Annotated in this window: 53 protein-coding genes and 1 tRNA gene (1 of these 54 running past the window's edge); 33 read left to right on the top strand and 21 right to left on the bottom strand. The window is 63.3% G+C overall.

All coding sequences use genetic code 11. The annotated features are described in order from the left end of the window. The 3 genes from lon to J7573_RS09465 form a co-directional block, all read left to right on the top strand. A protein-coding gene (gene lon, locus J7573_RS09475; protein ID WP_159409581.1) for an endopeptidase La crosses the window boundary here: on the top strand, positions 1-1363 show its 3' portion. The gene continues 1034 nt to the left of window position 1, outside the view; 1363 of the gene's 2397 nt are visible here — the last part of the coding sequence; its start codon lies off the left edge, out of view; it ends in the stop codon at positions 1361-1363. 152 nt (positions 1364-1515) lie between these two features. Then, positions 1516-1788, top strand: a complete 273-nt coding sequence (hupB, locus tag J7573_RS09470) for a nucleoid-associated protein HU-beta (RefSeq protein ID WP_054883552.1) — start codon at positions 1516-1518, stop codon at positions 1786-1788. A 183-nt stretch (positions 1789-1971) separates the two neighbouring features. Next, positions 1972-3843, top strand: a complete 1872-nt coding sequence (locus tag J7573_RS09465) for a SurA N-terminal domain-containing protein (protein ID WP_294333539.1) — start codon at positions 1972-1974, stop codon at positions 3841-3843. 66 nt (positions 3844-3909) lie between these two features. Here J7573_RS09465 and J7573_RS09460 read toward each other — a convergent pair whose 3' ends face one another. After that, complete coding sequence (locus J7573_RS09460) at positions 3910-4950, bottom strand: patatin-like phospholipase family protein (protein ID WP_159409584.1); 1041 nt, start codon at positions 4948-4950, stop codon at positions 3910-3912. Positions 4951-5115: 165 nt separating this feature from the next. Here J7573_RS09460 and J7573_RS09455 point away from each other — a divergent pair, with 165 nt between their 5' ends. The 3 genes from J7573_RS09455 to J7573_RS09445 all read left to right on the top strand — a co-directional run bounded on the left by J7573_RS09455 (position 5116) and on the right by J7573_RS09445 (position 7068). Next, a complete protein-coding gene (locus tag J7573_RS09455) occupies positions 5116-5394 on the top strand; it encodes a hypothetical protein (RefSeq protein WP_085674672.1) in 279 nt (92 codons plus the stop codon). 14 nt (positions 5395-5408) lie between these two features. Continuing rightward, positions 5409-6176 (top strand): CHAD domain-containing protein, encoded by a 768-nt coding sequence (locus J7573_RS09450; protein ID WP_294333532.1) that lies wholly within the window; start codon positions 5409-5411, stop codon positions 6174-6176. Positions 6177-6270: 94 nt separating this feature from the next. After that, positions 6271-7068, top strand: a complete 798-nt coding sequence (locus tag J7573_RS09445) for a thioesterase family protein (protein ID WP_294333531.1) — start codon at positions 6271-6273, stop codon at positions 7066-7068. A gap of 3 nt (positions 7069-7071) precedes the next feature. Here the strand turns inward: J7573_RS09445 and J7573_RS09440 are convergent, their stop codons facing one another. The 3 genes from J7573_RS09440 to J7573_RS09430 all read right to left on the bottom strand — a co-directional run bounded on the left by J7573_RS09440 (position 7072) and on the right by J7573_RS09430 (position 9904). Further along, positions 7072-7440 carry an Mpo1-like protein gene (locus J7573_RS09440; RefSeq protein WP_085674668.1) on the bottom strand — a complete coding sequence of 123 codons (369 nt, stop codon included), beginning with the start codon at positions 7438-7440 and terminating at the stop codon, positions 7072-7074. A gap of 99 nt (positions 7441-7539) precedes the next feature. Next, a complete protein-coding gene (locus tag J7573_RS09435; RefSeq protein WP_294333529.1) occupies positions 7540-9018 on the bottom strand; it encodes a methyl-accepting chemotaxis protein in 1479 nt (492 codons plus the stop codon). Between the two features lie 88 nt (positions 9019-9106). After that, positions 9107-9904, bottom strand: coding sequence for a TatD family hydrolase (locus J7573_RS09430; RefSeq protein WP_294333527.1), 798 nt, complete (start codon positions 9902-9904; stop codon positions 9107-9109). A gap of 158 nt (positions 9905-10062) precedes the next feature. Here J7573_RS09430 and J7573_RS09425 point away from each other — a divergent pair, with 158 nt between their 5' ends. The 4 genes from J7573_RS09425 (at position 10063) to greB (ending at position 13037) form a co-directional block, all read left to right on the top strand. Then, a complete protein-coding gene (locus J7573_RS09425) occupies positions 10063-11469 on the top strand; it encodes a transglycosylase SLT domain-containing protein (protein WP_294333524.1) in 1407 nt (468 codons plus the stop codon). 113 nt (positions 11470-11582) lie between these two features. Then, on the top strand, positions 11583-12017 hold the full coding sequence (locus J7573_RS09420; RefSeq protein ID WP_159409591.1) for a DoxX family protein: 435 nt from the start codon (positions 11583-11585) through the stop codon (positions 12015-12017). A gap of 226 nt (positions 12018-12243) precedes the next feature. Next, complete coding sequence (locus J7573_RS09415) at positions 12244-12552, top strand: hypothetical protein (RefSeq protein ID WP_103448157.1); 309 nt, start codon at positions 12244-12246, stop codon at positions 12550-12552. Positions 12553-12563: 11 nt separating this feature from the next. Then, positions 12564-13037 (top strand): transcription elongation factor GreB, encoded by a 474-nt coding sequence (greB, locus tag J7573_RS09410; protein ID WP_294333518.1) that lies wholly within the window; start codon positions 12564-12566, stop codon positions 13035-13037. Between the two features lie 125 nt (positions 13038-13162). Here the strand turns inward: greB and J7573_RS09405 are convergent, their stop codons facing one another. Further along, complete coding sequence (locus J7573_RS09405) at positions 13163-15670, bottom strand: FtsX-like permease family protein (RefSeq protein WP_294333516.1); 2508 nt, start codon at positions 15668-15670, stop codon at positions 13163-13165. Next, positions 15670-16353, bottom strand: a complete 684-nt coding sequence (locus J7573_RS09400; RefSeq protein ID WP_294333513.1) for an ABC transporter ATP-binding protein — start codon at positions 16351-16353, stop codon at positions 15670-15672. The genes J7573_RS09405 and J7573_RS09400 overlap by 1 nt, the downstream gene beginning before the upstream one ends. A gap of 10 nt (positions 16354-16363) precedes the next feature. Between J7573_RS09400 and J7573_RS09395 the strand changes: the two genes are divergently transcribed. The 3 genes from J7573_RS09395 to J7573_RS09385 all read left to right on the top strand — a co-directional run bounded on the left by J7573_RS09395 (position 16364) and on the right by J7573_RS09385 (position 18418). Beyond that, entirely contained in the window at positions 16364-16969 is a 606-nt protein-coding gene (locus J7573_RS09395) for an arylesterase (protein ID WP_294333510.1), read from the top strand. A gap of 58 nt (positions 16970-17027) precedes the next feature. Continuing rightward, positions 17028-17309, top strand: a complete 282-nt coding sequence (locus J7573_RS09390; protein ID WP_027919636.1) for a hypothetical protein — start codon at positions 17028-17030, stop codon at positions 17307-17309. A gap of 131 nt (positions 17310-17440) precedes the next feature. After that, the gene (locus J7573_RS09385; protein ID WP_054883568.1) at positions 17441-18418 is read left to right on the top strand and encodes a L,D-transpeptidase family protein; all 978 of its coding nucleotides are present in this window, start codon (positions 17441-17443) and stop codon (positions 18416-18418) included. 139 nt (positions 18419-18557) lie between these two features. Here the strand turns inward: J7573_RS09385 and J7573_RS09380 are convergent, their stop codons facing one another. Then, complete coding sequence (locus J7573_RS09380) at positions 18558-18809, bottom strand: Lpp/OprI family alanine-zipper lipoprotein (protein WP_003250288.1); 252 nt, start codon at positions 18807-18809, stop codon at positions 18558-18560. Between the two features lie 511 nt (positions 18810-19320). Between J7573_RS09380 and J7573_RS09375 the strand changes: the two genes are divergently transcribed. Continuing rightward, positions 19321-19602, top strand: a complete 282-nt coding sequence (locus J7573_RS09375) for a GNAT family N-acetyltransferase (protein WP_023379662.1) — start codon at positions 19321-19323, stop codon at positions 19600-19602. A gap of 63 nt (positions 19603-19665) precedes the next feature. Here the strand turns inward: J7573_RS09375 and J7573_RS09370 are convergent, their stop codons facing one another. After that, entirely contained in the window at positions 19666-20742 is a 1077-nt protein-coding gene (locus J7573_RS09370) for a 3-deoxy-7-phosphoheptulonate synthase (protein WP_294333407.1), read from the bottom strand. 234 nt (positions 20743-20976) lie between these two features. Between J7573_RS09370 and J7573_RS09365 the strand changes: the two genes are divergently transcribed. From J7573_RS09365 to cysB, 3 genes are all read left to right on the top strand, one after another. Next, complete coding sequence (locus J7573_RS09365) at positions 20977-21924, top strand: putative 2-dehydropantoate 2-reductase (protein ID WP_294333404.1); 948 nt, start codon at positions 20977-20979, stop codon at positions 21922-21924. Between the two features lie 104 nt (positions 21925-22028). Continuing rightward, on the top strand, positions 22029-22526 hold the full coding sequence (locus J7573_RS09360; protein WP_159409600.1) for a universal stress protein: 498 nt from the start codon (positions 22029-22031) through the stop codon (positions 22524-22526). Between the two features lie 129 nt (positions 22527-22655). Further along, a complete protein-coding gene (gene cysB, locus J7573_RS09355) occupies positions 22656-23630 on the top strand; it encodes an HTH-type transcriptional regulator CysB (RefSeq protein ID WP_027593928.1) in 975 nt (324 codons plus the stop codon). Positions 23631-23684: 54 nt separating this feature from the next. Here cysB and J7573_RS09350 read toward each other — a convergent pair whose 3' ends face one another. The 5 genes from J7573_RS09350 to J7573_RS09330 all read right to left on the bottom strand — a co-directional run bounded on the left by J7573_RS09350 (position 23685) and on the right by J7573_RS09330 (position 29033). Continuing rightward, positions 23685-24419, bottom strand: a complete 735-nt coding sequence (locus J7573_RS09350; protein ID WP_110631664.1) for a phosphoadenylyl-sulfate reductase — start codon at positions 24417-24419, stop codon at positions 23685-23687. Positions 24420-24509: 90 nt separating this feature from the next. Next, positions 24510-25853 (bottom strand): aminodeoxychorismate synthase component I, encoded by a 1344-nt coding sequence (gene pabB, locus J7573_RS09345; protein ID WP_294333389.1) that lies wholly within the window; start codon positions 25851-25853, stop codon positions 24510-24512. Positions 25854-25975: 122 nt separating this feature from the next. Next, on the bottom strand, positions 25976-26956 hold the full coding sequence (locus J7573_RS09340; protein ID WP_079227226.1) for an alpha-L-glutamate ligase-like protein: 981 nt from the start codon (positions 26954-26956) through the stop codon (positions 25976-25978). Next, a complete protein-coding gene (locus J7573_RS09335) occupies positions 26956-28491 on the bottom strand; it encodes an inactive transglutaminase family protein (RefSeq protein WP_294333384.1) in 1536 nt (511 codons plus the stop codon). Before J7573_RS09335 ends, J7573_RS09340 begins: the two co-directional genes overlap by 1 nt. Positions 28492-28496: 5 nt before the next feature. Then, positions 28497-29033 (bottom strand): ATP-dependent zinc protease, encoded by a 537-nt coding sequence (locus J7573_RS09330; RefSeq protein WP_027919647.1) that lies wholly within the window; start codon positions 29031-29033, stop codon positions 28497-28499. A gap of 299 nt (positions 29034-29332) precedes the next feature. Between J7573_RS09330 and J7573_RS09325 the strand changes: the two genes are divergently transcribed. From J7573_RS09325 to prpD, 6 genes are all read left to right on the top strand, one after another. Beyond that, a complete protein-coding gene (locus J7573_RS09325; RefSeq protein ID WP_103448145.1) occupies positions 29333-30049 on the top strand; it encodes a GntR family transcriptional regulator in 717 nt (238 codons plus the stop codon). After that, positions 30046-30936, top strand: coding sequence for a methylisocitrate lyase (gene prpB, locus J7573_RS09320; protein WP_027919649.1), 891 nt, complete (start codon positions 30046-30048; stop codon positions 30934-30936). Before J7573_RS09325 ends, prpB begins: the two co-directional genes overlap by 4 nt. A gap of 62 nt (positions 30937-30998) precedes the next feature. Further along, complete coding sequence (gene prpC / locus J7573_RS09315) at positions 30999-32126, top strand: 2-methylcitrate synthase (protein ID WP_060483892.1); 1128 nt, start codon at positions 30999-31001, stop codon at positions 32124-32126. Between the two features lie 79 nt (positions 32127-32205). Next, positions 32206-34794 carry a Fe/S-dependent 2-methylisocitrate dehydratase AcnD gene (gene acnD, locus J7573_RS09310; protein ID WP_294333357.1) on the top strand — a complete coding sequence of 863 codons (2589 nt, stop codon included), beginning with the start codon at positions 32206-32208 and terminating at the stop codon, positions 34792-34794. A 13-nt stretch (positions 34795-34807) separates the two neighbouring features. Next, on the top strand, positions 34808-35998 hold the full coding sequence (prpF, locus tag J7573_RS09305; protein ID WP_294333354.1) for a 2-methylaconitate cis-trans isomerase PrpF: 1191 nt from the start codon (positions 34808-34810) through the stop codon (positions 35996-35998). A 170-nt stretch (positions 35999-36168) separates the two neighbouring features. Continuing rightward, the gene (gene prpD, locus J7573_RS09300) at positions 36169-37653 is read left to right on the top strand and encodes a 2-methylcitrate dehydratase (RefSeq protein WP_294333352.1); all 1485 of its coding nucleotides are present in this window, start codon (positions 36169-36171) and stop codon (positions 37651-37653) included. A 157-nt stretch (positions 37654-37810) separates the two neighbouring features. On the opposite strand, the gene acnB is transcribed toward prpD, so the two are convergent. Further along, positions 37811-40420 carry a bifunctional aconitate hydratase 2/2-methylisocitrate dehydratase gene (gene acnB / locus J7573_RS09295; protein WP_294333662.1) on the bottom strand — a complete coding sequence of 870 codons (2610 nt, stop codon included), beginning with the start codon at positions 40418-40420 and terminating at the stop codon, positions 37811-37813. A gap of 404 nt (positions 40421-40824) precedes the next feature. On the opposite strand from acnB, the gene J7573_RS09290 reads away from it, so the two are divergent. Both J7573_RS09290 and J7573_RS09285 read left to right on the top strand, forming a co-directional pair. Further along, complete coding sequence (locus J7573_RS09290; protein WP_294333659.1) at positions 40825-41292, top strand: DUF1289 domain-containing protein; 468 nt, start codon at positions 40825-40827, stop codon at positions 41290-41292. A 72-nt stretch (positions 41293-41364) separates the two neighbouring features. After that, positions 41365-41988: a hypothetical protein gene (locus tag J7573_RS09285; RefSeq protein ID WP_294333350.1), complete on the top strand. Its 624-nt coding sequence runs from the start codon at positions 41365-41367 to the stop codon at positions 41986-41988. 3 nt (positions 41989-41991) lie between these two features. On the opposite strand, the gene queD is transcribed toward J7573_RS09285, so the two are convergent. Together queD and J7573_RS09275 are read right to left on the bottom strand one after the other, a co-directional pair. Then, positions 41992-42348, bottom strand: a complete 357-nt coding sequence (gene queD, locus J7573_RS09280; protein ID WP_043202104.1) for a 6-carboxytetrahydropterin synthase QueD — start codon at positions 42346-42348, stop codon at positions 41992-41994. A gap of 52 nt (positions 42349-42400) precedes the next feature. Further along, positions 42401-43480 carry a patatin-like phospholipase family protein gene (locus J7573_RS09275; protein ID WP_294333340.1) on the bottom strand — a complete coding sequence of 360 codons (1080 nt, stop codon included), beginning with the start codon at positions 43478-43480 and terminating at the stop codon, positions 42401-42403. A 152-nt stretch (positions 43481-43632) separates the two neighbouring features. On the opposite strand from J7573_RS09275, the gene J7573_RS09270 reads away from it, so the two are divergent. The 4 genes from J7573_RS09270 to J7573_RS09255 are packed head-to-tail and all read left to right on the top strand — an operon-like array spanning position 43633 to position 46241. Further along, positions 43633-43941 carry a PepSY domain-containing protein gene (locus tag J7573_RS09270; protein WP_294333337.1) on the top strand — a complete coding sequence of 103 codons (309 nt, stop codon included), beginning with the start codon at positions 43633-43635 and terminating at the stop codon, positions 43939-43941. After that, positions 43941-44255 carry a PepSY domain-containing protein gene (locus J7573_RS09265; RefSeq protein ID WP_294333334.1) on the top strand — a complete coding sequence of 105 codons (315 nt, stop codon included), beginning with the start codon at positions 43941-43943 and terminating at the stop codon, positions 44253-44255. Before J7573_RS09270 ends, J7573_RS09265 begins: the two co-directional genes overlap by 1 nt. A 1-nt stretch (position 44256) precedes the next feature. Beyond that, positions 44257-44925, top strand: a complete 669-nt coding sequence (locus tag J7573_RS09260) for a response regulator transcription factor (protein WP_294333331.1) — start codon at positions 44257-44259, stop codon at positions 44923-44925. Beyond that, positions 44922-46241, top strand: a complete 1320-nt coding sequence (locus tag J7573_RS09255; protein ID WP_294333329.1) for a sensor histidine kinase — start codon at positions 44922-44924, stop codon at positions 46239-46241. Before J7573_RS09260 ends, J7573_RS09255 begins: the two co-directional genes overlap by 4 nt. A 100-nt stretch (positions 46242-46341) precedes the next feature. Here the strand turns inward: J7573_RS09255 and J7573_RS09250 are convergent, their stop codons facing one another. After that, positions 46342-47817, bottom strand: a complete 1476-nt coding sequence (locus tag J7573_RS09250; protein ID WP_294333325.1) for a phospholipid carrier-dependent glycosyltransferase — start codon at positions 47815-47817, stop codon at positions 46342-46344. 123 nt (positions 47818-47940) lie between these two features. Beyond that, entirely contained in the window at positions 47941-48618 is a 678-nt protein-coding gene (locus J7573_RS09245; protein ID WP_363263494.1) for a histidine phosphatase family protein, read from the bottom strand. A 346-nt stretch (positions 48619-48964) separates the two neighbouring features. Here J7573_RS09245 and J7573_RS09240 point away from each other — a divergent pair, with 346 nt between their 5' ends. Continuing rightward, positions 48965-50122: an HPP family protein gene (locus J7573_RS09240; protein ID WP_294333323.1), complete on the top strand. Its 1158-nt coding sequence runs from the start codon at positions 48965-48967 to the stop codon at positions 50120-50122. On the opposite strand, the gene J7573_RS09235 is transcribed toward J7573_RS09240, so the two are convergent. Continuing rightward, positions 50096-50962, bottom strand: a complete 867-nt coding sequence (locus J7573_RS09235; RefSeq protein ID WP_294333320.1) for a LysR family transcriptional regulator — start codon at positions 50960-50962, stop codon at positions 50096-50098. The two genes, J7573_RS09240 and J7573_RS09235, sit on opposite strands and share 27 nt — an antisense overlap. A 192-nt stretch (positions 50963-51154) precedes the next feature. Here J7573_RS09235 and J7573_RS09230 point away from each other — a divergent pair, with 192 nt between their 5' ends. Further along, positions 51155-53044: a propionyl-CoA synthetase gene (locus J7573_RS09230; protein WP_294333317.1), complete on the top strand. Its 1890-nt coding sequence runs from the start codon at positions 51155-51157 to the stop codon at positions 53042-53044. A 95-nt stretch (positions 53045-53139) separates the two neighbouring features. Here J7573_RS09230 and zapE read toward each other — a convergent pair whose 3' ends face one another. Next, positions 53140-54225 (bottom strand): cell division protein ZapE, encoded by a 1086-nt coding sequence (gene zapE / locus J7573_RS09225; RefSeq protein ID WP_294333314.1) that lies wholly within the window; start codon positions 54223-54225, stop codon positions 53140-53142. Positions 54226-54383: 158 nt separating this feature from the next. Here zapE and J7573_RS09220 point away from each other — a divergent pair, with 158 nt between their 5' ends. After that, positions 54384-54809, top strand: a complete 426-nt coding sequence (locus J7573_RS09220) for a DUF1810 domain-containing protein (RefSeq protein ID WP_294333311.1) — start codon at positions 54384-54386, stop codon at positions 54807-54809. 1 nt (position 54810) lies between these two features. Here the strand turns inward: J7573_RS09220 and J7573_RS09215 are convergent, their stop codons facing one another. Further along, a complete protein-coding gene (locus J7573_RS09215) occupies positions 54811-55053 on the bottom strand; it encodes a hypothetical protein (RefSeq protein WP_027593905.1) in 243 nt (80 codons plus the stop codon). Between the two features lie 270 nt (positions 55054-55323). Here J7573_RS09215 and J7573_RS09210 point away from each other — a divergent pair. Beyond that, positions 55324-55398, top strand: a tRNA-Gln gene (locus J7573_RS09210). Positions 55399-55649 lie beyond the last annotated feature (251 nt).

Below are 55649 nucleotides of genomic sequence, written 5' to 3'. Positions count from 1 at the left end.
CCCGGTGCTATGCCTGGTCGGCCCGCCTGGCGTGGGCAAGACCTCGCTGGCTGAGTCGATCGCTGCCGCGACCAATCGCAAGTTCGTGCGCATGGCCCTGGGCGGCGTGCGTGACGAGGCCGAGATTCGGGGGCACCGTCGCACCTACATCGGTTCGATGCCTGGCCGCCTGATCCAGAAGATGACCAAGGTGGGTGTGCGCAACCCGCTGTTCCTGCTCGACGAGATCGACAAGATGGGCAGCGACATGCGTGGCGACCCGGCTTCGGCGCTGCTGGAAGTGCTCGACCCGGAGCAGAACCACAATTTCAACGACCACTACCTGGAAGTCGATTACGACCTCTCGGACGTGATGTTCCTGTGCACCTCGAACTCGATGAACATTCCACCGGCGCTGCTCGACCGCATGGAAGTCATCCGCCTGCCAGGCTACACCGAGGACGAGAAGATCAACATCGCGGTCAAGTACCTGACGCCCAAGCAGGTCAAGGCCAACGGCTTGAAGGCCGAAGAGCTGGACATCGACGTCTCGGCGATTCGCGACATCATCCGTTACTACACCCGCGAAGCCGGTGTGCGTGGCCTTGAGCGCCAGATCGCCAAGGTCTGCCGCAAGGTGGTCAAGGAACATACCGGGCAGAAACAGGTCAAGGTCAAGGTCACCAGCGAACAGCTCGAGCACCTGCTCGGCGTGCGCAAGTTCCGCTACGGCCTGGCCGAGCAGCAGGACCAGATCGGCCAGGTTACCGGCCTTGCCTGGACCCAGGTGGGCGGCGAATTGCTGACCATCGAGTCGGTGGTCATCCCTGGCAAGGGCCAGCTGATCAAGACCGGCTCGCTGGGTGATGTCATGGTCGAATCGATCACCGCCGCGCAGACCGTGGTCCGCAGCCGCGCCCGCAGCCTGGGGATTGCCGCCGACTTCCACGAGAAGCACGACGTGCATATCCACATGCCTGAAGGTGCCACGCCGAAGGACGGTCCGAGCGCCGGTATTGGCATGTGCACCGCGCTGGTGTCCGCGCTGACGCAGATTCCGGTACGCGCCGACGTGGCCATGACCGGTGAAATCACCCTGCGTGGCCAGGTACTGGCCATCGGCGGATTGAAGGAAAAACTGCTGGCGGCACACCGTGGCGGGATCAAGACGGTGATCATTCCCGAGGAGAATGTTCGCGATCTGAAGGAAATTCCGGAAAATATCAAACAGGATCTGCAGATCAAACCGGTCAAATGGATTGACGAAGTCCTGCAAATTGCGCTGCAATACGCCCCGGAGCCCTTGCCAGATGTGGCTCCGGAGATTGTCGCGAAAGATGACAAGCGCGACGGCGATGCTAAGGAAAGAATCAGCACGCACTAGTAGTTTTTGGCTGGGGGGCTTTCCTTGACAGTTTTTTCGGGGCCTTGCTATAAAGCGGCACGCTATTGTCAAGCTGCCACCCGGCACACGTTTCATAAGCTTTTCTTTACATACTTAGAAACAAACTCAATAGAGAAATAAGGGGACTTAGAGTGAACAAGTCGGAACTGATTGACGCTATCGCTGTATCGGCTGACATTTCCAAGGCTGCCGCCGGCAAAGCTCTGGACGCTGTGATCGACTCCGTGACTGGCGCCCTGAAAGCAGGCGACGACGTCGTTCTGGTTGGCTTCGGTACCTTCTCGGTCAAAGAGCGCGCCGAGCGCACCGGCCGTAACCCACAAACCGGCAAGGCGATCAAGATCGCTGCTGCCAAGGTTCCAGGTTTCAAGGCAGGCAAAGGCCTGAAAGACGCCGTCAACTAAGTCGTCTCTTTCAGCCGGGCCCGGCCTGGCCAGGTCCGAGCACGCTGATGGCGGGCCGCAAACGTTCCCGCCTGACACGTTTGCTAAGAAAAGGCGCATCCTCGGATGCGCCTTTCTTTTATCAGGATTCTACCCACGCTCCGCGGTTGTCGACGCAGTGGTACAGCCGTTTCTGGGGGACGCATGCTGCAAAATATCAGGGACAATTCACAAGGTTGGATTGCCAAGACCATCATCGGCCTCATCGTCGTGTTGATGGCGTTGACCGGCTTCGAAGCCATTTTCAAGGCCGCCACCCACAGCCAGGACGCGGCCAAGGTGAACGGCCACACCATCAGCCTGAACGAGCTGAGCCAGGCCGCCGACATGCAGCGCCGTCAGCTGATGCAACAGCTGGGCAAGGATTTCGACCCGGCGCTGCTGGATGACAAATTGCTGCGCGAGTCTGCGCTCAAAGGCCTGATCGATCGCAAACTGCTGCTGCAGGGTGCCGAAGACGCCAAGTTCGCCTTCTCCGAAGCCGCGCTGGATCAAGTGATCCTGCAGACGCCGGAATTCCAGGTCGATGGCAAGTTCAGCGCCGATCGTTTCGATCAGGTCATCCGCCAGATGGGCTATGGCCGCATGCAATTCCGCGACATGCTCGGGGAAGAGATGCTGATCGGCCAGCTGCGTACCGGTATCGCCGGCAGCAGCTTCGTCACCGACCAGCAGGTCGACGCCTTTGCCCGCCTGGAAAACCAGACCCGCGACTTCGCTTCCCTGACCTTCAAGGCCAACCCGGCGGCGGTCAAGGTCAGCGATGACGAGGTCAAGGCGCACTACGACCAGCATGCCAAGGAGTTCATGACCCCGGACCAGGTGGTCATCGACTACATCGAGCTGAAGAAGTCGGCATTCTTCGACCAGGTCAAGGTCACCGACGAAGAGCTCAAGGCCCAGTACGAGAAGGAAGTAGCCAACCTCGCCGAGCAGCGCCATGCCGCGCATATCCTCATCGAGGTCAACGACAAGGTCACCGACGCCCAGGCCAAGGCCAAGGCCGAAGAGATCGAGCAGCGCCTGGCCAAGGGTGAAGATTTCGCCAAGCTGGCCAAGGAGTTCTCCCAGGACCCAGGTTCTGCCAGCAATGGCGGTGACCTCGGCTTCGCAGGCCCAGGCGTGTATGACCCGGCCTTCGAAGACGCCCTGTACAAGCTCAACGACGGCCAGGTGTCGGCCCCGGTGCGTACCGAGTTCGGCTATCACCTGATCAAGCTGCTGGGCAAGCAGGCGCCGGAAGTACCGAGCTTCGCCAGCCTGAAGGACAAGCTGACCCGCGACCTGAAGACCCCGCTGGTCGAGCAGCGTTACGTCGACGCCAGCAAGCAGCTGCAGGATGCTGCTTACGAGGCTTCCGACCTGGCCCAGCCGGCCCAGGACCTGAACCTCAAGGTGCAGACTTCCGCGCCGTTCGGCCGCGAAGGCGGCGAGGGCATCACCGCCAACCGTGGCGTGATCCAGGCTGCGTTCTCCGAAGAAGTGATGGATGAAGGTGCCAACAGCACCGCCATCGAGCTGGACCCGGAAACCACCGTGGTGCTGCGCGTCAAGGAGCACCGCAAGCCGGAGCAACTGCCGCTGGAAGCCGTGGCCAAGCACATCAGCGAACACCTGGCCAAGGAGAAGGCGACTGCCGAGCTCAAGGCCAAGGCGGACAAGCTGATTGCCGGCCTGCGTGACGGTTCCATCGCTGCCGCTGGTGCTCACGACGGTCAGGAATGGAAGACTCACGAAGCCGTGACCCGTGGTCAGGACGGTATTGATCCGGCCGAGCTGCAGGCGCTGTTCCGCCTGGCCAAGCCGCAAGCCAAGGACAAGCCGGTGTACGGTAGCGTGGTCCTGGCCGACGGCAGTCTGGTCGTGCTGCAGCTCAAGGGCGTCAACGAAGGTGCCGCCGCCAGCGACGAAGAGAAGCAGCAGATCCGCCGCTACCTCGCATCGCGTGCTGGCCAGCAGGACTTTGCGGCCTACCGCAAGCAGCTGGAAGGCACTGCCGACATCACCCGTTACTGAGTGATGGATGCATGATGAAACAGGCCGCTTAATGCGGCCTGTTTCATTTCTATTGCCTGTACTGGCCTAGCGCTTCACACCTTCATAGTTATCCAGCGTATCCCGCGCAATCTCCCGCCCCAGGGCAATCAGTTCCGGTGCCTTGTAGAACTCGAAGAACCGGCACACCCGCTTGGGCACGTTGATCAGCACATCCGGCGGATACCCGGCAATCTTGTACTGCGCCAGTGACGTCTGCATCACCTCGAAGCTCTGGTTGATCAGGTCGAGCAGCGAGGCCGGCCCGACGTTGTCGATGATGAACGAGCCGGTCGCCGACTTCGGTGCGCCTTCACGCTCGGGCGCTGCGGCGGGTTGCTGGGACTCAGGGTCGGCCGTGTCGGCCAGCCACGGGTTGGGCGGCGCCAGCCCTTCGGCAACAATCTCCTGCTCGATGCGAATCAGCTCTTCGGCAGGCTTGCGCCGAAACGGCAGGCGCGACCCGAGTGAACTCAGCAGGGCGTCGAAGCGCATCTTGAAGGCTGCGGGCCGCTCGATCACCGGCAGCTGGTACTGCTTCTGGTTGGTGGCGTTGAGGTTGACCGCGATGATCAGATCACAGTGGCTGGACACCACCGGTACGATCGGCAGGGGGTTGAGAATGCCGCCGTCGACCAGCATGCGGTTGCCCTGCATCACCGGTGTGAACAGGCTCGGAATTGCCGCCGAAGCACGCATGGCCTGATGCAGGCAGCCTTCCTGGAACCAGATCTCCTGCTGGTTGGTCAGGTCGGCCGCTACCGCCGTGTAAGGGATGCGCAGCTGCTCGATGTTCATGTCGCCGACGATCTTGCGAATCTGCCCGAACACCTTGTCACCCCGAATGGCGCCGAGGCGGAAGCTGACGTCGACCAGGCGCAGCACGTCCAGATAGTCCAGGCTTTCGATCCAGTTGCGGTATTCCTCGAGCTTGCCCGCCGCGTAGATACCGCCTATCACCGCGCCCATGGAGCAGCCAGCGATACAGGCGATGTCGTAGCCGCGCCGTTCGATTTCCTCGATTACGCCGATATGGGCATACCCACGAGCGCCTCCCGATCCCAACACCAATGCCACGCGTTTGCTCATGAACTTTCCCCGGCTGGTACAACCATGGTCCTACAATGCACTCATCGCTGCCTGTGCTTCAATCCAGAGCGTGCTGAACTACTCTAAGCAAAGCATATCGAGCCGGGCACTTTTCAGTTGCACAGGCGTCGAACAGCCACTCTTTTGACCTTTGAGGTATTACTGATGAAAGCCTGGATCTGCCTTCCACTGATCGCCCTGGCCCTAGCCGGCTGCGCGGGCAAGACGGCCTACCGCGAAAGCTGCGCGACTCAGCTGGATGCCGCCTGGAAGGAGTTGGACCTGGCCAAGGCCGAAGGGTTTGCCGGCACCGTCAGCTACTCCAAGGCCCTGTCTCTGCTGACCGGAGCCAAGACGCAGCAGCAGTTCGAAGGGTACGAAGGCTGCACCCACAAAGCCGAAAAGGCCCGCTTCTACATTCGTGAGTCGCGCGCCGGGCGCTGACCAAGGAGCGTCACATGTCCGCCATGCTCGATCATGTCGTTGCCCAGTTGCTGACCCTGCAGGTGCGCCTGCTGGCCTGCCGTGAGCGCTTGGCTGCCAATACCGACAGCGAGGCCCTGCACGACCTGCGGACCAACCTGCGGCGCCTGCGCAGCCTGTTGCGGCCGCTGCAGGGGCTGCCTGGGGTGGAGCAACTGGAGGAGGCGGCAAAGTCGTTGGGTACGTTGACCACGCCCCTGCGTGATCGTGAGGTGCTGGCCGCCGAGCTCATCGGGCGCGGCCATGCCGAAGCCGGGCAGCGACGCCTGGCCGGGCGCGACAGGACATTCGCCAGCGTTGCCGCCAGCCCGCAGCTGACCCGGGTGCTGGCAATCGTCGATGCATTCCCGCTGTTCTTGCGGGCAGCGGATCGCGAGGGGCTGGCCAAGTCGCTGGACACGCGTATCGACAAGCGCCTGGTCAAACAGTGGCACAAGCTACGTGAGGCCCTGCAGGACCCCGCCCATGATCGGCATCGCTTGCGCCTGCTGATCAAACGGGCGCGTTATGGCGACGAGGCGTATCCGCAGCTCGATCATGCTGGCAAGAAACTGCAGCGCTTGTTGAAGAGGGCCCAGGGCGATCTAGGTGATTGGCATGACCGCCTGCAGTGGTTGCTGCAGGCCAAGGATCACCCCGACCTGGCGCCTTGCAAGGTCGACTGGGAGCAGGAGCTGCACGAGGCCGAGCGCACGTCCGATATCACCCTTGATGCGCTGCAGGCCGCGCTCAAGCGGCGTTAGCCCGGCAAATGACCGATATGCGGGCTGATCGGCCGGGGGTTGCTGGCTAGTATTGGTGGTCCTTTTGCTACAGGTAAGAGCCAGGAGCCGGCCGATGAATTTCAACCAACTGCTCGCCGCCGTGCGGGAAAACCCTGACGCGGTCAGCATTCCGCCCAGCTGGGCCCAGGGGCGCGCCGTGTTCGGTGGCCTGATGGCGGCCATGGTGCATGAAAGCATGCGCCTGAAGCTCACCGATGATCGCCCGGTGCGCTCGCTGGCCATCAGCTTCGTCAGCCCGGCGGCAGCAGATGTGCCCATTCGATTCGAGGTCGAGGTGCTGCGGGAGGGCAAGGCGGTCAGCACGCTGCTGGGCCGTGCCATTCAGAATGGTCAGGTGGTGACGCTGGTGCAGGGTAACTTCGGTGCGGGTCGGCCATCGATGGTCGATGTTGCGGCTGCACCCGCCGTGGAGATGAAACCGCTTGAACAGGCGGCACCGGAGTTGCCTTACATCAAGGGCGTCACCCCGGAGTTCATGCGCCATGTCGCCTTGCGCTGGGCGGTGGGCGGCCTGCCGTTCAGCGGCAACTCGTCGCGTCATATGGGCGGCTGGGTGCGCTTGCGCGATGTTGCCGAAGAGCAGGTCAACGAGGCGCACCTGCTGGCGTTGGTGGACGCCTGGCCACCGAGCCTGTTGCCGTTCCTCAAGCAGCCAGCAGCGGGCAGTACGCTGACCTGGACCATCGAATTCATCCAGCCGACGGCGAAACTGTCCACGCTGGACTGGTGCCGTTACCGTGTCGAGACCGAACATGCGCGTGACGGCTACGGCCATGCGGCGGCGGCATTGTGGAGTGCAGAAGGGGAACTGCTGGCCTTGAGCCGGCAAACCGTCACGGTGTTCGCCTGATCATCAGCGCCGGTGCTTGTGCCGTTCACGCCAGGCCTTCCACCAGGCACCGCTGAGGACGAAGCGGGGGAATGTGATGAACTGCTCGGTCAGCAGCCGCTGCACGGCGTCCTTGCGGTTGGCGAACGGTTCCGGCTGTTCGGCTTCCAGGCGATGCCCGTGGCGCTGCAGGCCCAGGCCGGCGATCAGGGCAATGACGCCGACGGCGATCTGGCCCAGGTCCAGGGCGAACAGGCCTGACAGCACCAGCAGGGCACCGAGGATGAACAGCGGCACGGCAATCAGGTGCAACACCAGGTTGGTCGGGTGCCGGTGATTGTGGTGGTAGCCACGCCATTGCCAGGCGTGCAGGTTGGGCAGTCGTTTGCTCATGGGCAGGTCCTCGCGATGTTCGTCGCGCTGTTCGTTTCAGGCATGCCCAAAGCTTAGTGCGGCCCCGGTTGCGGGGCCAATCGAGGCTGGCTATGGCGACTATAGCTTGAGCTGGCCAATGGCCTTGCTCAGTTCACCGGCAAGGGCCGCCAGTTGACTGCTGGTGGTGGCCGAGCCGACGGTCTGCTGCACGGTCTCTTCGGTGACATCACGGATGCTCACCACTGCGCGGTTCATTTCTTCGGCCACCTGGCTCTGCTGCTCGGCGGCGACGGCAATCTGCGTGTTGCTCTCGCGCATCTGGGCGACCGCACCGGTAATTTCGGCCAGTGCCGCGCCGGCCTCCTGGGCCTGGCGGACGCAGTCGTCGGCCTTGTACGAACTCTCCTGCATGAACTCCACTGCGTCACGGGTGCCGGCCTGCAGGTCGGCGACCATTCGGGTGATTTCGTCGGTGGAGGTCTGCACGCGCTTGGCCAGGTTGCGCACTTCATCGGCAACCACGGCAAAACCACGGCCCAGGTCGCCAGCGCGGGCGGCTTCGATGGCGGCGTTGAGTGCCAGCAGGTTGGTCTGCTCGGCAATGCTGTGAATGACCCCGACCACGCTGTTGATCTTCTGGCTGTCATCGGCGAGTTGGCGGATCATTTCGGCGGTTTGCTGAACGCCGCTGGAAAGCCCGGAGATCGAATCCTGCACCCGGCTGACCACTTCCTTGCCGCTGCCGGCAAGGGTGTCGGCGGTTTGCGACAAGTCCCGGGTGGCGCCAGCATGCTGGGCAATGTGATGCACGGTGGCCGACATTTCGTTGATCGCCGTGGCCGCCTGGTCGGTCTCGCTCTGTTGGCCGAGCATGCCATGGCGTACGTCGTTCATGCTCGCGGCCAGGCGCGCGGCCCCGGAGTCCAGCTGTGCGGCAGTGTGGGCGACCGTGCTGACCACGCGGTGGTAAGTGGTCTGCATGGCGTTGAAGGCGCCGGCCATCTGGCCGACCTCGTCGCCGCAGGCCAGGGGCACGCGGGCCGACAGGTCGCCGGTCTTTTCCACGTGCAGCATCACGTCCTTGAGGGTGTTGAGCTGGCTGAGCAGGAAGCGGATCAGCAGCTGCGAGGCACCGAGCATCGCCAGCATCAGGATCAGCACGCAGAAGGCATAGTTGCTGAAACGGTCGAAGAACACCTGGCGCAGGCTGGGCGCGGCTGCCAGCACGGCCAGTTGCTGCTCGCCATGGCGCAGCACCTGGGCGCCGCGCAGCGGGTTGTCGCCCAGGATCCAGGCGGCCGGCAGGGCTACCCAGCCTTGTGCATTGGCCAGGGCTTCGAGATTTTCACCCGCGTATGTCGGGGTCTGGCCGGGTTGCCAGGTGATCAAATTGGCCTGGCGGGGCAGGGTCTGCCCGGTGGGCCAGGCGGCCAGCAGCTCGGCCTGGGCTTGCGCCTGGGCCTGCGCGGCATCGGCGCGGGCGCGTTGCTCCAGGTGCACTGCATACAGCACCAGCAGCAAGGTCGTGACGAAGGCCACCGCATTGACGGCCCAGAATTTGTACTTCAGGGAGATATTGCTAAGCCAGGCACCCATGGGTAGGTCTTCTCTGAGTTGAGCGGAAACATTATTGGCAAGGTGCCATCATTGTGCCCGCGCACTCGAGAACGGTTCATGACATGCGTCAAGGAAGCTGGAAGAAGGCTTTGGCCGTGGCGCTGGTGTGCTGGGCGCAGTGCTCGATGCGCTCGTTGCGATGCAGCGCCACTTCGCGCAGCACCTCGGTCAGGAATGCCGGCTCGTTGCGGCCGTTTTTCGGCTTCGGCCGCAGGCTGCGTGGCAGCAGGTAGGGGGCATCGCTCTCCAGCATCAGCCGGCCCTCGGCAATGTTGCTCACCAACGGATGCAGGTGGGTGCCACGACGCTCGTCACAGATCCAGCCGGTGATGCCGATGTGCAGGTCCATGTCCAGGTAGGCGAACAAGGCTTCGCGCTCGCCGGTAAAGCAATGCACCACGGCGGCTGGCAGGTGGTCGCGGTAATCCTTGAGGATGGCCAGCAGGCGCTCGCTGGCATCGCGCTCGTGCAAGAATACCGGCAGGCGCAGTTCGGCCGCCATTGCCAGTTGGGCTTCCAGGGCTTTCTCCTGAAGCGGGCGAGGGGAGAAATCACGGTTGAAATCCAGTCCGCATTCGCCCACGGCACGCACCCGTGCTTCAGCCAATAGCTGTCGCAGTTGCCGCTCGCTGTTGCCGTCCCATGACTTGGCATCGTGCGGGTGCACGCCGGCCGTGGCGAACAGGTGCTGGCCGTCGCCATCGAGCTGCTGGCAAAGCTCCAGCGCCTGCTCGCTGACCTCCAGGCTGGTGCCGGTCAGGACCATCTGGATCACGCCGGCCTCGATGGCGCGCTCGACGATGGCGGCCTGCTGGTCGTGGAAACTGCTGTTGGTCAGGTTGACGCCGATATCGATCAGTTGCATGGTGCTACCTCGTGCCGCGGGGCGGCCAGCATAGCAAAAAGCGTGATATTCGGAAAAAACCAAGAACTTCAGGCGTTTGCCGTGGTCTTTTGCCGTCATTTCTCACGACCGCGCGTACCACCATGGCTGCCGCCCACCGACCACGGACACGATTTCGCATGCTGCGATACCTGCTGACCCTGTTGCTGACGCTTGGGCTGACCACGGTCGGTCCGGCCTATGCGCGGCTGCCGGGGCCACAGCAGAACGTGCCGGTGAACTCCGCCCGTGACCTGCCGCAGATTCGCAGTACCAAGGTGCTGCGCGTGCTGGTCAACCAGAGCCGCAACAGTTCCGGTGAGATCAAGGGCGAGCCGGTGGGTATCGAGTATTACCGCTTGCGTGGGCTCGAACATTACCTCAACGCCCGGGCCGGTGATGGCCAGCAGATCAGCCTGAAGATCATTCCACGGGCCAAGGAGCAGCTGCTGGGGGCCCTGCAGCGCGGTGAGGGTGACCTGGCTGCACCGGGCGAGCTGCTCGACCCGGCCGTGACCGGCGGGGTCAACAGCAGTGCGCCAGTGCTGGACCAGGTGCCTTTGCTGTTGGTCGGGCGCAAGGGTGAGCGCAGCTATACCCGCGCTGAGCAGCTGTCCGGGCGTACGGTGGCATTGACCAGCGCCAGCGCGGCGGGGGCGGTGATCCAGCAGATCAACCAGCAGCTGGCGCTGCGCAAGCGGGCGCCGATCAAGATCGAATGGGTCGATTCGACCCTGGCGGTGGAAGATGTGCTGGAGATGGTCCAGGCCGGTATCTATCCATTGACCATGGTGGAGCGCCCGATCGCCCAGCGCTGGGCCAGGGTCATGCCGAACCTGCGCCTGGACACCCGGGTGCAACTGGGGCAGGCGCAGGCCATGCGTTGGTATGTGCGGCGTGATGCGACCATGCTGCTGGCCACGGTTGATCGCTTTCTCCAGGGTTACCATGCGCCGGAAAACCAGGATGCGGCCTTCGAGCGCATCTACCGGCGCCAGTACCGTGTGCACAATCCGCTGGCGCGCAAGGACCGCCAGCGGCTGAACGCACTGCGCCCGGTGTTGCAGAAACATGGTGAGGCGCAGCAGATCGACTGGTTGAACCTGGCGGCCCTGGCCTTCAAGGAATCCACCCTGAACCCAGCAGCACGCGGTAGCGGCGGGGCACACGGGCTGATGCAGATCACCCCGTCGGCAGCGCAACGGGTGGGGATCAGCGACACCGGCTCAGTCGATGGCAATGTCCAGGCCAGTGCGCGCTACCTGGCGTTGATCCGCCGCAAGTTCTTCGCCAGCCCGCAGATCAACGAGCGCGAGCGCATGGCATTTGTGCTGGCAGCCTACAACCTTGGCCCGGAACGGGTCCAGGCCATGCGCGCCGAGGCCCGCAAGCGCGGCCTCAACGGTAACCAGTGGTTCTTCCAGACCGAGCGCATCGCCATGGAGCAGGTCGGTATGGGGCCGGTCAACTTCGTCAACAGCGTCAACAAGTACTTCCTGGCGTTCAATCGCGAACGCCCGGCACTGGAGCGTGTGGTCAGTCGCTGACAAATCGATTTTGTCGATTGTTGTGTTGGGTTTTTTGCGATTTTCATATCGCATGAATTGATTATGATGGCACCCATCCCAACTCAACATCCCGGTTTCAAGGAAACTTCGCAATGAACAACGCAATCAGCAAACTGCTCTCCACCCGCGCTGGCCTGGGCCTCAGCGTGATCCGTATCCTGGTCGGTGTGATCTTCATGGCGCACGGTGCGCAGAAACTGTTCGGCCTGTTCGGCGGCTACGGCCTGGAAGGCACCGGCCAATGGATGGAAAGCATCGGCCTGGCGCCGGGCTACCTGATGGCGCTGTTGTCCGGTAGCGCCGAGTTCTTCGGCGGCCTGGCCCTGGTGATCGGCCTGCTGGCGCGCCCGGCAGCACTGGCACTGACGGTGACCCTGGTGGTGGCGATCTTCTCGGTGCACATCAACAACGGCTTGTTCATGTCCAACAACGGCTATGAGTTCGCCCTGGCGCTGCTGGCCGGCACCGTGGCGGTACTGATCGAAGGCGCGGGCCGCTTGTCCCTCGACCGCCTGATCGCCCGCTGACAGATCAAAAGCCGCAAGCTGCAAGCCCCAAGCCGAACGCATTTCAGCTTGGGGCTTGCAGCTTGCGGCTTGTCGCTCTAGCATACCGCCTGCGCCGATTTAAACAGCTACTTGCGGGGCGCAGGACTGGCCCCCTCTCCGGGTCATCCGAAATACCGCTAAAGCGCTGGTTCGGTGACGCCTCCCACCGCTGCCCAGCGGGATTCGCGAGGCGGAGAGAAACTCCATGAGTTGTCCACGTACCAGTGTCTGTTTGAGCCCATTGCCTGCCAGCCAGGCGTCCCGTACACCGCGCATCCTGCTCGGTGGCCAGCATCAGCCCACACTTTTGCGTCACCTTGAAGGCTTGTCGCGCCGCAAGGGTCAGGCCCGCGCCTTTCTCATCCAGTTCGCCGAAGATGCCTGCCGCCTGGAACAGTTCGGCAACGATCGCTTCGACCTGGCGGTGATCCAGGCACCCGCCCGAGAAGACGCAGCCGAAGTCATTGGCCAGCTTACCCGCATCGCGCGTCAGGGCCTGATTACCCGACGCTGAGGAGCGCGCCGTTGAGCACCAATATCATCACCACGGAAGGTCACGAGGCCCTGAAGAAGGAGCTGGATCACCTGTGGCGGGTGTATCGCCCGGAAATCACCCAGAAAGTGACCTGGGCCGCTTCGCTGGGTGACCGCAGCGAGAACGCCGACTACCAGTACAACAAGAAGCTGCTGCGTGAGATCGACCGTCGGGTCCGCTATCTGCGCAAGCGCCTCGAGGATGTGAAGGTGGTCGCCTACTCGCCACAGCAGGAAGGCAAGGTGTTCTTCGGTGCCTGGGTTGAAGTCGAGAACGATGACGGCGAGACCATGAAGTTTCGCATTGTCGGGTATGACGAGATTTATGGCCGTAACGACTATATCTCGATCGACTCGCCGATGGCCCGGGCCCTGCTCAAGAAGGAGGAGGGCGATGAAGTGCTGGTAAATACACCGACCGGTCAGGCGACCTGGTATGTGAACAACATTCACTACGGGCAATGAATCAATATTGCCTGTGCTGGCCTCTTCGCGGCTAAAGCCGCTCCCACAAGTACAGCGCAGGACTGGAAGCTGGTGATGTACCTGTGGGAGCGGCTTTAGCCGCGAAGAGGCCAGCACAGGCGCTATCAACTTTCCCGTAGTACCGCCAGTGGGCTGGCATTCAGCGCTCGTCGAGTGCCCAAAACACCTGCCCCACCCACCAGCAACGCCCCGGCCAGCGGCAACACCAGCAGCCACGGATGCGGGCTCCACTGCAGGTCGAATGCATAGCGATACAGCACCAGGGTAATCAACTCGCACCCCAGCGCCGCCAAGGCACCACTAGCCGCCCCCAGCAAACCGAACTCGATGCGCCGCGCCTTGACCAACAAGGGGCGCGCGGCTCCTAGGGCCCGCAGCAAGGCGCCTTGGCGAATCCGCTCGTCGAGCGTTGCCTGCAACCCGGCGAACAACACGGCAAGCCCCGCCGCCAACACGAACAGCAATACATATTCGACCGCCAGGGTGACCTGCGCGAGGATGCTGCGTAGCTGCTCGAGCAAGGCATCGACCTGCAGGATGGTCACCGCCGGAAACGCCCGAGACAGCGCCACCACATCCAGGTCATGGCCTGGGGCCAGATAGAAGCTGGTCAGGTAGGTGGTTGGCAGCCCTTGCAGGGTGCCCGGTTGGAAGATCATGTAGAAGTTCGGCTGAAAGCTGTCCCAATGCACGCTGCGCAGGCTGCTGACGCGCGCCTGACGTTGCTCGCCGCCGATGTCGAAGGTCAGCAGGTCGCCCAGTTGCAACTTGAGGCTGGCGGCCAGCTCGGCCTCGACCGACACGCCGGGAATTTCATCGCTGCCAGGCAACGCTTGCCACCAGCTGCCTGCGCTCAGCACGTTGCCCTGAGGCAGGTCGGCCGCCCAGGTCAGGCTGAGGTCGCGTTGCACGGCTCGCTCGCCAGCGGAATCCTTGCTGACGATCTGCTGCACCGGTTGGTCGTTGATCTGAATCAGACGGCCGGGGGTTACCGGATACAGCGGTGCCGAGTTGGCATTCACATCGTGTAGACGCTGGGCGAACGGTTCGCGGTCAGTGGGCAGGATGTTCAGGGCAAAATGGTTGGGAGCGTCCTTGGGCAGTTGTGCCTGCCAGTTGTCGAGCAACTCTGCTCGCAGCAGCGCAACCAGGGCCATGGCCAACAGGATCAGGCCAAAGGCCAGGGCTTGCCCGGCAGCGGCCATCGGGTGGCGCAGCAGCTGGCCGAGGCCCAGGCGCCAGGCCAGTGGCGCGCCGGCGAGGGCTTTGCGCAGGCTTTGCAAGCCGAGCAAAAGCAGCCCGCCCAGCAGCAGCGCTGCGATCAGGCCGCCGCCCAGCAGGGCGAAGGTCAGTAGCAGGTCAAGGCTCAGGCGCCACATGATCAGGCCCAGGGCGAGCAGGGCGGCGCCATACACCAGCCAGCTGCTCGGTGGCACGGGCAGCAGATCACGGCGCAGTACGCGCAGCGGTGGTACCTGGCCCAGAGCGGCGAGCGGCGGCAAGGCAAAGCCGGCCAGGGCCACCAGGCCGGTGGCGATGCCGGCCAGTGCCGGAACCATGCCCCCGGCGGGCACTTCGCTGGGCAGCAGGCCATGCAGCAGGCGGAACAGGCCCAGTTGTGCCAGCCAGCCGAGCAGGGCGCCGGCCAGGGCGGCGACCAGGCCAAGCATCGCCAGCTGCAGGCAATACAAACCCAGCGCCTGGTGCCGCGACAGCCCCAGGCAGCGCAGCAAGGCGCTGGCATCCAGGCGGCGCGCAGCATAGCGGCTGGCCGACAGCGCCACGGCGACGCCCGCCAGCAGCACGGCGACCAGGCTGGCCATGTTCAGGTAGCGCTCGGCTTTGCCCAGGGCGCCGCCGATCTGCCGGTTACCATCGCGGGTGTCGAGCAGGCGCTGGTTGGCGGCAAGGTGCTTGTCCACGCCCTTGTGGTACTGCGCGAGGGCTTCGGCATCGCCGCGCCAGAGGTCGCGGTAGGTGACCCGGCTGCCTGGCTGGATGACCCCGGTAGCCTGCAGGTCGGCCAGGTTCATCATCACCCGCGGTGTCAGGCTGTAGAAGTTGTTGGCGCGGTCTGGCTCGTAGGTCAGTACGCGGCTCATGCGCAAGGTCTTCATGCCGACGTCGATGCTGTCGCCAATCTTCAGCCCCAGGGCTGCGAGCAGGCGGGGTTCGACCCACGCTTCTCCAGGTGCCGGGCCGCCCCCAGGGGTTTCCTCGGCATAGGGCGTGGCGGCACTGCGCACCTGGCCGCGCAATGGATAGGCACCGTCGACCGCCTTGATGCTCGAAAGCTGGATGCCGGCATCGCCGCCCACCACGCTGGTGAACTCCACCACCTGGGCATGCCGCAGCCCCAGTGCCTGGCCCTCGCTGAGCTGTTCTTCACGGGCCGGTGCGCTGCCTTGCAATACCAGGTCGGCGCCGAGGAACTCGCTGGCGCGCAGTTGCATCGCGCCATTCAGGCGGGCGCCGAAATAGCCGATGGCGGTACTGGCGGCGACCGCCACCAGCAGGGCAAAGAACAGTACGCGCACTTCGCTGGCGCGGATGTCGCGCAGCAGCTGGCGCAAGGCCAGGCCGCACAGGCGGGACAGCGGCATATGCTTCATCAGGCCTCCACCGGCGCCACCAGGCGGCCTGCGTCCAGGCGGATCTGGCGGCGGCAGCGCCGGGCCAGGCGCTCGTCATGGGTGACCAGCACCAGAGTGGTGCCGCGCTCCTTGTTCAGCTCGAACAGCAGGTCGCTGATGCGCTCGCCGGTATGGCTGTCGAGGTTGCCGGTGGGTTCGTCTGCAAACAGCACTGCCGGTTGTGCGGCGAAGGCGCGGGCAATGGCGACTCGCTGCTGCTCGCCGCCGGAAAGCTGGCGCGGAGTGTGGGTCAGCCGCTTGCCCAGGCCGACGCGCTCCAGCAGGGTGCGGGCGTGCTCGCGAGCGTCGCGCCGACCGTCCAGCTCCAGCGGCAGCATCACGTTCTCCAGGGCGTTGAGGCTGTCGAGCAGCTGGAACGACTGAAAGACGAAGCCGACATGCTCGGCGCGAACCCTGGCGCGTTGGTCCTCGTCCAGTGGGCCGAGGTCGTGACCGGCGAGGATGACCTGGCCGGCGCTGGGGCGGTCGAGGCCGGCGAGCAGCCCGAGCAGGGTCGACTTGCCCGAGCCAGAGGCGCCGACGATGGCCAGGCTGTCGCCCTGGGCGAGGTCGAGGGAGAGGGCATGGAGGATGGTCAGGTCACCTTCCGCGCTGGGGACCACTTTGCTAAGGTTCTGCGCAACGAGAATGCTGGGGCCCATGGAGAATCCGATGCGAGTGTGGTGGTTGAGTGCCGGTCTGGCCCTGTATTGCCTGGCCCAGAGCGCGGCAGCGGGAACATTGCTGGTTGTCGGCGATAGTATCAGCGCCGGTTTTGGCCTGGATACCCGCCAGGGGTGGGTCTCTTTGTTGCAGACCCGGCTCAAGGACGAAGGTTTCGACGATCAGGTGGTCAACGCGTCGATCAGTGGCGACACCAGTGCAGGTGGCCAGGCGCGGCTGCCGGCGCTGCTTGCAGCACACAAGCCGAGCCTGGTTGTGTTGGAGTTGGGAGGCAACGATGGCCTGCGTGGGCAGCCTCCGCAGCAATTGCAACAAAATCTTGCCTCGATGATCGAGAGTGCCCGCAAGGCAGGGGCCAAGGTGCTGCTGCTGGGCATGCGCCTGCCACCGAACTATGGCGTGCGCTATACCACGGCCTTTGCCAACGTCTATGAACAGCTGGCAACGGAAAAACAGGTGGCGCTGGTGCCGTTCTTCCTCGAAGGGGTAGGGGGAGTACCGGGGATGATGCAGGCCGATGGCATCCATCCGGCACAGGGTGCCCAGCAGCGTTTGCTGGAAAATGCCTGGCCGGCGATAAAACCCTTGTTGTGACGCTTTAAACGGGGCCGGCTTTCGGCTAATGTTGCGCCCCCCGTTTCGAGAGCCCCCGATGCCGCGCCCTGCCTGGTCCTTGTTTGCCTATCAACTGATCGAGCCCGATGAGCAGCTCGACCTGTTCGCTTGCCAGGAAATCCGCGTCCACCTCGTGGCCCGTCAACTCGAACTCGGCGTGCCGGTCGACCGTACCTTGTGCGGCGGCCTGCTGCCTGCGCAGCCACGCTGGTCCGGTGTGCCTCGCAGCATCTACCGTGACGGGCGCCTGTGCGACCTGTGCCGGGCGATTCTCGATGCCCAGCGCCGCGGCATGCGGCCGGTCTGGCCCGAGCTCTGAGGTGAATTGCAGGTGCGCAATTGAGTGCACCTTTCATCATCTGAAACGCTTGCAAGGCGCCAATGCCTCCCGCTTGCAGCGAGGCGGGTGTACAATCGTGATTCTTGACTACCTTTCGAAGGATTTACCGGATGTTGCCGCGCTTTCCCGCCGTCACCCGTTGCCTGTCCCTGGCCGCCCTGCTGGTAGCGGGCCCCGCTGCTGCGCTGGAGCTGCCACTGCCACCACCCGGTGAAGACGTCGTTGGCCAGGTCCAGACGATCAAGGCCAAGTACGAAGACACCTTTGCCGACATCGGCACTGCCAACGACCTCGGCTACCTGGAAATGATCGCCGCCAACCCGGGTGTCGACCCATGGCTGCCGGGCGCCGGTACCGAGATCATCCTGCCGACCCGCTACATCCTGCCGCCGGGGCCGCGTGAAGGCATCGTCATCAACCTGGCCGAGTACCGTATGTATTACTACCCGAAAGGGCAGAATGTGGTGCATACCTTCCCGCTGGGCATCGGTCGCGAGGGCTGGGGCTCGCCTGTGGCGATGACCAAGATCACCGCGAAGACGCCGAATCCGACCTGGACTCCACCCGCCTCGATCCGTGCCGAGCACGCTGCAGACGGTGACATCCTGCCGACCGTCGTGCCTGCCGGCCCGGACAACCCGCTTGGGCCGTTCAAGTTCACCCTGGGTGTACCGGGCTACCTGATCCACGGTTCAAACAAGAAGTTCGGTATCGGCATGCGCACCAGCCATGGCTGCTTCCGCATGCTCAACAACAACGTGCTGGAACTGTCGAAGATGGTGCCGGTGGGGACGCCGGTGCGCATCATCAACGAGCCTTACAAGTTCGGCATCAGTGGCGGCAAGGTTTACCTAGAGGCGCACACGCCGCTGGACGATCATGGCAACCCATCTGTGGTCGACAAGCATACGGCGGTCATCAATGCCTTGCTCAAGCGTGAAGACCTGGCCAACAACCTGCGCATGAACTGGGACATGGTGCGTGACGTGGTTGCCGCGGAAGACGGTATGCCGGTGGAAATTGCCGTGCCTGTCAATAACCAGGGTGCCGCACCTATGGTTTCGAGCATCCCGCCCGAACTGCAGTAACGCTTTTGCAGCACCCCCGGGGCCCGCTCAGGTCAACAGCCTGCTGCGGGCCTCTTCGTTTCCGGAGTAGGGCTTTTGTCCAGGCAATAAAAAAGCCGACCCACAAGTGGGTCGGCTCCATAACAATCCGTGAGGATTATTACTTGCGGCTGGCTTTGTCCAGCATACGCAGAGCGCGCTCGTTGGCTTCGTCAGCGGTCTGCTGAGCCTTCTGAGCGGCTGCCATTGCGTCGTCAGCCTTACGGTAGGCTTCATCAGCACGGGCTTGAGCGCGAGCTGCTGCGTCTTCAGTCGCAGTCAGACGAGCTTCGGTTTCTTTGGATACGCTGCTGCAACCGGTAGCCAGAACTGCGGCCAGAGCCAGAGCAGAGAATTTCAGAACGTTGTTCATCGTGTTCCCCTTCAAGGACTTTCTATTAAATAGCCATCTCTCGGAAAAGAGAAACTGGCCGGCGTACATAGTACCCATTACTTGTAGTAAGTAAACTGACAGAGCGCAAGAACTGCAAAAAAAATGTTGCGCGAGGTCACACCGACAAGATTTGCGGGGGTTTTGTGAAAAAACCGTGTAGCGGGCGCAAGCGATTGTAGTACAGGAACTTTTTTGTTGAACTAACGGTGACTTTAACTGTCCCTCAGCGTCTTAAGCACAACAACATCCGGTTGCTGTTGCAGGGCGTGCCAGGGCAAGGCCACTGGCGTGGCTTCCTGCTACTTTTTAACGCTGGCCACCTTGAGTAATCCCGCTTGCGGCGCCTACTATTTGGGAGTGCCCGATCCGGTCGAACGATTGCTGTCGGCAAGGGGTCCAAGGGGCAAGAGGTGGCGTTGAGGTTCCTCCGCCGGATAAAACCACATCGGTTAAGGTAAGGGTCTGCCAGAAAGGCCTGCGAGGAGTAGTGATGAGTGAAGCGCTGACCATCCACCATGACCAGGCCGGTCATCAGTTCGAAACCAACGTGGACGGTCATCGTGCCTACCTGACGTACATGGACCTGGGCAAGCAGACGCTGGACATCTATCGCACTTTCGTGCCCAACGCCCTGCGTGGCCGCGGGATCGCAGCAGCGTTGACCGAGAAGGCCCTCGAGTACGCCGACCAGATGGGTTACACGGTGATCCCTTCCTGTTCGTACGTTGAGCGCTACATGGAGCGTCAGCAGCGCCATTCGAGCAAGGTCTGAACGGGCCAGGCGCCAGAGACAACAACGCCGGGCAATGCCCGGCGTTTTTCATTGCGCTGAAACTCAGCTGCGCTTGCGCTGTGGCAACACGTCCTTGAGCTTGGCGTGCATGCTGCGCAGGGTTTTTTCGGTGGCCGACCAGTCGATGCAGGCATCGGTGATCGACACGCCGTACTGCAGTTCGTCGAGGTTTTTCGGGATCGACTGGCAGCCCCAGTTCAGGTGGCTTTCGACCATCAGGCCGATGATCGACTGGTTGCCTTCGAGGATCTGGTTGGCGACGTTCTCCATGACCAGTGGCTGCAGGGCCGGGTCCTTGTTGGAGTTGGCGTGGCTGCAGTCGACCATGATATTGGCCTTGATCTTGGCCTTGGCCAGGTCCTGTTCGCACAGGGCGACACTGACCGAATCGTAGTTCGGCTTGCCGTTGCCGCCACGCAGCACCACGTGGCCATACGGGTTGCCCTTGGTGGTGACGATCGACACGCCGCCTTCCTGGTTGATGCCGAGGAAGCGGTGCGGCTTGGACACCGACTGCAGGGCGTTGATGGCCACGGTCAGGCCGCCATCGGTGCCGTTCTTGAAGCCGACCGCCGAAGACAGGCCCGACGCCATCTCGCGGTGGGTTTGCGATTCGGTGGTGCGGGCGCCGATGGCCGACCAGCTGATCAGGTCCTGCAGGTACTGCGGGGAGATCGGGTCGAGTGCCTCGGTGGCGGTCGGCAGGCCCATTTCGGCCAGGTCCAGCAGCAGCTGGCGGCCAATGTGCAGGCCGTCCTGGATCTTGAACGAGTCATCCAGGTACGGGTCGTTGATCAGGCCTTTCCAGCCAACGGTGGTGCGTGGCTTTTCAAAGTACACACGCATGACCAGGTACAGCGTATCGGACACTTCCTCGGCCAGCACCTTGAGGCGCTCGGCGTATTCGTGGGCGGCCTTGATGTCATGGATGGAGCAGGGGCCGACCACCACGAACAGGCGATGGTCCTTGCCGTCGAGGATATTGCGCACCACTTCGCGGCCGGCAGTCACGGTCTGCAGGGCCTTGGCGCTGAGGGGGATTTCCTTCTTGAGCTGATCGGGGGTGATCAAGGTCTCGTTGGAAGCAACGTTAAGGTCGTCGATCGGTAAATCAGCCATCGTGTTACTCGTCAGGTCACGGGTGCCGGCCGCCAGCAATCCCCGTGCGGCCCAGCAGCAATAATGTTCGCAGCGGGGAGCAGAACCTTAGCGCGTTACTGGGGGCGCGACAATGGCCTGAGCCACGCAGTGCAGGGTTTTTCCCTGGCGCAAGGGGCTTGAACTGCATTCAGGGTGCGCAGAAAGCCGCAAACGGTGTAGAAATGCGCATCAGAATAAGAGATGGAGAGCAGCATGAACCCTCGCAAACCGCGTATCGGCATCATCGGCAGCGGTGCTATCGGTGGCTTCTATGGGCTGATGCTGGCACGCGCCGGTTTCGATGTGCATTTCCTGCTGCGCAGCGAGTATGACGTGGTGCGTGAACAGGGCCTGAAACTCGAGCATGCCGTGCATGGCACGCTGCAGATGCCGGTCAATGCCTACGCCAGCGCTGCCGACATGCCGCCCTGCGACTGGCTGCTGGTGGGCGCCAAGGCAACCCGCAATGCCGGGCTCGCACCACTGATCGTCCAGGCCGCCGCTGCCGATGCCAAGGTGGTGCTGCTGCAGAATGGCCTCGGCGTGGAGGAGCAGTTGAGGGCGGCGCTGCCGGGCAACCTGCATTTACTGGGAGGCCTGTGTTTCATCTGCGTCAATCGCCAGGCCCCAGGGGTGATTCGTCACCAGGCGCTGGGTGCGGTCAATCTCGGCTATCACAGCGGGCCGGCCGAAGATGGCGGTGCGGCGATCGTCGAAGCGGGCGCCGGGCTGTTTCGTGCAGCGGGCATCGACTCCCAGGCCATGGCCAATCTCGGCCAGGCGCGCTGGCAGAAACTGGTGTGGAACGTGCCGTACAACGGCCTTTCGGTGTTGCTGGGGGCCAGTACCACGCCGCTGATGGCCGATGCCGACAGTCGTGAACTGATCCAGGCGCTGATGGCCGAAGTGGTGCAAGGTGCCGCCGCGTGCGGGCATGAGCTGCCAGCGGGCTATGCCGAGCAGCTGTTTCGAATGACCGAACAGATGCCCGATTACTGGCCGAGCATGTACCACGACCATGCCCAGCAGCGCCCGCTGGAACTGCAGGCGATCTATGCCGAGCCGATTGCTCGTGCACAGGCGGCCGGCTGCAGTCTGCCGCGAATGCAAATGTTGTATCAGGCCCTGGCCTTCATCGACCACGCCAACCGGGCTGGCTGAATCCTCTGCAGGCCGCATCAGCAGTGCGCCGGACGGCAAAGCGCGGGTCCGGTGCGCTGCTAAGCTGAAGCTTGCTCTGCCGCAACGGCAGTCGAGGAGGTCGAATGATCCGCTCCATGCTGTACGCCACCGACCTCGGTGTCTACGCGCCTTTTGTCATGCAGCACGCCCTGACCCTGGCTCGCGCCTTCAGCGCAGAGCTCTACGTGATTCATGCGGTGGAGCCCATGGGGCAGTTCGCCGAGTCCCTGCTGCAGAGTTACCTCGATGAGCAGACGCTGGATGAATTGCACAGCGAAGGCGTCAACACGGTAATGGCCAACATCGAACAACGGGTGCTGGAAAACTTTCGTGACGAATTGGGCGAGGACGCAGATCTGGCACTGATCAAGGCGGTACGGGTGCGCCAGGGTGACCCGGCGCAGGTCATCCTCGAACAGGCACAGCGGCTGAGCGTCGACCTGCTGATCTTCGGCAGCCACACCGCCGGTGCCGGGGTGGATGTACCAATCGGGCGGACGGCGGTGCGGTTGCTGCAGCTGTCGCCAGTGCCAGTGTACATGGTGCCCCTCTCGCAGCACCTTGGACGTAGGAAATCGTGAAGCTGGCAGTAGGCTAGTTCGGAGGCGCGTGTAACAAAATAGTTCTAGTTTTATTTCGAGAACCACTAATATAGTTATATCTCGTCGCTGCCTGCTGCCGCTGACTTACCGCCGATTCGAGGGAAACCTATGAAGCTTCAACAACTGCGCTACATCTGGGAAGTGGCGCACCATGACCTCAACGTCTCCGCGACGGCGCAGAGCCTGTATACCTCGCAGCCGGGGATCAGCAAGCAGATCCGCCTGCTCGAGGACGAGCTGGGTGTTGAAGTCTTCGCCCGCAGCGGCAAGCACCTGACCCGCGTAACCCCGGCCGGTGAGCGCATCATCAACACCGCTGGCGAGATCCTGCGCAAGGTCGAGAGCATCAAGCAGATCGCCCAGGAGTTCTCCAACGAGAAGAAGGGCACGCTGTCCATCGCCACCACCCACACCCAGGCACGCTATGCGCTGCCACCGGTGATCAGCAGCTTTATCAAGCAGTACCCGGAAGTGGCCTTGCACATGCATCAGGGCTCGCCGATGCAGATCGCGGAAATGGCGGCCGACGGCACCGTCGATTTCGCCATCGCCACCGAGGCGCTGGAGCTGTTTGGCGACCTGATCATGATGCCGTGCTACAAGTGGAACCGTTGCGTGGTGGTGCCCCAAGGTCACCCGCTGACCAAGCTGCCGAAGCTGACCCTGGAAGCGGTTGCCGAATACCCGATCGTCACCTACGTGTTTGGTTTTACCGGCCGTTCGAAGCTGGACGAAGCCTTCAACCACCGTGGCCTGACGCCGAAAGTGGTGTTCACCGCCGCTGACGCCGACGTGATCAAGACGTATGTGCGCCTGGGGCTGGGCGTGGGCATCGTGGCCAAGATGGCGGTCGACACCAAGCTCGACAGCGACCTGGTGGCCCTGGATGCCAGCGAGCTGTTCGAAGCCAGCATCACCAAGATCGGCTTCCGCCGTGGCACCTTCCTGCGTGGCTTCATGTGCGACTTCATCGAGAAGTTCGCACCGCACCTGACCCGTGAAGTGATGGCCAAGGCCATTCAGTGCCACAACAAGCAGGAGCTTGAAGAGCTGTTCGAAGGCGTCGAGCTGCCGGTGCACTGAGTACGGCAGAAACGAAAAAACCGGCCCTCGGGCCGGTTTTTGTTTGCCTGCGAATCAGGCCTTGCTGATCAGGTTGCCGGCATGCAGCCCGCATTCCTTCTGGGTCGACTCTTCCCACCACCAGCGGCCTTCGCGCTCGTGCTGGTTCGGCAGCACCGGGCGCGTGCAAGGCTCGCAGCCGATGCTGATGAAGCCGCGTTCGTGCAGGCTGTTGTACGGCAGTTCGAGCATGCGGATGTAACCCCACACTTCCTCGCTGGTCATCTGCGCCAGCGGGTTGAACTTGTACAGGGTGCGCTCGGGCGTGGAGAACGCACCGTCGATTTCCAGTGCTGCCACCTGGCTGCGGGTGCCTGGGCTCTGGTCACGGCGCTGGCCGGTTGCCCAGGCGCTGACGGTGGCGAGCTTGCGCCGCAGCGGTTCGATCTTGCGGATGCCGCAGCATTCACCGTGGCCGTCCTTGTAGAAGCTGAACAGGCCTTTGTCCTTGACGAACGGGTCGAGCTTGGCACGATCCGGGCTGAGGATTTCGATCGGCAGGTTGTACTGCTCGCGCACCTGGTCGATGAAACGGTAGGTCTCCGGGTGCAGGCGGCCAGTGTCGAGGCTGAATACCTTGACCTGCTTGTTCAGCTTCCAGGCCATATCGACCAGCACCACATCCTCGGCGCCGCTGAAGGAGATCCACAGGTCGTCGCCAAAGTGCTCGAAGGCGAGCTTGAGGATGTCCTGTGGGGACTTGTTGGCATAGGTCGCGGCCAGGGCGGCGACGTCGAAGGGTTGGCTCATCAGGCGGTTTCCATCTTGGCTGTGGCGCTGTGCGCTCGTAATGGGGTGATGGTAACAAAAAATGGCGGGGTAGACGCCTGGCGATGAGCCTCAAAGGCTCTGCAGCGTTTCCATCAGCACCCGCACCTTGGCAATCGATTCCTCGTATTCGGCCTGCCAGTTCGAGTCGGCCACCACTGCGCCGCCGCCCCAGCAACTGACCTGGCCATCCTTGACCAGCAGGCTGCGGATGGCGATGGAACTGTCCATTTCGCCACGCACGTCCACGTACAGCAGCGAGCCGCAGTACAGCGCGCGGCGAGTGGGTTCCAACTCGTCGATGATCTGCATGGCGCGGATCTTCGGCGCGCCGGTGATCGAGCCGCCCGGGAAGCTGTCGCCAATCAGGTCCAGGGCGTCCTTGTCGTGGGCCAGCTGGCCGGTGACGCTGCTGACCAGGTGGTGGACGTTGGGGTAGCTTTCCAGGCTGAACAGCTCCGGCACCTTCACCGAGCCGATTTCGCAGGTGCGCCCCAGGTCGTTGCGCAGCAGGTCGACGATCATCAGGTTTTCCGAGCGGTCCTTGGCGCTGTGGCGCAATTCTTCGGCGTTGCGGGCGTCTTCGGCAGGGTCGGCCGAGCGCGGGCGGGTGCCCTTGATCGGGCGGGTTTCCACCTGGCCCTGGCTGACGCGGATGAAGCGCTCCGGGGAGAAGCTCAGCAGTGCACTGCCATCCGCCAGTTGCTGGTAGCCGGAGAACGGCGTCGGGCAGGCTTGGCGCAGGGCCTGGTAGGCGTGCCACGGGTCGCCCTGGCAGGGGGCGCGGAAGCGCTGGGTGAGGTTGATCTGATAGCAGTCGCCGGCCTGGATGTAGCGCTGCACCTGGTCGAAGGCGGCCTGGTACTGCTCGGGTTGCAGGTCGCCCTGCATCGGGGCGAGCAGCTGGAAATCACCGAGCGTCGAAGTGTCGACAGCTTCGAACAATGCCGTCAGTCGCAGCTGCTCTGCAGGCCCCAGGCTCGGGTGGAACACCAGTTGGCTGGTACCAAGCAGGTGGTCGGTCACCATTGCCCAGGCGTACAGGCCCAGCTGCGCATCGGGCAAGGCCAGGTCGTCGCTCGACAGGCTGGGCAGCTGTTCCAGGCGGCGGCCGAAGTCGTAGCTCAGGTAGCCGATCAGGCCGCCGGCGAAGGGCAGCTCGAGGCCGGTGGGCAGCTGTGCTTCACCCAGTTGCGCCAGGCTGGCGCGCAGGCGTTCGAGGAAGGCGCGGCCGTCCTCGTCGGGCTGGGCCTGCAGGTGTTGCACGGGCCAGGCGCTGAGCAGGTCGAAGCGGCCGCGTTCGGCGCCGGGGCGGGCACTGTCGAGCAGGATCGCGCCGGGGGCCTGGCGCAGGCGGGCGAAGTAAGCGGCGGGGTCGGGCTGATAGGGCAGGGGGTGGAGCGTACAGGTCGGCATCAGTGTGGACGGCGATGTAAAAGCGAGGAGGGCGATTGTAGACCTGTGTAGGAAATGCGCCTAGCTTTGTTGCGACATTCAAACATCGTGTTTGGACGGGGCTGCGCAGCAGCCCCTGGGGCTCAACGCGGATGCACGTGCCCGAACAGGTTCTGGGTCACCCGCACCCGCTGCTCGGCATCTTCGGTGATGCCTTCCTTGGCCAGCGCTTCAATGTGCGCCTCGATGGCATGGGTGCGCTGGGTCAGCCCGGTGTCGTTGGCGATCTGGATGTTCAGGCCGGGGCGGGCGTTGAGTTCGAGAATCAGCGGCCCCTTGTCCTGGTCCAGCACCATGTCCACGCCGATGTAGCCCAGCCCGCACAGCTCGTAGCAGCCGGCGGCCAGCTTCATGAATCCGTCCCAGTTCGGCAATTGCACGCCGTCCACCGCGTTGGTGGTGTCCGGGTGCTTGCTGATGATGTTGTTCAGCCAGGTGCCGCGCAGGGTCACGCCAGTGGCCAGGTCCACACCCACGCCGATGGCGCCCTGGTGCAGGTTGGCCTTGCCGCCGGACTGACGGGTCGGCAGGCGCAACATGGCCATCACCGGGTAGCCCATCAGCACGATGATGCGGATGTCTGGCACGCCCTCGTAGCTGATGCTCTTGAAGATCTGGTCCGGGGTCACCCGGTACTCGATCAGCGCACGGTCACGGTGGCCGCCGAGCGAGTACAGGCCGGTGAGGATGCTCGACACCTGGTGCTCGATTTCCTCGTGGCTGATGATCTTGCCCGACACCGTGCGATAGCGGTCCTCGAAGCGGTCGGCGATCACCAGGATGCCGTCACCGCCGGCGCCCTGCGCCGGCTTGATGACGAAATCGTTGCGCCCGCCGATGATCTCGTGAAGCTTTTCGATCTGCTTTTCGGTCTCGATGATGCCGTACATCTCCGGCACATGGATGCCGGCTGCGAGCGCACGCTCCTTGGTGATGATCTTGTCGTCGACGATCGGGTACAGGCTGCGCTTGTTGTACTTCAGCACATAGTCCGCGTTACGGCGGTTGATCCCCATGATGCCCCGGGCCTCCAGGGCTTTCCACGTCTTGATCAGGCCAAACATCAGGCGTCAGCCTTCTTCAGGAATGCCTTGAAACGCACGAGCTCGGTCAGGCGGTAGCCGCGGTAGCGACCCATCGCCAGCATGAAGCCCACCAGGATCAACAGCACGGCCGGGAAGGTGAAGACGAAGTACACCAGCTCCGGCACCATCATCAGCAGGTGTGCCAGGGAGGCGGCGAACAGGGTGCCGATTGCCACTTTCATGGCATGGCCACCGCCGCGCTCTTCCCAGGTGATCGACAGGCGTTCGATGGTCATGGTCAGGATCACCATCGGGAACAGCGCCACCGACAGGCCGCGCTCCAGGCCCAGCTTGTGGCTGAACAGGCTGATGGCGGCAATCAGGACCACGACGAAGGTCAGCACCACCGACAGGCGCGGCAGCATCTGCAGCTTCAGGTGTTCCAGGTACGAGCGTAGCGACAGGCCCAGCGCGGTGATCACCGTGAACAGCACGATGCCGAAGCCCAGCTGGGTCTCGCGGAAGGCCAGGGCGATCAGCACCGGGGTGAAGGTACCCAGGGTCTGGATGCCGATCAGGTTGCGCAGGATCAGGATCACCAGCACGCCGATCGGGATCATCACCATGATCATGAAGGTCTGTTGGGTCTGCAGTGGCAGGCCGTACAGCGAGTACTCGAGGAAGTCGGCGTCGGTGTTCTCGTCGGTCAGCTTGGCCAGGCGGATGGCGTTCATCTCGCTGTTGTTCATGCTGAAGGTGACGTTGGCCTTCTTGCCGCCATCGACGGTGATCAGGTTGTCGTCACCCGTCCACCACAGCAGGCGGTCGGCTGGCAGGCCCTGTTCGCCGGTGTCCGGGTTGAAGTACAGCCAGTCGTTGCCATTGAAGCTGCGCAGCCACAGCTCCGGGGTCTGGGGTGTATCGGCAACCAGCCGGATGGTGTGGACCTTTTCCATCGGCACATGGGCAATCGACAGCAGCAGGTCGATGACCTGGGCCTTCTTCATTGGCGAGGTGTCACCGGCCAGCAGCAGCTTGACGTTGTCGTCGTTGAGGTTGTTGACCCGCTTGATGGTTTCGCTGACGAAGGTCTCGACGTCGGCCGAGTGCTGGCGGATCGGTGCCATCAGGGCTTCGGCGGCGATCTTCTCGGGGCCGTCGATGGCCAGGCTGTCACGGAAGGTCGGGCCCTTGATGGCGGACTTTTCGTTGCTGTAGCGCTTGGTCAGCACCAGGCGGTAGTACAGGGTCTGGTTGCCGCTGACGCGGCGCGCCGACCAGGTCACCTTGCGGTTGCCGTCGACGCGGTTGACGCTGACCCCGTAGTTGTTGGAGATGAAGCTCTCGTTGAGGCTGACGTAGTCGCGGTTCAGCGGCGGCACGAACATCTGGATCTTGACCGGGTCCTTGGAGCTGGCGACGAACTCGACCTTGGCGTCGATGTTCCACAAGTCGTCGGTCTCGTCCTCGGTCACCGGGATGCCGAGCACGAAGATCTGATAGGCCGTGACCGCCACGCCGAGCAACACCAGCACGGTGATCAGGACTTTCAGATGGAGGGTAAGAGAGCGCATCGGGGTTACTCTGCTTTGGGAGCGTCGGTGGCACAGGCAGGTTTGCCGGCCGCGTATTTAAGGCTTGGGTCGACCAGCGCGTCGAAGTGCTTGAGCGCCTCCGAGCCGATCAGCAGCGGGAACTGGAAGGCGCTGCGGTCGGTGAGGTTGACTTCGATGGTGCGCCGGGCCTGGCCCATGCAGATTTCAAGTTCGATGACCGGGCGGGCGGTGTAGGCCTTGCCGGATTCCGCATCATAGTCGCCGGCGCGGCGCTTGATCTTGCTCACGCGCGCCAGGGGGCGTTCGATGGGGTGCGAATGGGCGGCGTCGATGGCCAGGTAGAAGCGCACCCAGCTTTCGCCGTTGCGCTTGAAGCGCTTGATGTCGCGGGCACTGAGCGACGCGGTCTTGGCCCCGGTGTCGAGCTTGGCGGCCACTTCCAGGTCAAGGTCGCCGAGCCGGGCGTATTCGTTCAGACCGTACACGGTCTTGCCCGCCGCCTGGCCAAGGGCCGGCAGCAGGGTGAGGCATAACAGCAATAATACAGGTGTAAGTCTCATAATCCTGGCGCGGTGCTGAACTGTGCGGGGTTCGGGGCAACGGTGACTGGCAACGACTGCGCAAGCTTCCTCGTTCATCTGTCAACAACATGAATTGATGACAAATACACTATCGATACCCCGTTGGAGGCGCGGCATTCTATCACGCCGACGTCTTGACGCCAGCGTGCCGCGATCTGACAACGCCATCACTGGGTAAGTTCGTTCTTAGACGATTGTCGACAATATTCATTTTGTCTTTGACTGTGCGCCTCTGATTCGCTAGTTTCTGCTCAAGCGATTAGCAAGGTGTCGACAATATGCTGGACCTCACCACCCCAAGCCCCGTCGAGTCAGACGAAACGGAAACCTTGTCCGAGAATGTCTTCCGACGTATCCAGGCGGCGATCGTCAAGGGCGACATCGCCCCGGGCAGCAAGATCTCCGAACCGGAGCTGGCGCGTACCTACGGTATCAGCCGCGGCCCGCTGCGCGAGGCCATCCATCGGCTGGAGGGGCAGCGCCTGCTCGTGCGCGTGCCGCATGTCGGCGCGCGGGTAGTGTCGCTCAACCACGCCGAGCTGATCGAACTCTACGAAATCCGCGAATCGCTGGAAGGCATGGCCTGCCGCCTGGCGGCCGAGCGCATGAGCCAGGCCGACATCGACGAGCTGCGCCGGGTGCTCGATACCCATGAGCGCGATGCCGCGTTCCAGGCCGGGCTTGGCTATTACCAGCAGGAAGGCGACTACGACTTCCACTACCGGATCATCCAGGGCAGTGGCAACCAGACCCTGGTCAAGATGCTCTGTGGTGAGCTGTACCAACTGGTGCGCATGTACCGCATCCAGTTTTCCGCCACGCCCAACCGGCCGCGCCAGGCCTTTGCCGAACACCACCGCATTCTCGATGCCATCGCCGACCGTGACGGCGAACTGGCCGAACTCCTGATGCGCCGCCACATCGGCGCGTCCAAGCGCAACATCGAGCGTCACTACCTGGACGCCAACAACAACAGCCCACGAGGTGAGAAATGACTGTGAAGAGCACCCCCGGTCAGCGTTTCCGCGACGCCGTTGCCGCCGAACATCCCCTGCAAGTGGTCGGCGCGATCAACGCCAACCATGCACTGCTGGCCAAGCGTGCCGGTTTCAAGGCCATCTACCTGTCCGGTGGCGGCGTTGCCGCTGGCTCCCTGGGCCTGCCGGACCTGGGCATCAGTGGCCTGGATGACGTGCTGACCGATGTGCGCCGCATCACCGACGTCTGCGACGTGCCCTTGCTGGTGGATGTCGACACCGGTTTCGGCGCGTCGGCCTTCAACGTTGCCCGCACTGTGCGCTCGATGTGCAAGTTCGGTGCTGCGGCTATCCACATCGAGGACCAGGTCGGCGCGAAACGCTGCGGCCACCGCCCGAACAAGGAAATCGTCACCCAGCAGGAAATGGTCGACCGTATCAAGGCGGCGGTGGACGCCCGTACCGATGACAGCTTCGTGATCATGGCGCGCACCGACGCTCTGGCGGTGGAAGGCCTGAACGCCGCCCTGGACCGTGCCGCCGCCTGCATCGAGGCTGGCGCCGACATGATCTTCCCGGAAGCCATCACCGAACTGTCGATGTACAAGACCTTTGCCGATCGGGTGCAGGCACCGATCCTGGCCAACATCACCGAATTCGGCGCCACGCCGCTGTACACCACCGAAGAGCTGGCCTCGGTCGACGTGTCGCTGGTGCTGTACCCGCTGTCGGCGTTCCGCGCCATGAACAAGGCGGCTGAAAACGTCTATACCGCACTGCGCCGCGACGGCACGCAGAAGAACGTGATCGACACCATGCAGACCCGCATGGAGCTCTACGATGCCATTGGTTACCACGCCTTCGAGCAGAGCCTCGACGCGCTGTTCGCGCAGAAGAAAGGTTGAGCGCACCGCTCCCGGATTAGCCAGATCGCTTCCTATAACAAATTCAAGAAAGGAGAAACACCATGGCCGAAGCAAAAGTACTCAGTGGCGCTGGCCTGCGCGGCCAGGTGGCCGGCCAGACCGCATTGTCGACCGTGGGCCAGGCCGGTGCCGGCCTGACCTACCGTGGCTACGACGTCCGTGACCTGGCCGCCGGTGCCGAATTCGAAGAAGTCGCCTACCTGCTGCTGTACGGCGAGCTGCCAAGCAAGGCGGAACTTGCCGACTACAAGCGCAAGCTCAAGGGCCTGCGTGACCTGCCGCAGGCGCTGAAGGAAGTGCTCGAGCGCATCCCGCGCGATGCCCACCCGATGGACGTGATGCGCACCGGTTGCTCGGTGCTGGGTACCCTGGAGCCCGAGCTGACCTTCGACGCCCAGCGCGAGAAGACCGACCGCCTGCTGGCGCTGTTCCCGGCAGTGATGTGCTACTGGTACCGCTTCACCCACCACGGTGTGCGCATCGACTGCACCAGCGACGAGGACACCCTCGGTGGCCACTTCCTGCACCTGCTGCACGGCAAGAAGCCGAGCGAGCTGCACGTCAAGGTGATGAACGTGTCGCTGATCCTCTACGCCGAGCACGAGTTCAACGCCTCGACCTTCACCGCGCGGGTCTGCGCCTCGACCTTGTCCGACCTGTATTCCTGCGTTACCGCCGCCATCGGCTCGTTGCGCGGCCCGCTGCACGGTGGTGCCAACGAAGCGGCAATGGAACTGATCGAGCGCTTCCAGAGCCCGCAGGAAGCCACTGCCGAGCTGCTGCGCATGCTCGAGCGCAAGGACAAGATCATGGGCTTCGGCCACGCGATCTACAAAGAGTCCGACCCGCGTAACGAGGTGATCAAGGGCTGGTCGAAGCAGCTGGCCGACCAGGTCGGTGATACGGTCCTGTACCCGGTTTCCGAAGCCATCGACAAGACCATGTGGGAGCAGAAGCGCCTGTTCCCCAACGCCGACTTCTACCATGCCTCGGCGTACCACTTCATGGGCATCCCGACCAAGCTGTTCACCCCGATCTTCGTCTGCTCGCGCCTGACCGGCTGGGCTGCGCACGTGTTCGAACAGCGCGCCAACAACCGCATCATCCGCCCGAGCGCCGAGTATGTCGGCGTCGAACAGCGCCAGTTCGTGCCGATCGAACAGCGCTGATTAGATAAAGAGAGGCAACCCGCTTCCCGTGTGGAAGCGGGGCAACCTTCCGAATCCTGTGACCGAGCCTGATTCCAAGATGAATACTGCATTCCGTAAGAACCTGCCAGGCACAGCCCTGGACTACTTCGATGCCCGCGCTGCCGTCGAGGCCATCAAGCCCGGTGCCTACGACAGCCTGCCGTATACCTCCCGCGTGCTGGCCGAAAACCTGGTACGCCGCTGCGACCCGGCCACCCTCGACGCCTCGCTGGGCCAGCTGATCGAGCGCAAGCGCGACCTCGACTTCCCGTGGTTCCCGGCTCGCGTGGTATGCCATGACATCCTCGGCCAGACCGCCCTGGTCGACCTCGCCGGCCTGCGTGATGCCATCGCCGACAAGGGCGGTGACCCGGCCCAGGTCAACCCGGTGGTGCCGGTGCAGCTGATCGTCGACCACTCCCTGGCCGTGGAGTGCGGTGGTTTCGACCCGCAGGCGTTCGAGAAGAACCGCGCCATCGAAGACCGCCGCAATGAAGACCGCTTCCATTTCATCAACTGGACCAAGAAGGCGTTCAAGAACGTCGACGTGATCCAGCCCGGCAACGGCATCATGCACCAGATCAACCTGGAGAAGATGTCGCCGGTCATCCACAGCGACCGCGGCGTGGCCTACCCGGACACCTGCGTCGGCACCGACAGCCACACCCCGCATGTCGACGCCCTGGGTGTGATCGCCATTGGTGTCGGCGGCCTGGAAGCCGAAAACGTCATGCTTGGCCGTGCCTCGTGGATGCGCCTGCCGGAAATCGTCGGCGTCGAGCTGACCGGCAAGCTGGCACCGAACATCACCGCCACCGACCTGGTGCTGGCCCTGACCGAATTCCTGCGCAAGCAGAAAGTGGTCGGCGCCTACCTCGAGTTCCATGGCGAAGGCGCGCGCGCCCTGACCCTGGGCGACCGTGCCACCATCTCCAACATGGCCCCGGAATACGGCGCCACCGCTGCGATGTTCGCCATCGACCAACAGACCATCGACTACCTCAAGCTGACCGGCCGCGATGACCAGCAGGTGCAGTTGGTGGAGACCTACGCCAAGGTCGCCGGCCTGTGGGCCGACAGCCTGGCCAAGGCCGAATACGAACGCACCCTGAGCTTCGACCTGTCGAGCGTGGTGCGCAACATGGCCGGCCCGTCCAACCCGCACGCCCGCGTCGCTACCAGCGACCTGGCGGCCAAGGGCATCGCCGGTGCCTGGGAAGAAGTGCCGGGGCAGATGCCCGACGGCGCGGTGATCATCGCCGCCATAACCAGCTGCACCAACACCAGTAACCCACGCAACGTGATTGCCGCCGGCCTCTTGGCGCGCAACGCCAACAAGCTTGGCCTCAACCGCAAGCCCTGGGTCAAGTCGTCGCTGGCACCTGGCTCCAAGGCCGTGCAGCTGTACCTGGAAGAAGCGGGGCTGGAAAAGGAGCTGGAGCAACTGGGTTTCGGCATCGTCGCCTTCGCCTGCACCACCTGCAACGGCATGTCCGGCGCACTGGACCCGGAGATCCAGCAGGAAATCATCGACCGTGACCTGTACGCCACCGCCGTGCTGTCGGGCAACCGCAACTTCGACGGGCGTATCCACCCTTATGCCAAGCAGGCGTTCCTCGCTTCGCCGCCGCTGGTGGTGGCCTACGCGATTGCCGGCACCATCCGCTTCGACATCGAAAAGGACGTGCTGGGCGTGATCGACGGCAAGGAAATCCGCCTCAAGGACATCTGGCCGAGCGACGAAGAAATCGACGCGGTCGTGCGTGCGGCAGTCAAACCGGAGCAGTTCCGCAAGGTCTACATCCCGATGTTCGCCATCGAGGAAGACCGCGGGCCGAAAGTCGCGCCGCTGTACGAATGGCGCCCGATGAGCACCTATATCCGCCGCCCGCCTTACTGGGAAGGCGCCCTGGCCGGCGAGCGCACCCTGCGTGGCATGCGCCCGCTGGCGGTGCTGCCGGACAACATCACCACCGACCACCTGTCGCCGTCCAACGCCATCCTGCTCGACAGCGCCGCAGGTGAATACCTGGCGAAGATGGGCCTGCCGGAAGAGGACTTCAACTCCTACGCCACCCACCGTGGTGACCACCTGACCGCGCAGCGCGCCACCTTCGCCAATCCCAAGCTGTTCAACGAAATGGTGCGCAAGGACGACGGCAGCGTGAAGCAGGGCTCGCTGGCGCGCATCGAACCGGAGGGCAAGGTCACGCGCATGTGGGAGGCTATCGAGACCTACATGGAGCGCAAGCAGCCGCTGATCATCGTCGCCGGTGGCGACTATGGCCAGGGTTCGTCCCGTGACTGGGCGGCCAAGGGTGTGCGCCTGGCCGGTGTCGAGGCGATCGTCGCCGAGGGCTTCGAGCGCATTCACCGCACCAACCTGGTGGGCATGGGCGTGTTGCCGCTGGAGTTCAAGCCGGGCATCGACCGCAAGACCCTGGGCCTGGACGGCAGCGAGACCTATGACGTGCTCGGCGAGCGCAAGCCACGGGCGACGCTGACCCTGGTGGTCACGCGGCGCAATGGCGAACGTGTGGAAGTGCCGGTGACCTGCCGCCTGGACACTGCCGAGGAAGTGTCGATCTATGAGGCGGGCGGGGTGCTGCAGCGCTTTGCCCAGGACTTCCTTGAAGCGACCGCTTGAACAGGACTTGAACATGGCACATGTAGCGCAAGTGAGAATCCCCGCCACGTACATCCGTGGCGGCACCAGCAAGGGCGTGTTCTTCCGCCTGCAGGACCTGCCGGAAACGGCCCAGGTCCCAGGCCCGGCCCGCGACGCCTTGTTGTTGCGAGTCATTGGCAGCCCCGACCCTTATGCCAAGCAGATCGACGGCATGGGCGGTGCCACGTCGAGCACCAGCAAGACGGTCATCCTGTCGAAGAGCATCAAGCCCGGGCACGATGTCGATTACCTGTTCGGCCAGGTCGCCATCGACAAGGCCTTCGTCGACTGGAGCGGCAACTGCGGCAACCTGTCTGCGGCGGTCGGCTCGTTCGCCATCAGTAACGGCCTGGTCGACCCGGCGCGCATTCCGCGCAACGGCATCGCCACCCTGCGCATCTGGCAGGCCAACATCGGCAAGACCATCATCGCCCATGTGCCGATCACCGAAGGTGAGGTGCAGGAGACCGGCGACTTCGAGCTCGACGGCGTGACCTTCCCGGCCGCCGAAGTGCAGCTGGAGTTCCTTGATCCAGCCGCCGACGAGGATGGCGATGGTGGGGCGATGTTCCCTACCGGCAACCTGGTGGACGACCTGGAAGTGCCAGGTGTCGGCACCTTCAAGGCGACCTTGATCAATGCCGGCATCCCGACCGTGTTCGTCAATGCCGCCGACATCGGTTACACCGGTACCGAGCTGCAGGATGCGATCAACGGCGATCCAAAGGCGCTGCAGCGTTTCGAGACCATCCGCGCCTATGGCGCCGTGCGCATGGGCCTGATCGAGCATGTCGACCAGGCTGCCGGGCGTCAGCACACGCCGAAGGTGGCTTTCGTTGCGCCGCCGAGCACCTACACTGCGTCCAGTGGCAAGGCGGTTGCGGCCGGTGACATCGACCTGCTGGTGCGTGCGTTGTCCATGGGCAAGCTGCACCACGCGATGATGGGTACCGCAGCCGTGGCCATCGGTACCGCTGCGGCCATTCCGGGCACCTTGGTCAACCTCGCTGCGGGCGGGGGCGAGCGCAGTGCCGTGCGGTTCGGTCATCCGTCCGGCACCTTGCGGGTCGGGGCCGAGGCGCGCCAGGTGGATGGCCAGTGGACGGTGACCAAGGCAATCATGAGCCGCAGTGCTCGCGTGCTGATGGAGGGCTGGGTTCGCGTGCCTGGCGATAGCTTCTAACGCACCACTGGCGCTCGGCTTTAGTTGATGGGGCCGCTTTGCGGCCCTTCGCGGGCACGCCCGCTCCCACAGGTATTGCACAACTTTCAAGGTCAGTGTGATCCCTGTGGGAGCGGGCAAGCCCGCGAAGGGCTGCATCGCAGCCCCGGCAATTCTGAAGGGAGCTGGCTATGAGCGCCAACGTGGACTTGAACGACCGCCCGGACTACGACCGGGTGCTGCAAACCCTCGCCGACTACGCCCTGACATACCGGGTCGAATCCCCTGAAGCCCTGGACACCGCACGCAACTGCCTGATGGACACCCTCGGCTGCGGCCTGCTGGCCCTGCGCTTCCCTGAATGTACCAAGCTCCTCGGCCCGCTGGTGGAAGGCACCGTGGTACCCAATGGCGCGCGTGTCCCTGGTACCGCCTATCGCCTCGACCCGGTCAAGGCGGCGTGGGACATCGGCTGCACCGTGCGCTGGCTGGACTACAACGACACCTGGCTGGCCGCCGAATGGGCGCACCCTTCGGACAACCTTGGCGGCATCCTGGCGGTTGCCGATCACCTGTCACAGAAGCGGGTGGCCAGTGGCGAAGCACCGCTGCTGATGCGCGAGGTGCTCGAAGCCATGGTCATGGCCCACGAGATCCAGGGCGTGCTGGCGCTCGAGAACTCCTTCAATCGTGTCGGCCTCGATCACGTGATACTGGTCAAGGTGGCCTCGACCGCCGTGTGCGCTCGGCTGATGGGTGCCAACCGCGAGCAGATACTTTCAGCCTTGTCCCATGCCTTCGTCGATGGCCAGGCGCTGCGCACTTATCGCCATGCGCCCAACGCCGGCTCGCGCAAGTCCTGGGCGGCTGGCGACGCCTCCAGCCGCGGCGTGCGCCTGGCCGATATCGCGCTACGCGGCGAAATGGGCGTTCCCGGGGTGCTGACGGCGGCGCAGTGGGGGTTCCATGACGTCTCGTTCAGTCACACCAACAAGGACCTGGCGGTAAAGCCAGCCGGCCAGTATGAGCTGCGCCTGCCGCAAGCCTTGGCCAGTTATGTGATGGAAAATGTGCTGTTCAAGGTCAGCTTCCCGGCCGAGTTCCACGCCCAGACGGCCTGCGAGGCGGCGGTCACCCTGCACCCGCTGGTGCGTAACCGCCTGCATGAAATCGACCGCATCGTCATTACCACCCAGGAATCGGCGATCCGCATCATTTCCAAGCGCGGCCCGTTGGCCAACGCCGCTGACCGTGACCATTGCCTGCAATACATGGTGGCGGTACCGCTGATCTTCGGTCGCCTGGTGGCCGAGCATTATGAAGATGCCTTCCATGCCAACCACCCGAGCATCGATCGCCTGCGCGAGAAGATGGAGGTGGTCGAAGACCCGCGCTTCAGCCGCGAATACCTGGAGGCGGACAAGCGTTCGATTGCCAATGCCGTGCAGGTGTTCTTCAAGGATGGCAGCAGCACCGAGCAGGTGTCGGTGGAGTATCCGATCGGGCATCGGCGGCGGCGGGAGGAGGGGATACCGTTGCTGGAGGCCAAGTTCAGGGAAAACCTGGCGACGCGTTTTGTGCGGCAGCGGTGTCAGCAGATTTTCGAGTTGTGCAAGGACCAGCAGCAGCTGGAGCAGATGGCGGTGCACAGGTTTGTAGATCTGTTCGTGATCTGAGGTTGCCTGTGCTGGCCTCTTCGCGGGACAAGCCCGCTCCTACAGGAATTGCATTGCCTGTGTAGGAGCGGGCTTGTCCCGCGAAGAGGCCAGCACAGGAGACAAAAAAGCCCCGGCATTTCTGCCGGGGCTTTGTTTTACAGCCTACAACCGATGCTTACGCCTGAACCACCGGGATCTTGGCGTTGGCAGCCGCTTCGCGGAACTCGGCGATCTGGTCGAAGCTCAGGTAGCGGTAGACGTCGGCAGCCATGCTGTCGATGTCCTTGGCGTACTGCATGTACTCTTCGACGGTCGGCAGCTTGCCGATGATCGAAGCGACGGCAGCCAGCTCGGCCGAGGCCAGGTACACGTTGGTGGCGTCGCCCAGACGGTTCGGGAAGTTACGGGTCGAAGTGGAGACCACGGTCGAACCGGTCTGCACACGTGCCTGGTTACCCATGCACAGCGAGCAGCCTGGCATTTCCATGCGCGCACCGGCCTTGCCGTAGATGCCGTAGTAGCCTTCTTCGGTCAGCTGGTGGGCGTCCATCTTGGTTGGCGGAGCCAGCCACAGACGGGTCGGGATACCGCCCTTGACCTTGTCCAGCAGCTTGCCGGCAGCGCGGAAGTGACCAATGTTGGTCATGCACGAACCGATGAACACTTCGTCGATCTTCTCGCCCTGTACCGAGGACAGCAGGCGGGCATCGTCTGGGTCGTTCGGCGCGCAGAGCACAGGCTCTTTCACGTCGGCCAGGTCGATTTCGATGATTTCGGCGTATTCGGCATCGGCGTCAGCCGACAGCAGCTCAGGCTTGGCCAGCCAGGCTTCCATGGCCTGGGCGCGACGCTCCAGGGTGCGGGCATCGCCGTAGCCTTCGCCGATCATCCAGCGCAGCAGGGTGATGTTGGACTGCAGGTACTCGGCGATGGCCTTCTCTGGCAGCTTGATGGTGCAACCGGCAGCGGAACGCTCGGCCGAGGCGTCGGACAGCTCGAAGGCTTGCTCGACGGTCAGGTCGTCCAGGCCTTCGATTTCCAGGATGCGGCCGGAGAAGGCGTTTTTCTTGCCTTTCTTCTCGACGGTCAGCAGGCCCTTCTGGATGGCGTAGTAAGGGATGGCATGCACCAGGTCACGCAGGGTGATGCCTGGTTGCAGTTTGCCCTTGAAGCGCACCAGGATCGACTCTGGCATGTCCAGCGGCATGACGCCGGTGGCGGCGGCGAAGGCCACCAGGCCGGAACCGGCCGGGAACGAGATGCCGATCGGGAAGCGGGTGTGCGAGTCGCCACCAGTACCCACGGTGTCAGGCATCAGCATGCGGTTCAGCCAGCTGTGGATGATGCCGTCGCCCGGACGCAGCGACACGCCGCCACGGGTGCGGATGAAGTCTGGCAGGGTGTGGTGGGTGTTGACGTCGATCGGCTTCGGATAGGCCGCGGTGTGGCAGAACGACTGCATTACCAGGTCAGCGGAGAAGCCCAGGCACGCCAGGTCTTTCAGCTCGTCGCGGGTCATCGGGCCAGTGGTGTCCTGGGAACCGACGGTGGTCATCTTCGGCTCGCAGTAGGCACCTGGGCGCACGCCCTGGCCTTCTGCCAGGCCGCAGGCACGGCCTACCATCTTCTGCGCCAGGGTGAAGCCCTTGCCGGTGTCGGCTGGCTGCTCTGGTTTCTTGAACAGGTCGGAAGCACCCAGGCCCAGTTCGGCACGGGCTTTTTCGGTCAGGCCACGGCCGACGATCAGCGGGATACGGCCGCCAGCGCGGACTTCGTCCAGCAGCACTTCGGTTTTCAGCGCGAACTCGGTGACCAGCTCGTCGCTGCCGTGACGGCGCACTTCACCTTTGAACGGGTAAACGTCGATGACGTCGCCCATGGCCAGGTTGGTGCAGTCGAATTCGATCGGCAGGGCGCCGGCGTCTTCCATGGTGTTGTAGAAGATCGGGGCGATCTTGGTGCCGAAGCAGAAGCCACCGGCGCGCTTGTTCGGCACGTAAGGGATGTCGTCGCCGAAGAACCACAGCACCGAGTTGGTGGCGGATTTACGCGAGGAACCGGTACCGACCACGTCACCGACGTAGGCTACCGGGAAGCCCTTGGCCTTGACCGCTTCGATCTGTGCCAGCGGGCCGACCGAACCTGGCTGCGACGGCTCGATGCCGTCACGGGCCATTTTCAGCATGGCCAGGGCGTGCAGCGGGATGTCAGGGCGCGACCAGGCGTCCGGAGCAGGGGACAGGTCGTCGGTGTTGGTTTCGCCAGGCACCTTGAACACGGTCAGGGTGTACTTGTCGGCGATGGCCGGACGCGAGGTGAACCACTCGCCGGCAGCCCAGGAGTCCAGCACGGCCTTGGCGTGAACGTTGCCGGCCTTGGCCTTTTCGGCCACGTCGTGGAAGGCATCGAACATCAGCAGGGTGTGCTTGAGCTGTTCGGCCGCGACGGCGCCCAGTTCGGCGTCGTCGAGCAGCGCGACCAGCGTCTCGATGTTGTAGCCGCCCTGCATGGTGCCCAGCAGTTCAGCAGCGTGCTTGCGGTCGATCAGTGGCGACTTGGCTTCGCCCTTGGCGACGGCGGAGAGGAAAGCGGCCTTGACGTAGGCAGCTTCGTCGACCCCTGGTGGAACGCGGTTGGTGATCAGGTCTACGAGGAAGGCTTCTTCGCCGGCTGGCGGGTTTTTCAGCAGCTCGACCAGGCCTGCAGTTTGTTCGGCGTTCAGCGGCTGGGGCACGATACCCAGGGCGGCACGCTCTTCGATGTGTTTGCGGTAGGCTTCAAGCACAGTTATTACCCTCATCAGTGGTCCCTAAAGGGAGTCCGGGACGCTCATCCAGCATTCAATGCACCCATGCGCTGCCACGGCTTTGTGGGCCGCCCAGCCAGAGTCGCAAAGAATCCTTACAGAAGCTGCTTTCAAAGTTTTACGCCTGCAGAACGGGAGCTGATGAGGGCTGGCGCGGGCATGCGAGGGATGCATGGCCCGGGCCAACGCCGTTCTACCGGATGAACTGTGCTCGTGACGCTTTGAAAACAGCTTCCAACGGACATTGTTGCCTTGAAAAGGCGGGATGATTCTACGGCAAAAAATGCCCGAAGGTAAGGCAGCGATCATGACTTTAACGGGTGACCCTGGTTAGACAAAGGGCTAACATGACCCCGTGTTCCACCGCCAAGCCGTTGTTTTCAATGTCCAACCAGTCCATCAAGACCCCTTGTGTCGGCCTCTGTTCCACTGTTTACGGGGACACCGTATGCCGTGGCTGCAAGCGTTTCCATCACGAAGTGATCAACTGGAACGGTTATGACGACGAGCAGAAGCGTGCCGTCTGGCTGCGTCTGGAGCAACTGCTGGTGCAGGTGATGATGGCCAAGCTCGAAGTGTTCGACAAAGGCCTGCTGCGCCAGCAGCTGCAGCAGCGTTCGATCCGCTTCGTCGAGCAACAGTCGGAATACTGCTGGGCCTACCAGCTGATCGCCCGTGGGGCGCGGATGATCCGTGATCTGGAAGCCTACGGCATGGTGCTGCTGCCGGAGTTTCGCGATTGGGAGTTGCCGCAACTGCGTGACGCCATTGACCGTGAGTTCTTCCTGTTGTCCGAAGCCCATTATCAGCGTTACATCGCACCGGCCTTTCTCAAGGGCGACCTGCTCTAGATCGACTTCCCTCTGCTTGCAGGTACTGCCCTGGCATAGCGTACTCGCTTGACCATTGCCAGGTAGCGAGCCATGAAAAACGTCTATGTCCATGACCCTGACTCTTCCTTCTACGCTGAATGCTGGTGGCAGCTTTCGAGCACACCCCTGAGCCAGGAAAGTTGGGACTTTGCCGCGCCGCAGCTGGCGCCGATCTGGGTGCAGTTCTACAGCGGCGATGGTGAGGATGGCTGGGTGCGCACTGAGCCCGAGGGCTCGAAGATTGCCTCATCCAGGGCTCCGATCAGGAGCGTGGCAACGCACGTCCGTTGCGTGATGCTATGGTTTGGCCTGTACCGCAGAGGGGCCAAGGAATACTACGAAATTCGCCCCGTGGACGATAAGTTCCAGAGACGGCAGTTTCTCATGGAGGATGACAACCTTGCGGGATACGTCGGGATGTATGACTGTGCCCACGATGCCGGGCAGGAACGGGTGATCGAAAACTGGTATCACCGTTCCCGGATGTGGCGCATCGAGGGGTTGCCCTCTTTGGGGCTGGTACAGAATCAACTCGTGTGCAATTTGCGCTTCATTGCACCTAGCGGTTACCCGATGAACCGTTACAAGCAGTTCGGTCGCCCCTACTTGTATACCGGTGGCGGCACACCAGGGCGGGTCTCCATGAAAATCATCCACAAAGGCCCACGCCCATGAGTATCAGTCGCCGGTGTATTCGCAGCCGCTGGTGCAGGTTTCGTGGATGCGCACTTTCGACAGCTCCGGCATCAGTGGCTTGACCTGTTCCCAGATCCACTTGGCGATCACTTCGCTGGTGGGGTTTTCCAGGCCTGGGATGTCGTTCAGGTAGTTGTGGTCCAGTTGCTCGTAGATCGGCTTGAAGATCGCCTTGACCTCGGCGAAGTCGCGGATCCAGCCAGTGTGCGGGTCGAGCGGGCCGGTCAGGTGCAGGCCGACCTTGAACGAGTGGCCGTGCAGGCGGCCGCACTTGTGCCCTTCAGGAACGTGGGGCAGGCGGTGGGCCGACTCGAAGGTGAACTCTTTAAAAATTTCCACGCGTCATAACTCTGTGTGAATCAATAATGCGCGCAGTCTACCAGCATGGCCGCTACAAGGCTTGCAGGCGTTCGTGCAACCGCCCGGCGGCGATCAGTTCGAGCAGTTCGTCACCCAGCCGCTGGCTTTCGGCAATGGCTTTGTACCAGTAGCGCTTGCGACTCGGCGCGTCGCCCATGAAGCGCTTGAAGTCGTTGCGGTCCGGCAGCTTACCGAAGGGCAGGGCGGCCAGGTACTGCGGCGAGGGCGTCATCAGCAGCACGTTCTGCAGGCGCGTGGCGTCACCCTTGCGCCAGGGCAATGCCTTGTCGAACCAGCCGGGCACCACTTTGTCGGTGAAGTGCGGGTACAGCACCAGGTCGTCACCGCGGTAGGGCAGGTCGAGGTGGTAGTCGAGCAGGCCGCCGTCGCGGTAGGTGCCAGCACCGGCGCCGGGAATGTCACGCACGCCTTCCATCACCATCGGGATCGAGCCCGAGGCGAGCAGGGCCTGGCGCAGGTTGGCGAGGTCCAGTGGCAGGCAGCGCGAGGGGAAGTCAGTCAGCGCATCGAGTGGCGGCACGCTGCGCTCATCATGCAGGATGATCCGTTCAAAGTGCCGGGCCAGGCGCGAGCGCCCCAGCAGGTTGCTGGCGATCACCGAACCCAGGCCCATGCCCAGGCGACCACGATGGTCGTGCGCGAGCTGGCCGTGGCTCTTCACCACCAGGATGTTCAGGCGGTAGTGCCGGTTGGCGAGGATTTGCCCGTCGCGCCCCTGCAGCAGGTCGTCGAGCATGCGCTGGCAACTGCGGCTGATCTCGGCGGGCGTGACGCCCTTGGCGAAGTCCTGTTCGGTATACAGTTCGCCCAGGCGGCGGAGGCCGGCGACCGGGTCGTCGAGGCAGGCGCTGGCGAAGCGCCAGGAGCCGATCGAGGCGCCGATCAGCGCGCGTTGCCGTGGTGCCGAAGGCAGCCATTCACCGAACAGTGCCAGGTCCAGGCCCTGGATGCCCAAAGGCTTGGGGCCGCCCGCAGCACCTGGCAGCACGCCCACATCGGCCGCCTGCAAACCACGTTCGCGAATCTGCTGCAGCGCACGCTGGCCAGCCTTGAAGGTGAGTGCAGGGTATTTGATGTGAATGGCGCTCATCACGGATCTCGCAAGTAACAAGCCGGTCATTATAGGGGCTTGATAGCGTTACAGCTGCGCTATCATGGCGCCAGCTGTTTTCAGGTTGAATTAAGGACCGCTGGTTAGTCTTAACCCCGTAGACAACTTGAACGTCGCTCAGGAGAGCCACCATGAAAACCTTGACTGCCCTGTTCACCGCCGCCGCCCTTGCCCTGGGCGCCAATGCCGCTTTCGCCAAGGACGTCCAGCCGGACGAAGTGGTCAAACTGGTCAATGCCAAGACCATCAAGTCGCTGGACGAACTCAAGGCCACCGCCGTGGCCAAGCACCCAGGCGCCACCGTCACCGACTTGGAGCTGGAAGACGAATACGGCCGCTATATCTACAAGGTCGAACTGCGCGACACGCAGAACGTCGAGTGGGATGTCGACCTGGATGCCAAGACCGGCGAAGTGCTGAAGGACGAGCGGGACAGCTGATGATCCACTTACCCCGGCCGGCGCGATACCTGGCGTTGTCGTTGCTGGCCGTGTGCTCCCTGGCCATTGCCCGCGACCTGGACCAGGACCAGGCCCTGAAGCTGCGCCAGAAGGGCGTCATCCTGCCGCTCGAACAACTGCTGGAAACCGCCCTGGGGCGTTACCCCGGGGCGCGCCTGCTGGAGGCCGAGCTGGAAGAACACGACGGCCGCTACGAATATGAAGTCGAGCTGCTGACCAACGACGGCGTGGTGCGCGAGATCAAGCTCGATGCCAGCAGCGGTGCCCTGCTCAAAGACGAGGAAGACGACTGACATGCGCCTGTTGCTTGTCGAAGACAACGTGCCCCTGGCCGACGAACTGACCACCAGCCTGCAGCGCCAGGGATATGCCATGGACTGGCTGGCCGATGGCCGAGACGCGGTGTATCAGGGCCAGAGCGAACCCTATGACCTGATCATCCTCGACCTCGGCCTGCCGGGCTTGCCGGGCCTGGAAGTGCTGGCGCAGTGGCGTGCCGGCGGCCTGGCCACGCCGGTGCTGATCCTGACGGCGCGAGGCTCGTGGGCAGAGCGGATCGAAGGCCTGAAAGCCGGGGCCGACGATTACCTGAGCAAGCCCTTCCACCCCGAGGAATTGCAGCTGCGCATTCAGGCGCTGCTGCGCCGTGCCCGGGGCCTGGCCAACCAGCCAACGCTGGAAGCTGCAGGCCTGCACCTGGATGAAAGCCGCCAGTGCGTGAGCCGTGACGGTGTCGATGTCCAGCTGACGGCGGCGGAATTTCGCCTGTTGCGTTATTTCATGCTGCACCCGCAGCAGATCCTGTCCAAGAGCCACCTGGCCGAGCACCTGTACGACGGCGAGACCGAGCGCGATTCCAATGTGCTGGAGGTGCACGTCAACCACCTGCGGCGCAAGCTGGGCCGCAGCGTCATCGAGACACGCCGCGGGCAAGGCTACATCTATGCCGGGAGCGGCGGATGAAATCCATCCAGGCGCGTCTGAGCCTGGGCCTGGTCGCCGTGCTGGTAATGGTCGGGGTGGTGCTCGCGCAGCTCACGTTGTGGCTGTTCGAAGCGGGTTTGCAGCGCTACCTGGAAAACGGCCTGCGCAAGGAGAGCGAAAACCTGCTGGTGGCATTGGTGCGCGGGCCCAATGGCCTGCAACTGGATGAGCGGCGCATCTCCGCGGCTTACCAGCGACCTTTCTCCGGTTACTACTTCCGTATCGATTTCGAGCAGGGCACCTGGCGCTCGCGCTCGCTGTGGGACCTGGACATGCCCAGGCCGGCCGCGCCGGGGCTGTCCGACAGCCACGAGCTGGGCCCGGAAGGGCAGCAACTGCTGGCCTTGCGCGCCGATTACCGGCGCCTGGGCCAGGACATCTCGATCAGCGTGGCGCAAGACTACTCGCCGGTGCGTGAGGGCTTCCGTCGTCTGCAACAGATCGGCCTGGGCATGGGCCTGGTGGCGTTACTGATCGTGCTGGTGCTGCAGCGCATCACCGTCACCCGCTCGCTGCGCCCGCTGGAGCGCGCGCGCCAGCAGATCGCCCAGCTGCAGCAAGGCCAGCGCTCGCAGCTCGATGCCGAGGTGCCCAGCGAGCTGGCACCGCTGGTGGACCAGATCAACCACTTGCTCAGCCACACCGAAGACAGCCTGCGCCGCTCGCGCAATGCCCTGGGCAACCTCGGCCATGCGCTGAAGACACCGCTGGCGGTGCTGCTCAGCCTGGCGTCTAGCGAGCGCTTGCAAGGCCTCCCGGAGGTGCAGGCGCAGCTGCGCGAGCAGTTGGAGCAAATTCAGCAGCGCCTGGCCCGCGAGCTGAACCGGGCGCGCCTGGCGGGCGATGCCTTGCCGGGGGCGCAGTTCGATTGTGATGCCGAGCTGCCGGGCTTGTTGGCAACCTTGGGTATGATCCATGGCGAAGGCTTGCTGCTCGCGCGCGATGTGCCGCCGGGGCTGCTGCTGCCGTGGGACCGCGAAGACGTGCTGGAGCTACTCGGCAACCTGCTGGACAACGCCTGCAAGTGGGCCGACAGCGAAGTGCGGCTCGGGATTGCGCCGACGGACGAGGGCTATCAGTTGTGGGTCGATGATGATGGCCCAGGGATTCCCGAAAGCCAGCGCCTGCAAGTGCTGGAGCGCGGCTCGCGGCTGGACGAGCAGGTCGATGGGCATGGCCTTGGGCTGGGGATCGTGCGCGATATCGTCGAGGCCTGGGGTGGGCAGCTGGCGCTGCTGGAAAGCTCACTGGGCGGGTTGCGGGTCAGCATCGAGCTACCGCGCAAGGCTCGCTAGTGCTGCAAGGTAGGTCCGCCAATTGCAGTTGCGCTAGCCAAGGCCCAGAAACCGTTCTGCCCGGCAAACTTCGTATTCCATGGCTGGGACTCTGGCCCCGTCAGTTGTTCCCAGCCGAATCAACGTCAGCGACGAAATCATAAACGCGGCCCCCCACCTTGAAACTGTCGATAACGACAAGTGGTGGCAGGGGAACTGATGAACGTTCCATGATGGCAACATTCACCGGAGCGCTGTTCAGAAAGGCCATCAGCTGCGGCTCTGACGTCAGCGTATCGAGCAGGCTCTGGCTGTGGAAGACACTGGCGCCGGCCAGGCGTTCGCTGGGTTGGAACAACGCAACTTTGCGTCCTTCGAGCTGAAGGGTGTGGATCTCCTCCGTCAATGGCAAGTACGACAACTGCGTGTCCGCTCTGGGGACCAGCCATAACGCTGCCATCACGTATCCGATCGTCAGTAGCGCGACCCCTGCCGCGGTCAGTACCTTGTGGTTGAGTGTCAAAAATGCTGCATAGCCCGCTTGGGCACTGCGCTCACGCAGTCGTGTTCCCAGTACAAACACATACTCTGCCGCGATCACTGCTGCAGCAGGTGTCAGTGCCATCAGATACACCATGCGCTTGCTGGAGGCCAGGGAAAGCAGGAAAAACTGCGCGAACAGCCAGAGGCTGAAAAACATCAAGTGACGATTGGCAACTAGCTGCTTGCGAAAATGCCACAGGCCGATATAAACCAGCAGGTTCCAAGGCAAGAACGCTTCAGGCAGTTTGGCTGCATAGTAATAGAAGGGCTCATAATGACCTGCTTCCACGAATGAGCCACTGAAACGGCCGACACTGTTGTTCCACAGCACATCCTCAAGTGCCTTTGTACCGCCCTGTTGGTAGAGAAAGTACAACCAGATCGACAGCGGTATCAGCGCCAGCAGGGTGAACATCGCCGGACGGAGCCAGTCCCCGGCCACCCACCGTTTCTGCTGTACGCTTTCGCAGATCAGCCAGGCGAAAATCACTACGCCTGGCATCGCCAGCCCCAGAACGCCTTTGCTTAAGGTGGATATCACAATCCCCAACGTGAACAATAGCCACAAGCCGAGGTTTGAAGAACCGGATCGCGCACGCTGGCTTACGTGGAAGTAGGCCATCAACGCCGTCGTCACGCCAAGCGTCAACAGTGCGTCCTCGCCCACTTGCCGCGAGTTGGCCCAGAAGCTGGCGGAGGTCGCCAGTATGAATGCAGCGCACCACGCAACAGCTGCCGGGCGCCCGGTGCGTATCAGAATGGTGTACAGCAGCATTACGCAGAACAGTCCCGCAAAGGCCGACGCCAGCCTGACCGTCAGCGGCGATGCGCCCCACATCCCGATCGCCGAAGCACCGAGCCAGACGCTCAACGGCGGCTTTTCCAGGAATGGCTCACCGTTCAACGTCGGGGTCACCCAGTTATCGCTAAGGTGCATCTCCATCGCGATGCCCGCCACGCGGGGCTCCGTGGAGTTCTGGAGCTGGTGGTTGCCCAAGCCGAGAAAGAACAGCACTGCGAGGAGGCATAGCAGCAAGGGTGCTCGATAGATCATTACCATGGACCGAAGACAAGGGACAGGCCCTCTGGGTTTATACGAAGCTTCGCGCAGGCACTTTTCGTAAACGCCTCAGGAGGAGGACGCGCCTGCATGCCACCCTTGCTTGAAACGGTGTTTCTAATGCATGGGAGTGGGAAGGTTTGCCCAGTCCTCGTGGTTCAGTATCCCGCGCAGAGATGCTTTGCCCTGGCTATTCACAGCAATGAACAGAGCACTGGCGTATTCGCTTTTAGGGGCGCGAGGATAGCCGTACAACGTCTCGATCTTGCTGATGCAGCCGCTGTGGGTAACCAGGATCAGGTTGCGCTTGTCCTTCTTGTGGGCAATGGCTTGATCGATCAGCGTTTCATCGCAGTCGTAAAGCCAGCTCTGAGTGCTCGCCGAGGGGCCGAACATGGATTGCGCGGTCTGAACGGTGCGTGTGGTGGGGCTGGCGAACACGTCGGTGCTCTCCAGGCCGAGTCGTTCGAATGACTGGCCGACAGCCGTCGACACAGCGCTGCCAACGACCGTGATGCCGTCCATGGGGCCCAGGCACTCATTGCTTGAACTGTCACAGCGCTCGCCGTGCCGAACCAGCACGATCACATCGCCTGCTTTCCAGCTGGCATACAACCCCGTGCTGGTCATGTTGCCATCTTGTGCGAGGTTTACAGGCGAACGCGGCCAATAGTGGTAGGCCAACGACGCCAGCGCCATTAACGCCGATACAGCCAGTAGCAACCTGTAACGCATGGGGACGACCAGGCGTCGCCGGTTCAGGCTTGCGGTCAGTTGGTCGTGCTGTTGCCTCATGCGCTTGCTCCACTGAAAAGCTTGAGCCACGGGTATTCACGGCAGTTACTTGAAGAGCCGGCAGCGTAGACGCTGAAATGTCATTAATTGGTGAGGAGCGCATGAACGCAGTGTTAGGCAGAGTGCCGTTACCGCTCAGCACTGCAAAAAAATTGCAGTACAGCCGCATTTTTTTGAATTAGCCCAATCTCCCCCCGCCCGGCACAATCCCCCACACGAAACCCTGCGGTTTCCATCTCTCCACGGACGGAGCCCCCTTGAGCTATTGCATCCGCAATGCGAGGCCCAGGCCACTTCGGCTGGGCTTTCTTTTTAATCAGAAAAACCACAGATCCCGATTACCTAAATGTCTGCCATGCGTTCCGAAGGTCGTCTGCAGCGGCTGTTGCCAGCGCCCCTGAATATCCCCCCAAAACAATGGTTGCGTGCCGGTATCGGCGCCTTGCTCGGCTTGTTCCTCGCCGGCTGGCTGACCAGCCTGGCCTATGGCCCGGGCATTGCCCTGCACCTGCTCGGCCCGTTGGCGGCCTCGGCGGTGCTGGTGTTCGCCGTGCATTCCGGGCCCTTGGCGCAGCCGTGGCCAGTGCTTGGCAGCTATGCCCTGGCCACTGCGGTCGGCCTGGCCATGCGCCAGGGCTTCGGCCCTGAACTGTGGGTGGCGGCCGTTGCCCTGGGGGTTTCGATCCTGGTGATGTGCTTGCTGCGTTGCCTGCACCCACCCGGTGGTGGTGTGGCGGTGAGCGCAGTACTGGCCGACCCGGGGCTGACGGCCATGGGCGATCACCTGCTTGAACCGGTGCTGCTCAACGCGCTGATCCTGGTGGCCGTGGCCGTGATCTACAACCGCCTTACAGGCGTGCGCTATCCGAAAGGCGTGGCGCCGCGCAAGGACTTGCACCACACCCACGACCCGCTGCCCAGCGAGCGCGTGGGCATCCGTGGCGCCGACCTGGATCAGGCCCTGGAAGAGTTGGGCGAATTTGTCGACGTCACCCGCGACGAGCTGGAGCGCATCATCCTTGCCACCGAGCAGCATGCGCTGCAGCGCAGCCTCGGCGGCATCACTGCCGGGGCGGTGATGTCCCGCGACGTGCAGTTCGCTACACCGGACACCACCCTGGAGCAGGCCTGGAAGATGCTCGCCGACCACCACCTGAAAACCTTGCCGGTGCTTCAGCAGGGCAAGCTGGTGGGCATTGTCAGCCTCAGTGACCTGGTCGGCCCGGCCATGCAGCGCGGCCAGTTCAGCTGGCGTGGCCTGTTCGGCCGCAAGGCGGTGCGCATGGAGCAGGTGATGAGCCGGCGGGTGGTCAGCGTCAGCAGCCAGCACCCGCTGGAGCGCCTGCTGCCGCTGCTGTGCGAGCAGGGCCTGCACTGCCTGCCGGTGCTCGACGGCGAGCAATTGGTTGGTGTGGTCACCCAGACCGACCTGATCGCCGGCCTCAAGCGCCAGTTGCTCAGTGCTGCCAGCGCTGCCTCAGATAACCGGGTCCCAGCGTTGTGACCAATCGCTGGCGCCGGCGGCCACCAGCTGGCGCAGCACCGCGATGGCCTGCTGCAGGGCCTCGCTGTCGCGCTTGCGCGGGTAGACCAGGTAGGTCGGATAGGTGAATTCCGGCGCCTGTGGCACGCGCTCGAACACGCCGGTCTCCAGGTAGGCCTGTACCACGCGGGTCCGGAAATATCCGCTGCCACCCTGGTCGAGGATGAACTGCAGGGCCAACGGCCCGAGGTTGAAGCTCAGCGCCGGGCGTGCGCAGTCGGGCAGGGCGGCGTCATGCTGGCGGCGGAAGGCTTCGCCCCAGTCGATGTAGATATACGGCTCGGGTTGATCGACCCGCCGCACGCGGATCAGCTTCTCTTCCATCAACTGCTCCACCTGCAGCCCTGGGCCGTAGGTCGGCTGGTACACCAGTGCGGCGTCGAGCAGGCCCATTTCCACCTTGCGCAGCAACGACTCGCCATCGCTCACCTCGCTGCGGATGGCATGGCTGGGCAGCTCGCGGTGCAGGGCGCCGACCCAGTCGAGCAACATCGGGTTACCCAGGCTCACTTCCGCGCCCACATGCAGCACTTGCTGGCAGCCTTCGGGCAGTGGCAAGTCGCGGCGTGCCGCTTCCCAGGTCTGCACCAGCTGGTTGGCATAGCTGACGAAGGCCTCGCCGTCGCTGGTCAGGCTGGCACCGTTGCGGCTGCGCACGAACAGCTGGCAACCCAGTTGCTGCTCCAGGCGTTGCACGCGGGCGGTGATGGCCGTCTGCGACACGAACAGGCGTTCGGCGGCGGCGACCAGGCTGCCGCAACGCACGATTTCCAGGAAGGTTCGGGCCTGATCGATGTCCATGAGCTGCTCTGTGGCGGGGAGGGTGGCCTATTCTAGAAGCTTTGCACCATTCTGGGTCATGGACAGGGGCAATTTTGCCTTGTCTGCAAATTTGCAGGTCCGTTGTGACTTTAGTCCCATGGCGGCCCCGGTGTGGCGGGCCATACTCACTCTTCGCCCTTCAATAACAACAAGTACCGGGTTTTCATCAACATGACCTACCAGCACAGCTACGCCCAATCCATTGCCGACCCTGCTGCCTTCTGGGCCGAACAGGCCGAATCCCTGGCCTGGTACCGCAAGCCCTCGCTGACCCTGCAGGACAACCCCGACGGCACCCACCGCTGGTTCGCTGACGGCCGCCTGAACAGCTGTTACCTGGCCCTCGATCGGCAGATCGAACTGGGCCGCGGCGAGCAGCTGGCGCTGATCTACGATTCCCCCGTGACCGGTGTGCAGCAGGCCTTCACCTATCACCAGTTGCGCGACGAAGTGGCACGCCTGGCAGGCCTGCTGCGGCAGTTGGGCGTGGGCAAGGGCGACGGGGTGATTATCTACATGCCGATGGTGCCCCAGGCGGCCATGGCCATGCTCGCCTGCGCACGAATCGGCGCGGTGCATTCGGTGGTGTTCGGTGGCTTTGCCGCCAACGAGCTGGCACTGCGCATCGATGATGCCCGGCCGACGCTGTTGCTCACCGCGTCCTGTGGCCTGGAGTTCGACCGGGTGATCGCGTACAAGCCGCTGGTCGACCGCGCCCTGCAGGTGGCCCACCATCAGCCCCGCAATGTGTTGGTGCTGCAACGGCCCCAGGCCCGTGCGCAGCTGCAGCCAGGCCGTGACCTGGACTGGCAGCAGGCGCTGGCCAGCGCCGAACCGGTGGCGCCCGTCGAGCTGGATGCCGGCGACCCGCTATACATCATGTACACCTCCGGTACCACCGGCAAACCCAAGGGCATCGTCCGCGAAAATGGTGGCAACGCGGTCGCCCTGTGCTATGCGATGCGTCATATCTATGGCATGCAGGCCGGGGACGTGTGGTGGGGCATTTCCGATGTCGGTTGGGTGGTCGGCCATTCGCTGATCGTCTACGGGCCGCTGATGAGCGGCTGCACCACGGTGTTCTATGAGGGCAAGCCGATCCGCACGCCGGACGCCTCGGCCTACTGGCGGGTGGTCGAGCAGTACAAGGTCAATGCCTTGTTCTGCGCTCCGACTGCCATGCGTGCGATCCGCAAGGAAGACCCGGATGGCGAACTGATCCGCAAGCATGACCTGAGCTCGCTGCGCCAGCTGTTCCTGGCCGGGGAAAAGCTCGATTCCAGCACCCATGAGTGGCTGGAACGGGTCACCGGCAAACCGGTGCACGACCACTGGTGGCAGACCGAAACCGGCTGGCCAGTGACCGCGCCTTGCGTGGGGCTGGCGGGCAGTGCGGCGCGGCCGGGTTCGAGCAACCGTGCGGTGCCGGGTTATCACGTGCGCGTGCTGGATGATGACGGACATCTGTTGGGCCCTGATCAACAAGGCGCCATCGTCATTGCCCTGCCGCTGCCGCCGGGGTGCAGCCAGACCCTGTGGGGCGACCATGAACGCTACCTGCAGGCGTACCTGCAGACCTACCCGGGTTACTACCACACCGGTGACGGCGGCTACCTGGACGAGGATGGCTTCGTCTACATCATGGGCCGCACCGATGACGTGATAAACGTCTCCGGGCATCGGCTGTCCACGGGCGAGATGGAAGACCTGGTCGCCCGCCACCCGGCGGTGGCCGAGTGTGCGGTGATCGGTGTGCATGACGAGATCAAGGGCCAGGTGCCGCTGGCGCTGGTGGTGCTCAAGGATGGCGAGAGCATTGCCGAGGCGCAGTTGCTGGTGGAACTGGTGGGCAGCGTGCGTGAGGAAATCGGCGCGCTGGCGTGTTTCAACCGGGTGCGCCTGGTGAAGCGCTTGCCCAAGACCCGCTCGGGGAAAATCCTGCGGGCGGTGCTGCGCAAGATTGCCGATGGGCAGGCGTATGTGCCGCCTTCGACCCTGGATGACCCGGCGGTGCTCGGGGAGATCGAGGCGGTGCTGGCGGATTTGCCAAGGGCTGGCTGATGGGTTGACCTGTTCCGGCCACTTCGCGGCTAAAGCCGCTCCCACAGGGACGGCGCTGACCCTGTGGGAGCGGCTTTAGCCGCGAAGAGGCCGGGTCAGGCAATAAAGCTTTCGGGTCCAGCCTGATGCAGCTGCCCTAACCGGCTCCGGGTCCGCATCAGGTCGGCCAGCGGCCCGCCGAGGCTTTCTTCCAGTGGTCGCCGCCCGATCACGGTCACCTGCCGATCCTGGTCATACAGCACATCCACCAGGTTGACGAAGCGCTGCTGCGCCGCCAGCGAACACTCCGACAGATCATCCAGCCCATCGATGAACCACTCGTCGTACTGGCCGGCCAGCACCAGGTAGTCGATCACTGCCGTGGCCTTCTCGCACAGGTCGTCAAAGGCCAGCACCACGCGTCGGCCATCAATGGCCAGGGCGCGCAACGGCCGTTTGTTCACCTCCAGCACCACCGGTTGTTCATCCGGCACCTTCAGCGCCTGACGCTGCGCCGCATCCCCCGGCCACACATAGTGCCCCTGGGTAAAGCGCTGGTGCTCGCGGTTGGCCGGCAAGCTGCGAAAATCGGTGTCGCCACCGACTTCAAGCACGTCCATCGAGCTGTTGATCAGGCGGATCACCGGCAGGAAGCGCTCGTGGTACAGCGGGTTGGGCAGCAGCCCTTCAGGTGCGTAGTTAGACGTCACCAACAGGAAGATGCCGCGGGCGAACAGGGCGTTGAACAGTCGGGTGAGCAGCATGGCATCGCCGATGTCATGCACATGGAACTCGTCGAAGCACAGCACCTGGCAGTCACCCAGCAGTTCGTCCAGGGTGGCGCCCAAGGCATCGTCCAGCAGGCGGTGCTGGTGCATGCCCTGGTGCAGGCGGGCGAAAAAGTCGTGGAAGTGCAGGCGCCGCTTGGCCGCTACCGGTACCGCCTGGAAAAAGCCATCGAGCAGCCAGCTCTTGCCGCGGCCGACCGAGCCATGCAGATAGAGGCTGCGTGACTGACCACCCTCAAGATGCGCAAGCTGCCCGGCCATGCTGTCGATGACCCGGCGCTGGCCGTCACTGAGCTGATAGCCACGGCTGTGCGCCTTGTCCTCGAACCAGCCGAGCAGTTCACTCTGGTGGGATGACGCACCACGCAAGCGCTGGCCGAGCTGGCGCAGCGGGGAAGGGATCCAGGCAGACAAAAGCTGAGCTCCTTGGGCAAAGGCAGGGCAGCGTGCAGCTTGCCCGAGGGCGGCCATTGTGACCAATAGATAAAGTGCCGGGCAATGATCGGCTGGCGCGATAGGTCGGTCGAACAGGCGTAGGCTAGGAGGATGAGCCAAGTAGAGGAGTCGTGGCCATGCCTGCCGATTTCAAGCTCGAACGTTTCGTTGAAGCCCAGGACCGGGTGTACGACCAGGTCCTGCAGGAGCTTCAGGCCGGACGCAAGCGCAGCCACTGGATGTGGTTCGTGTTCCCGCAACTCGACGGCCTGGGCCACAGCATCATGGCCGAGCGTTATGCGCTGTCCGGCCTCGACGAGGCCCGTGCCTATCTCGCTCATCCAGTGCTGGGGCCACGGCTGGAAGCCTGCGTGACCGCCCTGGTGCAGCACAGCGACAAGAGCGCCCGAGAGATCCTCGGCAGCCCCGACGATCTCAAGCTGCGCTCGTGCCTGACCCTGTTCGGCCAAGCGGCGCCTGACCATCCGCTGTTCCCGCTTGGCCTGGTGCAGTTCTATGGCGGTGAACCGGACTTGCGCACACTGGCGTTGCTGAAGGGTTAGCTCAGGCCTTGCGCTCCAGCTGGCGCTCGATCATGTACTTCACGGTCAACCGGCGTTCTTTCAGGTGGCGCAGGTCTTCGTCGACAAAATTGCCGGCCGAGATCGATTCGGCGGCCAGCACCTGGTTGTCGATGTCCATGTACTCGTCGAGCAGGCGGTCCAGGGCCTTGTCCTGCTGGCGCCGCTGCTGAACGATTTCGCGCGGGTAGTGCAGGTCCTGGTAGAGGTCGTGGGAAACGGGCATGGTGTCCTCCTTGGTCAATGCAGTTCGCTTATCTGATTGGAAGGGAGGAATGCGATTGTGTTGAGGCGAGGCGGTGGAAAAACGACGGGTGGTTGCCCTGACGGGCCATGAAAACCGCTCGGAAGCACTAACTTGCTGTTTTAAAGCATTTTTTTTCACGTTGGGGGTTTACAGGGCGAATCTATGTGTTAAAGTGCCGCGCATTCCAAGACAACAACCCAGTTGTCACTCAGTTGGAATTGTCAGGGCAGCATCAGCTGCATCCGATACAGGGGCGTCGCCAAGCGGTAAGGCAGCAGGTTTTGATCCTGCCATGCGTTGGTTCGAATCCAGCCGCCCCTGCCATTTTCTCTCTTCAAATACCTATTTTTGGTTCAGTGCAGACGACAGTCGGCGCTGGGTTTTGCTGTTTCTGTTTCCTACACCGGCCTCTTCGCGGCGGTTCGGCGCGAAGAGGCGCCCGCTCCCACAGGTACTGCACTGCCCTCAAGGGCGGCGATATCCCTGTGGGAGCGGGCGCCTCTTCGCGCCGAACCGCCGCGAAGAGGCCGGTGTAGGAAACAGAAACAGCAAAACCCAGCGCCGACTGTCGTCTG

This window comes from Pseudomonas sp. (assembly GCF_017744435.1).
In the GTDB taxonomy this organism is placed as follows: domain Bacteria; phylum Pseudomonadota; class Gammaproteobacteria; order Pseudomonadales; family Pseudomonadaceae; genus Aquipseudomonas.
The sequence above is the reverse complement of the archived record's forward strand: the minus strand, read 5'-3'. Positions and strand labels throughout refer to the sequence as shown.

What these genes read in the sequence shown, in the direction of transcription:
- J7573_RS09450 (WP_294333532.1), top strand. Translation starts at nt 5,409, where the DNA reads ATGTCCGCCATGCTCGATCATGTCGTTGCCCAGTTGCTGACCCTGCAG.
- J7573_RS09375 (WP_023379662.1), top strand. Translation starts at nt 19,321, where the DNA reads ATGAGTGAAGCGCTGACCATCCACCATGACCAGGCCGGTCATCAGTTC.
- J7573_RS09335 (WP_294333384.1), bottom strand. Translation starts at nt 28,491, where the DNA reads ATGCGCTCTCTTACCCTCCATCTGAAAGTCCTGATCACCGTGCTGGTG.
- J7573_RS09270 (WP_294333337.1), top strand. Translation starts at nt 43,633, where the DNA reads ATGAAAACCTTGACTGCCCTGTTCACCGCCGCCGCCCTTGCCCTGGGC.
- J7573_RS09435 (WP_294333529.1), bottom strand. Translation starts at nt 9,018, where the DNA reads ATGGGTGCCTGGCTTAGCAATATCTCCCTGAAGTACAAATTCTGGGCC.
- J7573_RS09290 (WP_294333659.1), top strand. Translation starts at nt 40,825, where the DNA reads ATGTCCAACCAGTCCATCAAGACCCCTTGTGTCGGCCTCTGTTCCACT.
- acnD (WP_294333357.1), top strand. Translation starts at nt 32,206, where the DNA reads ATGAATACTGCATTCCGTAAGAACCTGCCAGGCACAGCCCTGGACTAC.
- J7573_RS09340 (WP_079227226.1), bottom strand. Translation starts at nt 26,956, where the DNA reads ATGTTTGGCCTGATCAAGACGTGGAAAGCCCTGGAGGCCCGGGGCATC.
- J7573_RS09365 (WP_294333404.1), top strand. Translation starts at nt 20,977, where the DNA reads ATGAACCCTCGCAAACCGCGTATCGGCATCATCGGCAGCGGTGCTATC.
- prpC (WP_060483892.1), top strand. Translation starts at nt 30,999, where the DNA reads ATGGCCGAAGCAAAAGTACTCAGTGGCGCTGGCCTGCGCGGCCAGGTG.
- J7573_RS09215 (WP_027593905.1), bottom strand. Translation starts at nt 55,053, where the DNA reads ATGCCCGTTTCCCACGACCTCTACCAGGACCTGCACTACCCGCGCGAA.
- J7573_RS09390 (WP_027919636.1), top strand. Translation starts at nt 17,028, where the DNA reads ATGCCGCGCCCTGCCTGGTCCTTGTTTGCCTATCAACTGATCGAGCCC.
- prpB (WP_027919649.1), top strand. Translation starts at nt 30,046, where the DNA reads ATGACTGTGAAGAGCACCCCCGGTCAGCGTTTCCGCGACGCCGTTGCC.
- J7573_RS09275 (WP_294333340.1), bottom strand. Translation starts at nt 43,480, where the DNA reads ATGAGCGCCATTCACATCAAATACCCTGCACTCACCTTCAAGGCTGGC.
- J7573_RS09385 (WP_054883568.1), top strand. Translation starts at nt 17,441, where the DNA reads ATGTTGCCGCGCTTTCCCGCCGTCACCCGTTGCCTGTCCCTGGCCGCC.
- J7573_RS09250 (WP_294333325.1), bottom strand. Translation starts at nt 47,817, where the DNA reads ATGATCTATCGAGCACCCTTGCTGCTATGCCTCCTCGCAGTGCTGTTC.
- J7573_RS09265 (WP_294333334.1), top strand. Translation starts at nt 43,941, where the DNA reads ATGATCCACTTACCCCGGCCGGCGCGATACCTGGCGTTGTCGTTGCTG.
- J7573_RS09350 (WP_110631664.1), bottom strand. Translation starts at nt 24,419, where the DNA reads ATGAGCCAACCCTTCGACGTCGCCGCCCTGGCCGCGACCTATGCCAAC.
- cysB (WP_027593928.1), top strand. Translation starts at nt 22,656, where the DNA reads ATGAAGCTTCAACAACTGCGCTACATCTGGGAAGTGGCGCACCATGAC.
- J7573_RS09460 (WP_159409584.1), bottom strand. Translation starts at nt 4,950, where the DNA reads ATGAGCAAACGCGTGGCATTGGTGTTGGGATCGGGAGGCGCTCGTGGG.
- J7573_RS09235 (WP_294333320.1), bottom strand. Translation starts at nt 50,962, where the DNA reads ATGGACATCGATCAGGCCCGAACCTTCCTGGAAATCGTGCGTTGCGGC.
- J7573_RS09240 (WP_294333323.1), top strand. Translation starts at nt 48,965, where the DNA reads ATGTCTGCCATGCGTTCCGAAGGTCGTCTGCAGCGGCTGTTGCCAGCG.
- J7573_RS09260 (WP_294333331.1), top strand. Translation starts at nt 44,257, where the DNA reads ATGCGCCTGTTGCTTGTCGAAGACAACGTGCCCCTGGCCGACGAACTG.
- J7573_RS09425 (WP_294333524.1), top strand. Translation starts at nt 10,063, where the DNA reads ATGCTGCGATACCTGCTGACCCTGTTGCTGACGCTTGGGCTGACCACG.
- J7573_RS09220 (WP_294333311.1), top strand. Translation starts at nt 54,384, where the DNA reads ATGCCTGCCGATTTCAAGCTCGAACGTTTCGTTGAAGCCCAGGACCGG.
- J7573_RS09370 (WP_294333407.1), bottom strand. Translation starts at nt 20,742, where the DNA reads ATGGCTGATTTACCGATCGACGACCTTAACGTTGCTTCCAACGAGACC.
- J7573_RS09245 (WP_363263494.1), bottom strand. Translation starts at nt 48,618, where the DNA reads ATGAGGCAACAGCACGACCAACTGACCGCAAGCCTGAACCGGCGACGC.
- J7573_RS09415 (WP_103448157.1), top strand. Translation starts at nt 12,244, where the DNA reads ATGAGTTGTCCACGTACCAGTGTCTGTTTGAGCCCATTGCCTGCCAGC.
- J7573_RS09395 (WP_294333510.1), top strand. Translation starts at nt 16,364, where the DNA reads ATGCGAGTGTGGTGGTTGAGTGCCGGTCTGGCCCTGTATTGCCTGGCC.
- pabB (WP_294333389.1), bottom strand. Translation starts at nt 25,853, where the DNA reads ATGCCGACCTGTACGCTCCACCCCCTGCCCTATCAGCCCGACCCCGCC.
- J7573_RS09400 (WP_294333513.1), bottom strand. Translation starts at nt 16,353, where the DNA reads ATGGGCCCCAGCATTCTCGTTGCGCAGAACCTTAGCAAAGTGGTCCCC.
- J7573_RS09455 (WP_085674672.1), top strand. Translation starts at nt 5,116, where the DNA reads ATGAAAGCCTGGATCTGCCTTCCACTGATCGCCCTGGCCCTAGCCGGC.
- J7573_RS09440 (WP_085674668.1), bottom strand. Translation starts at nt 7,440, where the DNA reads ATGAGCAAACGACTGCCCAACCTGCACGCCTGGCAATGGCGTGGCTAC.
- J7573_RS09255 (WP_294333329.1), top strand. Translation starts at nt 44,922, where the DNA reads ATGAAATCCATCCAGGCGCGTCTGAGCCTGGGCCTGGTCGCCGTGCTG.
- J7573_RS09380 (WP_003250288.1), bottom strand. Translation starts at nt 18,809, where the DNA reads ATGAACAACGTTCTGAAATTCTCTGCTCTGGCTCTGGCCGCAGTTCTG.
- J7573_RS09465 (WP_294333539.1), top strand. Translation starts at nt 1,972, where the DNA reads ATGCTGCAAAATATCAGGGACAATTCACAAGGTTGGATTGCCAAGACC.
- J7573_RS09405 (WP_294333516.1), bottom strand. Translation starts at nt 15,670, where the DNA reads ATGAAGCATATGCCGCTGTCCCGCCTGTGCGGCCTGGCCTTGCGCCAG.
- J7573_RS09445 (WP_294333531.1), top strand. Translation starts at nt 6,271, where the DNA reads ATGAATTTCAACCAACTGCTCGCCGCCGTGCGGGAAAACCCTGACGCG.
- prpF (WP_294333354.1), top strand. Translation starts at nt 34,808, where the DNA reads ATGGCACATGTAGCGCAAGTGAGAATCCCCGCCACGTACATCCGTGGC.
- J7573_RS09325 (WP_103448145.1), top strand. Translation starts at nt 29,333, where the DNA reads ATGCTGGACCTCACCACCCCAAGCCCCGTCGAGTCAGACGAAACGGAA.
- J7573_RS09420 (WP_159409591.1), top strand. Translation starts at nt 11,583, where the DNA reads ATGAACAACGCAATCAGCAAACTGCTCTCCACCCGCGCTGGCCTGGGC.
- J7573_RS09330 (WP_027919647.1), bottom strand. Translation starts at nt 29,033, where the DNA reads ATGAGACTTACACCTGTATTATTGCTGTTATGCCTCACCCTGCTGCCG.
- prpD (WP_294333352.1), top strand. Translation starts at nt 36,169, where the DNA reads ATGAGCGCCAACGTGGACTTGAACGACCGCCCGGACTACGACCGGGTG.
- J7573_RS09360 (WP_159409600.1), top strand. Translation starts at nt 22,029, where the DNA reads ATGATCCGCTCCATGCTGTACGCCACCGACCTCGGTGTCTACGCGCCT.
- J7573_RS09430 (WP_294333527.1), bottom strand. Translation starts at nt 9,904, where the DNA reads ATGCAACTGATCGATATCGGCGTCAACCTGACCAACAGCAGTTTCCAC.
- J7573_RS09285 (WP_294333350.1), top strand. Translation starts at nt 41,365, where the DNA reads ATGAAAAACGTCTATGTCCATGACCCTGACTCTTCCTTCTACGCTGAA.
- J7573_RS09230 (WP_294333317.1), top strand. Translation starts at nt 51,155, where the DNA reads ATGACCTACCAGCACAGCTACGCCCAATCCATTGCCGACCCTGCTGCC.